The 57671-nt window shown below is 54.4% G+C and carries 54 protein-coding genes (2 of these 54 only partly in view); 30 read left to right on the top strand and 24 right to left on the bottom strand.

Annotation, left to right across the window (positions count from 1 at the left end; genetic code table 11):
• The 7 genes in view from EDF78_RS09440 to EDF78_RS09470 are tightly spaced (at most 2 nt apart) and all read right to left on the bottom strand, a layout consistent with a single transcriptional unit that may run on beyond the window.
• Positions 1-458: the 5' portion of a DUF2878 domain-containing protein gene (locus tag EDF78_RS09440; RefSeq protein WP_133822975.1), read on the bottom strand. 43 nt of this gene lie to the left of the window's left edge; the window shows 458 of its 501 coding nt (coding positions 1-458); it begins with the start codon at positions 456-458; its stop codon lies off the left edge, out of view.
• Positions 455-1687 carry a cyclopropane-fatty-acyl-phospholipid synthase family protein gene (locus tag EDF78_RS09445; RefSeq protein ID WP_133822976.1) on the bottom strand — a complete coding sequence of 411 codons (1233 nt, stop codon included), beginning with the start codon at positions 1685-1687 and terminating at the stop codon, positions 455-457. The genes EDF78_RS09440 and EDF78_RS09445 overlap by 4 nt, the downstream gene beginning before the upstream one ends.
• Positions 1688-1689: 2 nt before the next feature.
• Complete coding sequence (locus EDF78_RS09450) at positions 1690-2406, bottom strand: DUF1365 domain-containing protein (RefSeq protein WP_131692990.1); 717 nt, start codon at positions 2404-2406, stop codon at positions 1690-1692.
• Positions 2403-3761 (bottom strand): FAD-dependent oxidoreductase, encoded by a 1359-nt coding sequence (locus tag EDF78_RS09455; RefSeq protein WP_095922730.1) that lies wholly within the window; start codon positions 3759-3761, stop codon positions 2403-2405. Before EDF78_RS09455 ends, EDF78_RS09450 begins: the two co-directional genes overlap by 4 nt.
• A gap of 1 nt (position 3762) precedes the next feature.
• Positions 3763-4479, bottom strand: a complete 717-nt coding sequence (locus EDF78_RS09460) for an SDR family NAD(P)-dependent oxidoreductase (protein ID WP_133822977.1) — start codon at positions 4477-4479, stop codon at positions 3763-3765.
• The gene (locus EDF78_RS09465; protein ID WP_113877854.1) at positions 4479-4931 is read right to left on the bottom strand and encodes a nuclear transport factor 2 family protein; all 453 of its coding nucleotides are present in this window, start codon (positions 4929-4931) and stop codon (positions 4479-4481) included. The genes EDF78_RS09460 and EDF78_RS09465 overlap by 1 nt, the downstream gene beginning before the upstream one ends.
• Entirely contained in the window at positions 4931-5782 is an 852-nt protein-coding gene (locus tag EDF78_RS09470) for a MerR family transcriptional regulator (RefSeq protein ID WP_133822978.1), read from the bottom strand. The genes EDF78_RS09465 and EDF78_RS09470 overlap by 1 nt, the downstream gene beginning before the upstream one ends.
• Positions 5783-5966: 184 nt before the next feature.
• Between EDF78_RS09470 and EDF78_RS09475 the strand changes: the two genes are divergently transcribed.
• From EDF78_RS09475 to EDF78_RS09485, 3 genes are read left to right on the top strand one after another with little or no spacing between them, the layout of a single operon-like run.
• Positions 5967-6536 (top strand): XRE family transcriptional regulator, encoded by a 570-nt coding sequence (locus tag EDF78_RS09475; RefSeq protein WP_119822180.1) that lies wholly within the window; start codon positions 5967-5969, stop codon positions 6534-6536.
• A gap of 25 nt (positions 6537-6561) precedes the next feature.
• Positions 6562-7098: a GNAT family N-acetyltransferase gene (locus EDF78_RS09480; RefSeq protein ID WP_119822181.1), complete on the top strand. Its 537-nt coding sequence runs from the start codon at positions 6562-6564 to the stop codon at positions 7096-7098.
• Positions 7095-7568, top strand: coding sequence for a GNAT family N-acetyltransferase (locus EDF78_RS09485; protein WP_243839436.1), 474 nt, complete (start codon positions 7095-7097; stop codon positions 7566-7568). Before EDF78_RS09480 ends, EDF78_RS09485 begins: the two co-directional genes overlap by 4 nt.
• Here EDF78_RS09485 and EDF78_RS09490 read toward each other — a convergent pair.
• From EDF78_RS09490 to EDF78_RS09500, 3 genes are read right to left on the bottom strand one after another with little or no spacing between them, the layout of a single operon-like run.
• Entirely contained in the window at positions 7565-8329 is a 765-nt protein-coding gene (locus tag EDF78_RS09490) for a molybdopterin-dependent oxidoreductase (protein ID WP_119822182.1), read from the bottom strand. The two genes, EDF78_RS09485 and EDF78_RS09490, sit on opposite strands and share 4 nt — an antisense overlap.
• Positions 8322-8963, bottom strand: a complete 642-nt coding sequence (locus EDF78_RS09495; RefSeq protein WP_133822979.1) for a cytochrome b/b6 domain-containing protein — start codon at positions 8961-8963, stop codon at positions 8322-8324. The genes EDF78_RS09490 and EDF78_RS09495 overlap by 8 nt, the downstream gene beginning before the upstream one ends.
• Before the next feature lie 25 nt (positions 8964-8988).
• A complete protein-coding gene (locus EDF78_RS09500; protein WP_095922723.1) occupies positions 8989-9612 on the bottom strand; it encodes a hypothetical protein in 624 nt (207 codons plus the stop codon).
• Between the two features lie 212 nt (positions 9613-9824).
• On the opposite strand from EDF78_RS09500, the gene EDF78_RS09505 reads away from it, so the two are divergent.
• The 5 genes from EDF78_RS09505 (at position 9825) to EDF78_RS09525 (ending at position 15998) form a co-directional block, all read left to right on the top strand.
• Positions 9825-10499 (top strand): heavy metal response regulator transcription factor, encoded by a 675-nt coding sequence (locus EDF78_RS09505; protein ID WP_095922722.1) that lies wholly within the window; start codon positions 9825-9827, stop codon positions 10497-10499.
• A complete protein-coding gene (locus tag EDF78_RS09510) occupies positions 10492-11928 on the top strand; it encodes a heavy metal sensor histidine kinase (RefSeq protein ID WP_229921063.1) in 1437 nt (478 codons plus the stop codon). Before EDF78_RS09505 ends, EDF78_RS09510 begins: the two co-directional genes overlap by 8 nt.
• Positions 11929-12161: 233 nt before the next feature.
• On the top strand, positions 12162-13838 hold the full coding sequence (eptB, locus tag EDF78_RS09515; RefSeq protein WP_133822980.1) for a kdo(2)-lipid A phosphoethanolamine 7''-transferase: 1677 nt from the start codon (positions 12162-12164) through the stop codon (positions 13836-13838).
• 130 nt (positions 13839-13968) lie between these two features.
• On the top strand, positions 13969-15078 hold the full coding sequence (locus EDF78_RS09520) for an endonuclease/exonuclease/phosphatase family protein (protein ID WP_133822981.1): 1110 nt from the start codon (positions 13969-13971) through the stop codon (positions 15076-15078).
• A 5-nt stretch (positions 15079-15083) separates the two neighbouring features.
• Positions 15084-15998, top strand: a complete 915-nt coding sequence (locus EDF78_RS09525; RefSeq protein ID WP_095922719.1) for a LysR substrate-binding domain-containing protein — start codon at positions 15084-15086, stop codon at positions 15996-15998.
• Positions 15999-16028: 30 nt separating this feature from the next.
• On the opposite strand, the gene leuD is transcribed toward EDF78_RS09525, so the two are convergent.
• Together leuD and leuC are read right to left on the bottom strand one after the other, a co-directional pair.
• Positions 16029-16637, bottom strand: a complete 609-nt coding sequence (gene leuD / locus EDF78_RS09530; protein WP_095922718.1) for a 3-isopropylmalate dehydratase small subunit — start codon at positions 16635-16637, stop codon at positions 16029-16031.
• Complete coding sequence (gene leuC / locus EDF78_RS09535; RefSeq protein ID WP_133822982.1) at positions 16624-18054, bottom strand: 3-isopropylmalate dehydratase large subunit; 1431 nt, start codon at positions 18052-18054, stop codon at positions 16624-16626. The genes leuD and leuC overlap by 14 nt, the downstream gene beginning before the upstream one ends.
• Positions 18055-18224: 170 nt before the next feature.
• Between leuC and EDF78_RS09540 the strand changes: the two genes are divergently transcribed.
• Positions 18225-19100 (top strand): alpha/beta hydrolase, encoded by an 876-nt coding sequence (locus EDF78_RS09540; protein ID WP_131692999.1) that lies wholly within the window; start codon positions 18225-18227, stop codon positions 19098-19100.
• Positions 19101-19181: 81 nt separating this feature from the next.
• On the opposite strand, the gene EDF78_RS09545 is transcribed toward EDF78_RS09540, so the two are convergent.
• A complete protein-coding gene (locus EDF78_RS09545; RefSeq protein WP_119822189.1) occupies positions 19182-21236 on the bottom strand; it encodes a choline transporter in 2055 nt (684 codons plus the stop codon).
• Between the two features lie 236 nt (positions 21237-21472).
• Here EDF78_RS09545 and betI point away from each other — a divergent pair, with 236 nt between their 5' ends.
• The 4 genes from betI (at position 21473) to EDF78_RS09565 (ending at position 25843) form a co-directional block, all read left to right on the top strand.
• Positions 21473-22072, top strand: a complete 600-nt coding sequence (gene betI, locus EDF78_RS09550) for a transcriptional regulator BetI (protein ID WP_095922714.1) — start codon at positions 21473-21475, stop codon at positions 22070-22072.
• Between the two features lie 43 nt (positions 22073-22115).
• Positions 22116-23585, top strand: a complete 1470-nt coding sequence (betB, locus tag EDF78_RS09555; RefSeq protein ID WP_095922713.1) for a betaine-aldehyde dehydrogenase — start codon at positions 22116-22118, stop codon at positions 23583-23585.
• A gap of 23 nt (positions 23586-23608) precedes the next feature.
• Positions 23609-25294 (top strand): choline dehydrogenase, encoded by a 1686-nt coding sequence (gene betA, locus EDF78_RS09560; RefSeq protein ID WP_095922712.1) that lies wholly within the window; start codon positions 23609-23611, stop codon positions 25292-25294.
• Between the two features lie 90 nt (positions 25295-25384).
• The gene (locus EDF78_RS09565; RefSeq protein WP_131693002.1) at positions 25385-25843 is read left to right on the top strand and encodes a GNAT family N-acetyltransferase; all 459 of its coding nucleotides are present in this window, start codon (positions 25385-25387) and stop codon (positions 25841-25843) included.
• 225 nt (positions 25844-26068) lie between these two features.
• Here the strand turns inward: EDF78_RS09565 and EDF78_RS09570 are convergent, their stop codons facing one another.
• On the bottom strand, positions 26069-27001 hold the full coding sequence (locus EDF78_RS09570; protein WP_133822983.1) for a LysR family transcriptional regulator: 933 nt from the start codon (positions 26999-27001) through the stop codon (positions 26069-26071).
• Positions 27002-27101: 100 nt separating this feature from the next.
• Here EDF78_RS09570 and EDF78_RS09575 point away from each other — a divergent pair, with 100 nt between their 5' ends.
• Together EDF78_RS09575 and EDF78_RS09580 are read left to right on the top strand one after the other, a co-directional pair.
• Complete coding sequence (locus tag EDF78_RS09575; protein ID WP_095922709.1) at positions 27102-27536, top strand: DMT family transporter; 435 nt, start codon at positions 27102-27104, stop codon at positions 27534-27536.
• Positions 27537-27539: 3 nt separating this feature from the next.
• A complete protein-coding gene (locus EDF78_RS09580) occupies positions 27540-27992 on the top strand; it encodes a DMT family transporter (RefSeq protein ID WP_095922708.1) in 453 nt (150 codons plus the stop codon).
• Between the two features lie 25 nt (positions 27993-28017).
• On the opposite strand, the gene EDF78_RS09585 is transcribed toward EDF78_RS09580, so the two are convergent.
• Positions 28018-28476 (bottom strand): RES family NAD+ phosphorylase, encoded by a 459-nt coding sequence (locus EDF78_RS09585; protein ID WP_095922707.1) that lies wholly within the window; start codon positions 28474-28476, stop codon positions 28018-28020.
• Positions 28473-28934 (bottom strand): antitoxin Xre/MbcA/ParS toxin-binding domain-containing protein, encoded by a 462-nt coding sequence (locus EDF78_RS09590; protein ID WP_095922706.1) that lies wholly within the window; start codon positions 28932-28934, stop codon positions 28473-28475. The genes EDF78_RS09585 and EDF78_RS09590 overlap by 4 nt, the downstream gene beginning before the upstream one ends.
• 348 nt (positions 28935-29282) lie before the next feature.
• Between EDF78_RS09590 and EDF78_RS09595 the strand changes: the two genes are divergently transcribed.
• Both EDF78_RS09595 and EDF78_RS09600 read left to right on the top strand, forming a co-directional pair.
• Positions 29283-30170 (top strand): nucleoside-specific channel-forming protein Tsx, encoded by an 888-nt coding sequence (locus EDF78_RS09595; protein WP_013574724.1) that lies wholly within the window; start codon positions 29283-29285, stop codon positions 30168-30170.
• A 184-nt stretch (positions 30171-30354) separates the two neighbouring features.
• A complete protein-coding gene (locus EDF78_RS09600) occupies positions 30355-31950 on the top strand; it encodes an ABC-F family ATPase (protein WP_095922705.1) in 1596 nt (531 codons plus the stop codon).
• A gap of 50 nt (positions 31951-32000) precedes the next feature.
• On the opposite strand, the gene EDF78_RS09605 is transcribed toward EDF78_RS09600, so the two are convergent.
• Genes EDF78_RS09605 through moeA form a run of 3 tightly spaced genes read right to left on the bottom strand, consistent with a single transcriptional unit; the run spans position 32001 to position 34631 of the window.
• A complete protein-coding gene (locus EDF78_RS09605; RefSeq protein ID WP_133822984.1) occupies positions 32001-32594 on the bottom strand; it encodes a hypothetical protein in 594 nt (197 codons plus the stop codon).
• A gap of 28 nt (positions 32595-32622) precedes the next feature.
• A complete protein-coding gene (gene moeB, locus EDF78_RS09610) occupies positions 32623-33387 on the bottom strand; it encodes a molybdopterin-synthase adenylyltransferase MoeB (RefSeq protein ID WP_133822985.1) in 765 nt (254 codons plus the stop codon).
• Positions 33388-33389: 2 nt separating this feature from the next.
• Complete coding sequence (gene moeA / locus EDF78_RS09615; RefSeq protein WP_133822986.1) at positions 33390-34631, bottom strand: molybdopterin molybdotransferase MoeA; 1242 nt, start codon at positions 34629-34631, stop codon at positions 33390-33392.
• A gap of 245 nt (positions 34632-34876) precedes the next feature.
• Here moeA and EDF78_RS09620 point away from each other — a divergent pair, with 245 nt between their 5' ends.
• Entirely contained in the window at positions 34877-35110 is a 234-nt protein-coding gene (locus tag EDF78_RS09620) for a DeoR family transcriptional regulator (RefSeq protein WP_013574728.1), read from the top strand.
• Positions 35111-35183: 73 nt separating this feature from the next.
• Here the strand turns inward: EDF78_RS09620 and EDF78_RS09625 are convergent, their stop codons facing one another.
• Together EDF78_RS09625 and tsgA are read right to left on the bottom strand one after the other, a co-directional pair.
• Positions 35184-38018, bottom strand: coding sequence for an autotransporter outer membrane beta-barrel domain-containing protein (locus EDF78_RS09625; protein WP_243839437.1), 2835 nt, complete (start codon positions 38016-38018; stop codon positions 35184-35186).
• A gap of 404 nt (positions 38019-38422) precedes the next feature.
• Positions 38423-39622, bottom strand: a complete 1200-nt coding sequence (tsgA, locus tag EDF78_RS09630; RefSeq protein ID WP_095922701.1) for an MFS transporter TsgA — start codon at positions 39620-39622, stop codon at positions 38423-38425.
• Between the two features lie 277 nt (positions 39623-39899).
• On the opposite strand from tsgA, the gene EDF78_RS09635 reads away from it, so the two are divergent.
• From EDF78_RS09635 to gsiD, 5 genes are all read left to right on the top strand, one after another.
• Complete coding sequence (locus EDF78_RS09635; RefSeq protein WP_131693006.1) at positions 39900-40913, top strand: isoaspartyl peptidase/L-asparaginase; 1014 nt, start codon at positions 39900-39902, stop codon at positions 40911-40913.
• Positions 40910-42778: a glutathione ABC transporter ATP-binding protein GsiA gene (gene gsiA / locus EDF78_RS09640; RefSeq protein WP_095922699.1), complete on the top strand. Its 1869-nt coding sequence runs from the start codon at positions 40910-40912 to the stop codon at positions 42776-42778. Before EDF78_RS09635 ends, gsiA begins: the two co-directional genes overlap by 4 nt.
• A gap of 72 nt (positions 42779-42850) precedes the next feature.
• The gene (gene gsiB, locus EDF78_RS09645) at positions 42851-44407 is read left to right on the top strand and encodes a glutathione ABC transporter substrate-binding protein GsiB (protein ID WP_119822195.1); all 1557 of its coding nucleotides are present in this window, start codon (positions 42851-42853) and stop codon (positions 44405-44407) included.
• A gap of 108 nt (positions 44408-44515) precedes the next feature.
• Positions 44516-45436 (top strand): glutathione ABC transporter permease GsiC, encoded by a 921-nt coding sequence (gsiC, locus tag EDF78_RS09650; RefSeq protein ID WP_095922697.1) that lies wholly within the window; start codon positions 44516-44518, stop codon positions 45434-45436.
• 8 nt (positions 45437-45444) lie between these two features.
• A complete protein-coding gene (gene gsiD, locus EDF78_RS09655; protein ID WP_119822196.1) occupies positions 45445-46365 on the top strand; it encodes a glutathione ABC transporter permease GsiD in 921 nt (306 codons plus the stop codon).
• A 294-nt stretch (positions 46366-46659) separates the two neighbouring features.
• Here the strand turns inward: gsiD and fghA are convergent, their stop codons facing one another.
• Genes fghA through EDF78_RS09670 form a run of 3 tightly spaced genes read right to left on the bottom strand, consistent with a single transcriptional unit; the run spans position 46660 to position 49625 of the window.
• Positions 46660-47517, bottom strand: coding sequence for an S-formylglutathione hydrolase (fghA, locus tag EDF78_RS09660; RefSeq protein ID WP_133822988.1), 858 nt, complete (start codon positions 47515-47517; stop codon positions 46660-46662).
• 11 nt (positions 47518-47528) lie between these two features.
• Positions 47529-48653: an S-(hydroxymethyl)glutathione dehydrogenase/class III alcohol dehydrogenase gene (locus tag EDF78_RS09665; RefSeq protein ID WP_095922693.1), complete on the bottom strand. Its 1125-nt coding sequence runs from the start codon at positions 48651-48653 to the stop codon at positions 47529-47531.
• Positions 48654-48695: 42 nt separating this feature from the next.
• Positions 48696-49625: a LysR family transcriptional regulator gene (locus EDF78_RS09670; protein ID WP_119822199.1), complete on the bottom strand. Its 930-nt coding sequence runs from the start codon at positions 49623-49625 to the stop codon at positions 48696-48698.
• A gap of 199 nt (positions 49626-49824) precedes the next feature.
• On the opposite strand from EDF78_RS09670, the gene EDF78_RS09675 reads away from it, so the two are divergent.
• The 7 genes from EDF78_RS09675 to mglC all read left to right on the top strand — a co-directional run.
• Positions 49825-50952, top strand: a complete 1128-nt coding sequence (locus EDF78_RS09675) for a YbfB/YjiJ family MFS transporter (RefSeq protein WP_119822200.1) — start codon at positions 49825-49827, stop codon at positions 50950-50952.
• A gap of 126 nt (positions 50953-51078) precedes the next feature.
• Entirely contained in the window at positions 51079-51744 is a 666-nt protein-coding gene (folE, locus tag EDF78_RS09680; RefSeq protein WP_095922690.1) for a GTP cyclohydrolase I FolE, read from the top strand.
• Between the two features lie 175 nt (positions 51745-51919).
• Complete coding sequence (gene yeiB, locus EDF78_RS09685) at positions 51920-53074, top strand: DUF418 domain-containing protein YeiB (RefSeq protein ID WP_095922689.1); 1155 nt, start codon at positions 51920-51922, stop codon at positions 53072-53074.
• Positions 53075-53343: 269 nt separating this feature from the next.
• Positions 53344-54375, top strand: coding sequence for an HTH-type transcriptional regulator GalS (gene galS, locus EDF78_RS09690; protein WP_095922688.1), 1032 nt, complete (start codon positions 53344-53346; stop codon positions 54373-54375).
• 250 nt (positions 54376-54625) lie between these two features.
• Positions 54626-55624 carry a galactose/glucose ABC transporter substrate-binding protein MglB gene (mglB, locus tag EDF78_RS09695; protein ID WP_095922687.1) on the top strand — a complete coding sequence of 333 codons (999 nt, stop codon included), beginning with the start codon at positions 54626-54628 and terminating at the stop codon, positions 55622-55624.
• Positions 55625-55978: 354 nt separating this feature from the next.
• Entirely contained in the window at positions 55979-57511 is a 1533-nt protein-coding gene (mglA, locus tag EDF78_RS09700) for a galactose/methyl galactoside ABC transporter ATP-binding protein MglA (RefSeq protein ID WP_119822203.1), read from the top strand.
• 18 nt (positions 57512-57529) lie between these two features.
• Positions 57530-57671, top strand: partial view of a galactose/methyl galactoside ABC transporter permease MglC gene (gene mglC, locus EDF78_RS09705; protein ID WP_095922685.1) — the 5' portion only. The gene runs 869 nt beyond the window's last position; the window shows 142 of its 1011 coding nt (coding positions 1-142); the start codon lies at positions 57530-57532; its stop codon lies beyond the right edge, outside the window.

The raw sequence follows: 57671 nt of genomic DNA on the forward strand, positions 1-57671 counted from the left end.
CTTATCAGCGGTAAAAATATCGCCCAGCTCGCCGCCAGTAAGAGCCAGACATACACCGGTGCGGCGAGAAGTTGCATCGCACCAAGCTGCATGCCGAGGTAATAGGCCAGCGGGCCGCTGACCGCGCCGATGAGAGGAAGCCAGTACCACGTCAACCGGATAGTGCCCAGTAACCACAGCCACCAGGCGCTGAAACCCAGCCATAACGCCATCATCCACGGCGGTACGGCGGCAGAATCAGTAAATTCAAACAGACCCAGAATGCACCACAGCGAATCCATCATGATGCCCAGCGTACAGGCGGTCGCGACCCACAAACGTCGGCGCGAGGGTGTAAACGCCAGCATCAGAAAACTGCTGATCAGCAGAAAAATAATAAAACGGTCGCGCCCCCAGACGGCCAGCGTCCACCAGACGTCAAAGCCCAGTGTCAGCAGCCAGAAGCGCGGCGATTTCATCCGCGCCGCTCGGCGACCAGTTGCACGGTGCTGATGGTGCGGGCGCGGAAACCGGCCTCGCAGTAGCACAGATAAAACAGCCAAAGGCGACGGAAATATTCGTCCTGCACGCCGTCAGTCTGCGCATTCCAGTAGTGCTGCACCCGTTCGCGCCATTCATGCAGGGTGCGGGCGTAATCGGAACCGATATCGAACAGGTCACGCACCACCAGACTGGTGCAGCGGGTCATTGCGTCGTTCATCGCGGTGATCGAGGGCAGAAAGCCGCCGGGGAACACGTAGCACTGAATAAAATCGACGTTACGGCTGTAGGCGGCGTATCGCTGATCGGCGATGGTGATCGCCTGAATCGCCATGCGCCCCTGTGGTTTCAGCAGCGCGTTGCAGCGTTTAAAAAAGGTGGAGAGGTAGCGTTTACCCACCGCTTCGATCATCTCGATGGACACCAGTTTATCGAACTGGCCTTTCAGCGCGCGGTAGTCTTCAAACAGCACCGTCACGCGGTCACTCAGTCCAGCTTTTTCGATCCGCTCACAGGCATAGCGATATTGCTCGCGGGAAATGGTGGTGGTGGTCACCTGACAGCCGTATTCGCGCGCGGCAAATTCGGCCATCGCACCCCAGCCGGTGCCGATTTCCAGCAGATGGTCGCCCGCGTGCAACTGCAACTGTTCACACAGCCGGCGCATTTTGGCTTCCTGCGCCTGCTCCAGCGTCATCTGCGGTTCCTGATACCAGGCCGAGGAATACAGCATCTTCTCATCGAGAAAACCCTGATAGAAATCGTTGCCCAGATCGTAATGCGCTGAGATATTTTTCCGCGCCTGCGACGGACTGTTGCGGCGGAAAAAATGAATAATTTTTTTGGCGGGTGTGCTGAGCCAGCTGAGGCGTGCTTCGATTTTATCCACCAGTTTCAGGTTCTCGGCCAGCAGCTGTAAAACCGTGGTCAGATCGGGCGTGGTCCAGTCGCCATCAATAAAACTTTCACCTGCCGCCACGCTGCCGCCCAGTAAGACACGCCGGTAAGCGCGCAGATGGCGGACGTCAATTTCGCCCTGCAACAGAGCGGTCGGATCGCCAAAGAATATCGCCTGCTCACCGGGTTCACGCAGTGTCAGACCGGCCCCTTTGAGCTGCTTCAGCACGCTCAGAATCAATGCGCGTGCGGCCTTGCTGCGCCTGTTGTTCGCCCCTTCGCGGGCGAGCTGCACTTCAGGTTGGCTCATGGTCAGTCCTTATCAACGGGAGGGTGAGAATAAACAGGTGCCCGTTTCAGCCACAGTTTCAGCGCCTGCCAGTAGATCGTCAGCGCGGTTTTTGCGGTCATGACAGGCAGCCGCCACAATTGCTGACGCAGCGCCTCGCGGGTCAGCGGGCGGGCTGTCAGTGAAAGGGCTGCATCGAATTCCCGTTCTTTGCGGTGATTTTCGATCGTGATGTGTAACTGCTTTCCCGGGGGCGTCAGCCGCCAGTGGTAGACCATGTCCATCGGATTAAAGGGCGACACATGAAAGGCTTTCGGCACAGGTTGCGAGCCGTCGGGGAGCACGGCGTAGGTGTGGCGTTCATTCCAGGGGGTGTTGCGCACTTCGGCCAGCATCCAGCGCAAAATACCCTGTTGATCATAAAGATAGTAGAAGTTAACCGGGTTGAAATAGCAGCCGAAATAGCACAGCTGGCATAACAACATCACCCGCCCGTCGGGGCGTTCGCCGGTCAGTTCGGCGATCCGTGCCTGCGCTTTGGTTTTGATGTCGCCACCGCCAAGATAATCTTTGCGGCGAAAGCTGGCCGGGGAGAATTTTTCCAGCCTGATACCCCGCGCGGGCAGCTGTTCCAGCTCATCAAGATCAATCAGCGGCATGAAAATATCGTAATCGAAACGGTGCTCAACCGGCGTAAAGCGGCGATGTCGTACCGTGCCGACATACAACTGGCTGTTCATGACGCCTCCCGCTTTTCCTGCTCATGCTGCAACTGCACACTGAAAAGCTGCTGATTAAGCTGTTCCACCACGTCACGCGCGCTGTTGACGCCATCTTCGTGAAAGCCGTTGTACCAGTACGCGCCGCAGAACCAGGTGCGGTGATGACCGTTGATGCGGTAGCGTTCCTGTTGTGCATGATGGCTGGCCAGATTGAGCACCGGGTGCCTGTAGGTGGTGCGGAACAGGATTTTGCTTTCGTCGACCGGCGTCAGCGGATTGAGCGACACACAGAACGTCTGCGGCGCATCCAGTCCCTGCAAAATATTCATGTTATAGGTCACGCTGGCGCGGCGGCGGTGCGACGGATTGCTGTCGCGCATATCCGCACGCGCCGCCAGATGCAGCGAATTCGGCAACTGATAATTCCAGCTCGCCCAGGCGCGTTTTTCCCGTGGCAGCAGATGGGTGTCGGTATGCAAAATCACGTCGTTACTCTGATACGGCAGCGCACCGAGAATGCTCCGTTCGTCAGTGGTGGCGTTGTCACCGAGGATCGCCAGCGCCTGATCGGAATGGCAGGCGAAAACAATCTGATCAAAATGCTCTTCGCCACGCGCCGAATGCAACGTCACGCCGCACGGCGTACGCACCACCTGACTGACCGGCGTACCGGTCAGCAGCCTGACGCGGGACGGCAGTTTTTCCTGCATCCGGCGGATATATTCCCGCGAACCGCCGGGCACCACCATCCACTGCGGGCGGTTACTCACCTCCAGCAGCCCATGATTATTGAAGAAACGCAGAAACATCGACAGCGGGAAATTCGCCATATCGCTCAGCGACGAAGACCAGATCGCCGCGCCCATCGGCAGCACGTAATGCAGGGCGAAGAACGGCGTAAAACCGTTTTGATCGAGCAGATCGGCCAGCGTGTCTTCGTCGTTATGCGGGTTAAGCAGGCGCGCTTTGCACAGTTTGTTAAAGCGCAGGATCTCGAAAATAAACCGCCAGAACCCCGGCCTGAACAGATTACGGCGCTGGGCAAACAGGCTGTTGAGCGAGTGGCCGTTGTATTCCAGTTTGCTGGCCGGATTGCGCACGGAAAAACTCATTTCCGTCGGCTGGCCTTCGATGCCCAGCTCTTTGAGCAGGGCAATAAAATGCGGGTAGGTGCGTGAGTTATAAACAATAAAACCGGTATCGATGACGTACTCTTTGCCGTCGGAAATCACATCCTGCGTGGCGGTGTGTCCGCCTAAGGTGGCCGAGGCTTCGAACACCGTGATCTCGCAGTCGGGCTGGCTTTTTGCCAGCAACCACGCGCAGCTCAGCCCTGAAATTCCACTCCCGACGATGGCCACTTTTGTTGTCATTTTATTTCACCATTTTCCGGCATAACCATTTTTGCACACTGACGGGCAGCCACGAAGCCACCTTGAGAAAACCGACAAAGAGCGGGGGAAAGGCAATTTCGCTGGCACCCTGCGCCAGTTTTTTCCGGATGTGTTTTGACGCCTGTGCGGCGGTCACGATCATCGGCATCGCGAAATCATTGCGCGAGGTGAGCGGCGTTTCGACAAATCCGGGCTGGATCAGTGAAACGTGGATCTGACGTTTTGCCAGATCCACCGCCAGTGAACGGGCAAAAAAGGCCAGCGCGGCTTTGGACGCGCCGTACGCTTCACTGCGTGAAAACGGCAGCAGCCAGGCGACGGAACCGACCAGCGCCACCCGGCTGCCGGGCGCCAGGCCGGGGAGCAGGGCATCGAGGCAATTGACCGGGCCGTTGAAATTAGTGTTCATCACCCGCGCGACTTTTTCGGCATCGACGACGCCGTTGTCGAGATATTCGCAGGTGCCTGCACAGAGGATCACGATATCAGCCTGTACACCGCCCAGCGCCTTGCGGGTGGCGGCTAAATCGGTGATATCAAAAGATAACGGCACGATCAGCGGGCTGGCGGCGGCCACTGCCGTGAGCTTTTCGCCGTCGCGTCCGCAGGCGATAACTTCCCAGCCTTCTGCGGCATAGTCCTGAGCCAGCTGTTTTCCGATACCCGAACTGGCACCGGTGATCAGGACGCGGCGCATTATTTCAACCTTGCTTTAACCGCGCGGACAGCGCCGCCGAGCACCGGAACATGCTCATACAACATCGCACCGAGATCGTAATAATCGCGCTGATAAGCAATCCGGTTATCTGACAGGCGCAGATGGCTGGCGCCATTGAGGAACATAGCCTGACCTTTTTTCAGTGCCGGATGCGAAAACTCCATCCGCCAGAACAGCGACGCTTCAGCGCCACTGGTCAGCGGAGGCTGAATGTCAAAGCGGCAGTAATTCACTTTTTTGAGCAACTGTGCGAAATAGCGTTCGAGAGCATCTACGCCGTCGTAATGCGACACCGGATCAATGAACACCACATGCGGATGATAAATACGCGAAAGCTGCGGCAGCTGGCTCACATCCAGATGGCTGTAAAATTCGCAAAGCCGGGTCAGAACATCAGCGGGGATCGCGGGTTCAGGAAAATGTTTGATCATTATTTTTTCCTTCCATTACGCACTGGCACTATCTGCAGAACCGGAGGGATGCCTTCACCGTGAAGACTTTCGACATTATCGTTTTCGTCTTCGCTGTCTTGTGAGCCAAGCAGCAGGGAAGCACTGCCCAGAAGAAGTATCGACAGGCCCTGTTCAACCCAGTTCAGCAGGCGCTGGCGCTGAATTTGCGTCAGTTTGCCTTCAGCCCATAACAGGATTTGCGAACCACTGAGATTTTCAAGATGCGGGTCATCGAGCGGGACCGGCATGATGTCGATCTGCATTCCTTCCTCGCAGCGCACAATGGCTTCCAGCCATAGCTCGGTGCTGTCCAGATGTCCCCAGCCCACCAGCGTCGCCGGATTGCCGGGACGTTTACGGGCGGCACCCATGCACATCGCCGCGTGTTCGATGATCAGGCCGTCAAGCTGGCTGCGTAACATCAGCAGGCGCGTATCACCTGCACTGAGGCGCGAGCGCAAGGGTCTGAGCACATTATTCACAAAAGATGCCGCCGGATATTCACGACCGAGTTCCGTCATCAACTGACGGACTTTATTGCTGCGGCCATCCTGCAATGCGGTCAGCAAACTGTGTTCTGACTGCGACCAGCCGCCCGGCAGTGCATCCACTTTGCCTTCGAGCAGGGATTTCACCTGACCAACAGGTATCCCGCGATTAATCCAGCCCAAAATAGTGCGAATGGTATCAAGGTCGTCATCATTAAACAGACGGTGACCGCCTTCCGTGCGCTGGGGTTTCAGCAACCCGTAACGCCGCTGCCAGGCGCGCAGAGTGACCGGATTGATTCCACAAATACGGGCGACTTCGCCGATGCTGTAAAGAGACATAGTTGAATCCAAAATATTCAGAACACTTATGAGATAACTCTAGCGCCAGTTCGCAAAGTTGTACAACTTTATTATTTTTGTACAACTTAACAAAAACTTTTCGCTCACATCATTTTAACTTGCGCAATTCCCATATAAGAGATAATTTCCCGATATTGAGATTTAACGCATCAAGGGGAAGATGATGGAAGAAGGGCAGGAGAGTCAGGATCTGCGGCTGGCGGAAAGGCTGGCAGAATTGCGGGTGAGCCGGGGCTGGTCGCTGGAACAACTGGCGCAGCTGACCGGCATCAGCCGCGCCACGCTCTCGCGGGTGGAGCGGGCAGAAACCAGCCCGACGGCATCGCTGCTTGGCAAACTCAGTGCGGCGTACGGGCTGACCACATCGCGCCTGCTGATGGCGCTGGAAGACAATCCGCCGGAGCTGATCCGCGCCTCACAACAGCCGGTGTGGCATGACCGCGAAACCGGCTTCGAGCGCCGTTCGGTTTCTGCTCCCGCCCCCGGTTTTCGCGCTGAACTGATTTCCGGCGTCCTGAAAGCCGGTGCCACGATCACCTACGACGCACCGCCGGTAGAGGGCCTTGAGCAGCATATCTGGATGCTGGACGGTGTGCTGGAATTCACCCTTAACGGCCGCGGCTACCGGCTGGAACCGGGCGACTGCCTGCGTTTTCATCTTCATGGTACCTCCTCCTTCCACGTACCCGGCCCGCAAGATGCGCGTTACGCCGTCGTCATTTCACGTCCTTAATCTCTGACAAAAAAGGTTTATTCCTATGCAAAACAGCAATGAAGTGGTGATCAGTGAAGTGCAGGGCGGCGTACTGCCAGCGGAAGATCTGGACGCGCTGGCCGAAACGCTGATGCAGTCGGTGGCGCTTGGCGCGAGTATCGGATTCATCCTGCCTTTTGGTTTTGTACAGGCGCAGGCGTTCTGGCAAAAACTGTTACCGGCGTTTGAGCGTGGCGAAAAACGGCTGCTGGTGGCGCGGTATGAAGGGAAAATTATCGGCACCGTACAGTTGGTGGTCGATCAGCCCGCCAACGGCATTCATCGCGGTGATGTGGTGAAACTGATGGTGCATCCCGACGGACGCCGCAAAGGGATCGCCCGCAAACTGATGGACGCCGTGGAAACGCTGGCACGTCAAGAGGGCAAAACCATGCTGGTGCTGGACACCGTCACCGGCAGCCCGGCGCAAACGCTGTACCACGATCAGGGCTTCACGCTGAGCGGCACAATCCCGCACTATGCGATGTCAACGGAAGGCATGCTGGAGTCCACCAGTGTGATGTATAAGGTGCTGGTGTGAACTGGCGGATTGCGCCGGAGGCTGTCGGTACGCCGGATGCCGCACAATTGCTGGATGCGCTTTCGCAGACGCTGGCGGCCATCACCGGCGACAGCGGGCGTTCATCGTTTTCCGTAGATGATATGCAGGAGGCCGGGGCGTGTTTTGTGATCGCCCGTGACAGCCGCGGAAATGCCGTCGGATGCGGCGCAATCCGGCCGCTGCAACATGACACTTGTGAGCTTAAAAGGATGTACGCAACGCCCGGACATCCGGGACTGGGCAGTGCGATTCTGGCATTTCTCGAAGCGCAGGCCGCGGCCTCAGGCTATCAGGCGTTATGGCTGGAAACCCGTCGGGTAAACCTGAACGCGGTAGGTTTCTATCGCAAGCGGGGTTATACGGAAATCGATAATTACGGCAGATATCGCGGCAGACCGGAAGCCGTGTGTCTGGGGAAAGTGCTTTTTTGCGTTTCCCCCGAAGACTAAATCCCGCTAAACCAGTTATAGCCCTGATCTTCCCAGTAGCCGCCCGGGTTTTCGTTGGTGACGAAAATCGCGCCGATGTGTTTGGCGTTTTTGAAGCCCAGCTTGGTGGGCATCCGCAGGCGTAGCGGATAGCCGAAATCCGGGGGCAGAGGCTTATCGCCGAATTCCAGCGCCAGAATGGTTTGCGGATGCAATGCCGTCGCCATATCAATGCTGGAGTAGTAGCGGTCGTCACATTTGAAACCGACATATTTTGCCGTCAGATCCGCGCCGACATGCTGTAAAAACGTTTTCAGCGGCACGCCTTTCCACTGGCCGATGGCACTCCAGCCCTCTATGCAAATCAGACGGGTGATCTGGCTTTCCTGCGGCAGGCGCCGGAGCTGTTCCAGTGTCCATGATGCTTTTTTCTGCACCAGTCCCGAGACTTCCAGCCGGTAATTGGGAATATCGATTTCCGGCACGTTGTATTCCGGATAATAGGCGTTGAAACGAAACGGCGTGGTGATCTGATCTGCGCGGTAGGTTTGCGCCAGCTTCTGACCGCTGAACAGCCAGCCCTGCACGCGGTCATTCCAGCGCGACATCGCCCACAGCACTTTGTCGACCTGATCGCCATCCTGCAAATTACAGCCGGTCAGCATCGACACGGCACCTAATGTCAGCCCGGAGCGCAGCAATAAGCGGCGCTGGATATTGACCAGTTGCTTGCGCTGGTCCGGTTCAATAATGATTTTTGGCCGCGGTGATTTATCATTCATCCGTGCTTTCCTCTGTCACTGTTTTTTTGCCACCGGTCAGCATGGCCACCAATGTTTTCGGCACCAGCAGCACCATCAGTACGTGGATCACCACGAACAACATCACGCCGCTCATCGCGAAAAAGTGCACATAGCGGGCGATATCAAAGCCGCCAAACAGCCACACCAGCCCGCTGAACTGCACCGGTTTCCAGATGGATAATCCTGACAGCACCAGTAACAGACCGAGCAACAACACGCCGCTGTACATCAGTTTTTGTACTGCGTTGTACTGCCCCAGCTTGTGCGGCAGTGTAAAGGTCAGTGCGCGAACGGTATCGCGCCAGACGCTACGCGGCGTAAAGGGGAAAAAGTCTCGCCGGAAATGCCCGCTGAACATCCCCCACACCAGATAAAACACGGCGTTGGCTGCCATCAGCCACATCACCGCCAGATGCCAGGCAATGTTGCCGCCCAGCCAGCCGCCCAGCGTGGTGTTTTGCGGGAAGGTAAACGCAAAAATCGGGTCAGCGTTATAAATGCCCCAGCCACTCATCACCATGCCGGTCATGGCCAGCACATTAATCCAGTGACAAATGCGGACCGGCCAGGCATGGATCCGGCGTTTACGTGGTGAAGAAGGCTGAGGTTTCACGGGTTATCTCCTGTTACGCAGCGGATTACATCGGTGGCGCGATGCCGTCTTTACCGGCGGCAATACCCCGTGCGACCAGCGCACCTTTGTCATCTTTCATCGCAAACAGCACGATTTTTGTGCCCGGTTTCAGCAGGCTGCGGTCGCCCGGTGCCAGCAGAACCACCGGGACATCGTCCGGCACGACCACGGTTTTCTCGGCGTCATGGTATTTCACGGTCAGCGTGCGGCCATTGCTGTTCACCAGCTTGCCGACGGTGCCGTTGGTCATGGTGTTGATTTTGCCGTCCGGCGATTCAAACGGATTGAAGCCTTCACCGCTGCCGCGCAGGCTTGGCGCGAAGACATGCACTTCCAGCGCTTTCAGTGTGCCGTTGGCTTGTGGCACGGCGGCTGTCCCGATAAAGCTGTCGGCTTTGATATCGCTGATTTCGCCTTTGGTCACCGCATTGATTTTGGTCTGATCGGTGAGCTTAACGTCGAGCTTTTCGCCCTGGCGGGTAGTGATTTGTACCGATGAGTCATTAACTGAATCAATGGTTCCGCGTGTGGGTTTAATCACATTATCGGCGGCAAAGGCCGGGGACATTCCGCTGCACATCAGCAGGGAACCCAGTAACAGACCAGCGAGACGTGTAGGTGTATTCATGATGAGATCTCCATTTTACAGCGTTATTTCATTAGGTTAAGTGAATCACTGAAGCTGCCAGTGACGAATAACTTCCTTAAGAGTGGACGATAAACCGGGATTGGCTGATGACAAATTGATGACAAAATTGTCATCAAAGGTGTCTGATGAAACTGATAAACTTCCGGTGAATCATTCTTTAGGTGAATGGTCATGCGGCACTGAGGGCCTGAATGCGAATACTGGTAATTGAAGATGATGTCAGTACAGGCGACTACCTGAAAAAAGGGCTGACGGAAGCCGGTTACAGCGTGGATCTGGCGCGTAACGGTGCCGACGGGTTGTTTCTGGCGCTGGAAGAGGGTTACGACACGGTGATCCTCGACGTGATGCTGCCGGGGCTGGACGGCTGGCAGGTGATGGAAGTCCTGCGGAAAAAAAGCGACGTGCCGGTGCTGTTTCTGACCGCACGCGATGAAGTGCAGGATCGTATTCACGGGCTGGAACTGGGCGCTGACGATTATCTGATTAAACCGTTCTCCTTCACCGAGCTGGTGTTGCGTATCCGCACCTTGCTGCGCCGTCCGGCAGCGCGGGAGCCGGATATCTATTCTGTCGCCGACCTGCATCTTGATGTGCTGCGCCGCAGGGTGACGCGTCAGGATCAGACCATCGCGCTGACCAACAAAGAGTTCATGTTGTTGCAATTGCTGATGCGCCGCGAAGGCGAAGTGCTGTCGCGCACCATGATCGCCTCACAGGTCTGGGATATGAATTTCGACAGCGATACCAATGTGGTCGACGTCGCCATCAAGCGTCTGCGCGCCAAAGTTGACCGCACCTTTGAGGTGAAACTGATCCATACCGTACGTGGCATCGGCTACGTTTGCGAAGTGCGCCATGACTGATCGCCCGTCTGCCGGTCGCCCGGAACGCGCCATGTCGCTGACCCTGCGCGCCACCTTACTTTTCGCGCTGATCGCCTCGCTGGTGGTCAGTGCCGTGGGGTTTTATCTTTATTACTCGATAGATAAAGAACTGATGCGCCGCGCGGATTATCAGGTCAGCGGACGCGTGCAGTATTTCCGCCATCTGCTGGCGAACGAATTCCCGCTGTCGCAGCTGAGCCGCAATCCGGGGCTGTTTGAAAATATGCTCGGGAACGAACGCGATATCCTGACGTTCGGGCTGAGCAATGAAAAACCGCTGATCAACGTCAATCCCTCCCGGCTGGATTTGCCGCCGGTCGCGGCGGTGGCAGACGGCCAGCCGCTGACGCTGAAGACTGTGCATCAACTGACCGCGCCCGACGGGACGCCGGTACGTTTTGCCCGCGCGGCGGTAAAAATGGAAGACGGGCGGACGGTTGAAATTACCGGTGCGCATTTCATGACGGAAGAATCACGCCTGTTACAGACCTTCCGCTGGGAAATTATCGGCGCGGTGCTGTTCGCGTATCTGCTGATTGCCGGACTCGGCTATCTGGTGATCCGCCGCGGACTGCGGCCGCTGCGCCATATGGCGCATGAGGCAACGCAGATCCATCCGGCCAGTTTGTCCACGCGGCTGACGGCAGCAAAAGCGCCGCAGGAATTGCAGCAACTGATTTATTCCTTTAATGACATGCTGGACCGGCTGGCAGAAGGCTATCAGCGGCTGACGCAGTTTTCCGCCGATCTGGCGCATGAGATCCGCACGCCCGTGGGGGCGCTGATGGGGCACTGTCAGGTGGCGCTTTATCAGCCACGCACGGTGGAAGAATACGAAACGCTGCTGGCGAACAATATGGAAGAGCTGGAGCGCATTTCGCGCATGGTGGAAAACATCCTGTTTCTGGCGCGGGCCTCCGACGCGCGGTCTGTTCTGACCATTACCGCCATAGATGTGTCCACGGAAATGACCCGCATTCAGGACTATTTTGAGGGGCTGGCCGAGGAGCGCGAGATGACGCTGGACAGTAAAGGGGCGGGCGTGCTGTACGCCGATGCCATTTTGTTCCAGCGCGCGCTCAGCAATCTGGTGGCTAACGCGGTGCGTTATGGCCGCGCGGGGAGTGCCATCGTGTTGCGCGCCGAACCGCATCCCCGCGGTATGGATATTCATGTGATCAGTCAGGGCGATCCGATCCCGGCGGATAAGCTCGGCAAACTGTTCGATCGTTTCTACCGGGCGGATGCCTCGCGCAGTGAAGGCGGCAGTTCAAGCGGTCTCGGTTTATCCATTGTTCAGGCCATTATGGCGCTGCATCAGGGCCGTGTGACGGTGGAAAGTTCAGCGCAGGGGGAAACGCGTTTCACGCTCTCTTTTCCGGCGGCTGATCACACGTTTTCTCAATAGTTCCTCAATGAGAGGGAAAAATTGCGTAAGAATTGGCTAAATATTTCTGTGTTATGTGGTTGAATCATAAGAAATTCGTTAATTTCGTTACATTATCACATTGGAAGAAACCAATCAGTTTGAACGAAAATACGCGGCCCGGGGTCTGATTAGTCCTAAGGAGTGGGTTCCATCCTCCGGTACGAGCGGTCTGTACGACGCAACCAGACTCACCAAAGAGCCACTTATTTCTGATGCATAAACTACGTTCACTTTCGCAACAAAGCATTTCTTTGTTCATTGCACTTTATCTCGGGCTTCTGCTAAACCTTCCGATTTTCATCCGCCGTTATCAGCAACTGCATTATGACAATGCCTTGTCGATTGCTGTCGAAATGGTGGCATGTTTCGCGCTGGTCTATTTCCTCTGTATGTTGCTGTCGTATACCGGAAAAACCGTTTTCCGCGTGCTGATGACCGCCATCGTGATTTCTTCCGCAGCGGCCAGCTATTACATGATCCTGTTTAACGTCGATATCGGTTACGGCATCCTGGCGGCGGCTCTGGCTTCTGATTCCATTGATTTATCAAAAGAATCGGTCGGCACCCACTTTATCGCCTGGACCGTACTGGTGAGCCTGTTGCCGGTTCTGTTGCTGTGGCTGAGTAAAATGCCGGGCGCGGGGCTGAAACAGACCACGGTTAAAAAGCTGGCGGTCAGAACCTTGCTGCTCGCGGTGTCCGGCCTGCTCTGCTATATGCCGTTGCGCCTGATGGGCAAGGTGCAGGATCGCCACGACATCGTGAACAACCGCATGATGGCCAGTTATGGCGGCGTCGTTGCCGGTACCTACTCGCCATCCAACTGGCTTTCGGCGTTAGGTCTTTACACCTACAGCAGTTACAGCCAGGCGGAAGACACTAAAAATCTGTTCGATCCGGCCAAACATTTCACTTATACCGCACCGGCAGATGCCAAAGACATGTACGTGGTGTTTGTGATCGGTGAAAGTGCCCGCCGTGACCATATGGGGCTGTACGGCTACGACCGTGACAACACGCCAAATCTCGACAAAGAGAAGAATCTGGTCGCTTTACAGGGCTATTCCTGTGACACCGCCACCAAGCTTTCCCTGCGTTGTATGTTTGTCCGCGAAGGCGGGGCGTCGGAAGAACCGCAGCGTACCCTGAAAGAGATGAATGTCTTCTCCGTGCTGAAAAGTAACGGCTGGAGTTCAGAGTTATATTCCATGCAAAGTGAAGCCTGGTTCTATAACAAAACCCGTGCGGATGATTATTCACTGCGCGAAAACATCGCCTCTGAAAAGCGTAACGCCGGTAAGCCGGTAGATGACATGTTGCTCATCGATGAAATGAAAGATTCGATGAATAACCATCCGGACGGTAAGCACCTGATAATCCTGCATACCAAAGGCTCGCATTACCTGTATTCCGACCGCTATCCGCGTTCTTTTGCCAAATATAAGCCGGAATGTATGGGCATTGATGATTCCTGTTCCACCGGGGAAATGATCAACGCGTACGATAACTCGCTGTTGTATACCGATTACTTCCTGTCGCAGGTCTTTGACCAGTTGCGGGATAAGAACGCGATTGTGTTCTACGCCTCAGATCACGGCGAGTCGATTTCTCAAAGCATGCATTTCCACGGCACACCGCGTGATCATGCGCCGATCGAACAGCGTACGGTGCCGATCATGGTCTGGGCGTCAGATAAATTCCTGGCTAACGATCAGAACAAAGCCAGCTTCGAACAACTGCAAAAAATGGCAGCGGCGAAGACGCCGGCGTTCCACGAAAAACTGTATGACACTATTCTGGGCTGTATCGGTTACACCTCGCCAAACGGCGGGATTGTGGAGCAGCACAACTGGTGCCATGTGCATGATCAGGCCGCTGCAACAAAATAATCTGTGCTAAATCTGCCGCCTTTTTCTAAACAATGAAGAGGGCGGCGACATCCCCCGCGTTTTAAGTCACAATCGGTTAACATGCCTTTAAGGTATTTAAATTTTGCTTTTTTATCAGGGCCGATAACCGATGCAAGCACTCCGAATCACAATCTGTGTCCTGACGGTCATCATGACGTTACTGACGCTGCTCCCCTTTTCTAGAAATCAGCGCTGGTGGGTGCGTGTCTGGGATTTTCCGCGCTTACAGATGGCGTCACTGTGTCTGGTTTTCCTGCTGACAGAACTGGCGATCATGCCGTTCGGCGATGGCATTACCTTCACGGTGATTATCCTGACCGTGGCCTGCATGGCGTATCAGACCTGGTGGATCCTGCCTTATACCCCCCTGTACCGGAAACAGGTGAAGAAAACGGTATCCGACGGTCATTCGCGCATCAAAATCATGAACAGCAACGTGCTGATGACCAACCGTAAGCCGGAAAAGTTACTGGCGCAGATCCGGCAATACCAGCCGGATATTCTGGTGCTGCTGGAAACCGATCAGTGGTGGGAAGATCAGATGGCAGAACTGGATGCCAACTATCCGCACAGCCTGCGTTGTCCGCTGGAAAATCTGTACGGTATGCATGTGTATTCACGTCTGCCGATGCACGCCGCGAAAATTCAGTATCTGGTGGCTGACGATATTCCTTCCATGCATTTTCGCGCTGAACTGCCATCCGGTGAGCAGGTGATTTTGCACTGTCTGCACCCGATGCCGCCCAGCCCGACGGAAGCCGACGAATCCACTGACCGCGATGGCGAGCTGGTCGCTGTCGGTCATACTGCCGCTAAGGCGCGTTATCCGACCATCGTGACCGGTGACCTGAACGATGTGGCATGGTCGCGCACCACGCGTCTGTTTATGAAAATCAGCGGCCTGCTGGATCCGCGTCGTGGCCGTGGCATGTACAACACCTTTCACGCCAGCTATCCGTTCCTGCGCTGGCCGCTGGATCACGTGTTCCACAGCAAGGATTTCACCCTGGTTGACCTGCGGCGTCTCGGTTTCATGGGTTCAGATCACTTCCCGATCCTGGTCGAACTGGCGCTGACACCTTGTGAGGGGCAGGATCAGGAATCGCTGGAAATCGAAGAGGAAGATCTCGAAGAAGCGGAAGAAAAACTGACGAATGCCGGAGTGAAAAGCACTGACGTACACAGGGCGGAAAAACTCAATATGCCGGTCTGCGGATAATCATTATGACAAGTGAACGCGACCGTCTGCCGCTGGCGGAAGATTTACGGGTGTTTCTGGCGGTGGTGAATAAACAAAGTTTTGCTGCTGCCGCCACTGAACTTGGTCAGTCTCCGGCCTATGTCAGCAAGCGGATCCAGATCCTTGAAGAGTCGCTGAATGCCCGTTTGTTGCACCGTTCCACTCGCGGTGTGCGCTTAACCGACGAGGGTGAAAGAGCCCGTCGCTGGGCGCTGCAAATTCTGGATAACTTCGAGCAGTTTATCGGTGACCTGTCGGATTCGCGCACCGAACCGCGTGGCAATGTGCATATTTGCAGTTCGTTCGGTTTCGGGCGCTGCCACGTGGCACCTGCGGTGGCTGAACTGGCGGAACAGTATCCGCTGCTGAATCTGCGGCTGGATTTGTTCGACCGGGTCGTGGATCTGGTCGCCGACGGGATCGACTTGGAAATTCTGGTCGGTGACGATATTCCACAGCAGCACATCGGCAAAAAGCTGGCGCAGCATCAGCGTATTTTGTGTGCCTCTCCGGCGTATCTGGATGCGCACGGCGTGCCGGAGTCAACGGATGCGCTGGCGCAACATCAGTGTCTGGTATTAAAAGAGCGCGATAACCCATTTGGCATCTGGACTCTCACCGCCAGAGACAAAGAGGTTCGCGCCCGTGTAAAAGGACCGCTTTCATCGAACAGCGGCGAAGTGGTTCTGCAATGGGCACTGAAAGATCACGGTATTATCCTGCGCTCAGAGTGGGACGTACGTCCTTATATCGAACGAGGGGAACTGGTTCAGATATTGCCAGACTATTCACAACCCGCCAGCGTGTGGGCGGTTTACCCGACGCGCCTTGCGGACTCCGCCAAACTGCGGGTATGCGTCGAATTCCTTCAGCAGCGGTTCAGTCAGCTACTGACCTAGCGCCGTTTTTATCCGGCGCTTATGAGATCATCAGACCAGCCAGGGATTTTTTTGCAGATGTGACTGCTGAAACTGACGGATGTCGTCGCTGTACCGCAGCGTGTTACCGACAGCATCCAGCCCGTTAAGCAAGGACAGCTTGCTCAGCTCATCAATGGCAAAATCAATCACCTGACTGTTATGCAAAACAATCTTCTGCTGCGGCAAATCGACGGTGATTTCGTTGCTTCCCGCGAGCGTCACGTCCTGTGCGACCTGTTCCCATTGTTCAGGACTCAGCTGCACCGTCAGTACGCCGTTACGCTGGCAGTTATCGAAAAAAATCCCCGCAAACGTCGTGCCGATCAAGGCACGGATCCCCAGCTGTTTTAATCCCCATACCGCATGTTCGCGACTGGAGCCGCAGCCGAAGTTTGGCCCGACCAGCAGGAATTTGGCATTCTGCCAGTCAGGCTGATTGAGGATAAACGCCGGATCAGGAGAACCGTCCGCCAGAAAGCGCAAATCGAAAAATACCCCGCGATCTAACCCGTTGCGGTCGATGCCTTTTAAAAACTGCTTCGGCATGATCACATCGGTATCGACATTCGCGGCGGGTAACGGCGCAGCCACGCCGGTTAATACGTTAAAAGCCTGCATTGTTTTCTCCTTCGAGTTCCCGGATATCGGTCAGATGACCGGAAATCGCCGCAGCAGCTACCATTGCCGGGCTCATCAGATGGGTACGCGCGCCCGCGCCCTGACGGCCTTCGAAATTACGGTTGGTGCTGGAAGCACAGCGGTCGCCCGGCGAAAGCACATCATCGTTCATTGCCAGACACATCGAACAACCCGACTGACGCCATTCAAAACCGGCGCGGGTGAAGATCTCCGCCAGACCTTCCTGCTCGGCCTGCGCGCGAACCTGACTGGAACCCGGTACGATCATCGCACGAACGGTGGGGGCGACGTTTTTTCCGCGAACCACTTCGGCGGCGGCACGTAAATCCTCGATGCGCGCGTTAGTGCAGGATCCGATGAAGGCATGACTGATGCTGATGCTGTTCAGCGGCTGACCGGCGCGCAGTCCCATGTATTGCAACGCACGCTGTAAATCTTTGCGGCGCGAGGCATCGGATTCTGCCCGCGGATCCGGCACCAGGCCGCTGATCGCCAGCGCCTGATCCGGACTTGTTCCCCAGCTCACCATCGGCGCGATTTCCGCGGCGCTCAGTTCAACTTCGCGGTCGAAAACGGCGTCCGCATCGCTGTGCAACTCACGCCAGACATTCACCGCCGCCGCCCATTGCGGGCCTTTCGGTGCACGTGGTTTGTCTTTCAGGTAATCAAAGACTTTGTCGTCAGGAGCCATAAATGCACCGCGGGCACCGGCTTCAACGGCCATATTACACATCGTCATACGGCCTTCCACGCTCAGCGCGTCGATGCCTTCTCCGCAGAATTCAATGGCGTAACCGGTGGCTCCTGCCGCCCCGATTTTTGCCACCAGCGCCATCACCACGTCTTTGGCTGTCATGCCTCTGGCGAGCGTACCGTTAACCGTCACCCGCAGAGTTTTCAGGCGTTTGTAGACCAGCGTCTGGGTCGCCAGAAGATGTTCAATTTCTGAGGTACCGATACCAAACCCGAATGCGCCTAATGCGCCGTAAGTGGTGGTGTGGCTGTCGCCGGCGGCAATCACCATCCCCGGCAAAATAAAGCCCTGTTCGGGGGCGACAACGTGCTCAATACCCTGACGGCTGTCGAGAATATCGAACAACTCAATGCCAAATTCTTCGCAGTTTTCTGCCAGATAGGACACCTGCCGTGCGCCACCGGCGTCCGGCATCTGACGGGTACGTAAGGGGGCCGTCGGGTTGACGTGATCGACCACCGCCAGCGACGTTTCCGGACGCCATACGCGGCGGCCTGCTTCACGCAATCCGCTGAAGGCCTGCGGGCTGGTATATTCGTTAATCACCTGCCGGTCGATGTACAACAACACGTGTCCTTTATCGTCGAGCGTACGCACGGTGTGGCTGTCGATATGTTTTTCGTATAGCGTTCTTGGCTTCATTGCATTGCCCTGATAAACGAAGTGGATAACGTCAGCGTCGCAAACTCGCGCGTATCGGGCAACGGGCTGAGTGTGGAGCGTTAAAACACGATCCGTGAAGCGGCAATCTCCACTTGCGGCCTTGTTGCCGGTTCATCAGCGACTAAGATGGGTAAAAAAGGAGAAGACCCATGTTTGAACATTTTACCCAAAGCAGGATGTCCGTTAACGGCACCGAAATTGCCTGTCGCATTGCCGGGCAGGGCGAACCGTTGTTATTGCTGCACGGGCACCCGCAGACTCAGGCGATCTGGCATAAAGTCGCACCTTATCTGACGTCTCAGTTCACCGTCGTACTTGCCGATTTACGCGGCTATGGCGACAGCGGTAAACCGGAGCCTGATGCGGAGCATCTGCGCTACAGCAAGCGCGAAATGGCACAGGACCAGTTTGAGCTGATGGCAGCGCTGGGCTTTCATCAGTTCAGCGTGGTGGCTCACGATCGCGGTGCCCGTGTGGCGCACCGGCTGGCGCTGGATCATCCGCAGGCGGTGAAGCGGTTGGTGCTGATGGATATCGCGCCGACGCTTTCCATGTATCGCCAGACGACGGAAACTTTTGCCCGCGCTTACTGGCACTGGTTTTTCCTGATCCGCCCGGCACCGCTGCCGGAAGCATTAATCATGGGCGACGCCGACCTCTATCTGCGCAGCGTAATGGGCAGCCGCAGCGCGGGTATGCAACCTTTCACCGAAGAAGCTTACGCAGATTATTTGCGTTGTCTGCAACTGGATGGCACGGCACGCGGGATTTGCGAGGACTATCGTGCGTCGGCGGGTATCGACCTGCAACACGACGAAGTGGATCTGAATGCAGGCCGCAAAGTGAAGTGTCCGCTTTTGGTTCTCTGGGGAGAGCAGGGGACGGTAGGGAAATGTTTTGCGCCGCTGGCAGAGTGGGAAAAGGTGGCAGAAAACGTGCAGGGAGAGGCGCTGCCTTGCGGGCATTACATTGCCGAAGAACAGCCGGAACTGCTGCTGGAAAAAGTCCTGCCATTTTTACGTTAAGCGCACGTTTCCGTTTCCGGACATAAAAAACCCGCATTACGCGGGTTTTTTTGTGAGGCGGTTGTGTTAAGGCTCAGGTGATCAGGCCGGTTGTTCCGGGAAGGTGAGGGTGTTGCCCGGCGCTTCGCGGTTGATGTGCAGGAAGTTCAGATGACGCTCGTACTGATCCAGAATGTCGTTGATCACCTGATGTTTGGTGAAGTCCATCAGGTCATTACCCTGCGTGCCTTCCAGCAGGAAGGTTTCCAGACGGTAATAATGTGATTTACCGGCGCGTGCGCGATAGGTAAAGGCAGGCACCGCATAGCGCACCGGCCAGATCTGATAGACAAAGTTTTGCTCTTCGCCCAGCGCGACCTGCAATTCCAGCGGCCCGATTTTTTCGTCGTCCTGCGGTTCGTGCCCGGTAAAGGTCACTTTGGCACCGCGCAGTTCCAGTTCCTGCGCCACTTCCTGCATCGCCGGGCGGCATACCGTATCCATCATTTTTTGCGTATGGCGCGTGCCGGGGTAATTCATCACCCGCGACAGACGCTGTTTCCAGTTCAGGGCCGCATCGCTGGTCGCAGGCAGCGGAGCCAGTGACTGCTGGGTGCTGGCGCGACGATAATCTTCCAGACGCAGTGATTTATACAATCCGGCCATGATGAAGAAAATCACAAAGCTGAACGGCAGTCCCATGATCACCGTGGTGTTTTGCAGCGCCGACACGCCGTCAGTCATCAGCATACCCAGCGTCAGCACGCCGATGGTGACAGACCAGAAAATCCGCAGCCAGTTTGGCGCATCGTTATTAATGTCCGCGAGTTTTGAGGTGAAGTTCCCCAGCACCAGGGAGCCGGAATCCGCCGACGTGACATAAAACAGCAGGCCGGTAATAGTGGCAACGGAAGCACTCAGCGTAAAGCCGGGATACTGCGCCAGCAGGCTGTACACGCCACGCTCAGGGTGCGAAATCACTTCGTTGGCGAAATCCAGATTGCCATGCAAGATCTGATACAGCGCGCTGTTACCGAAAATCGACAGCCACAGCAGGGTGAAGACAAACGGGATGATCAAGGTGCCGAGCACGAACTGACGGATGGTGCGCCCGCGCGAAATACGCGCCAGGAACAGGCCGACAAACGGCGACCACGCCACCCACCACGCCCAGAAGAACAGGGTCCAGCTGTTCATCCATTCCGTCGGGCGGTCAAAGGCGAAGGTGTTGAGCGTCATGCCCATAAAGCGGTTGATGTAATCCCCGATGTTGAGCACCAGCGCATTGAGCAGGAATTCGGTATTGCCGAAGAACAGCAGGAACAGGATCAGCCCCAGCGCCAGCAGCACATTGAGTTCCGACAAAATACGGATGCCTTTATTGACGCCGGACGTGACCGACACCGTCGCCATGATCACCGAAAGCAGGATCAGCGCGGCCTGCACCGTCAGGTTTTCCGGAATATGGAACAGCACTTTCAGGCCGTAATTGAGCTGAACCACGCCGATGCCGAGTGTGGTGGCGATGCCAAAAATAGTCCCGACCACGGCAGCGATATCCACGCTGTGGCCGATAGGGCCGTTAATGCGTTTGCCGAAAATCGGATACAGCGCCGAACGGATGGTCAGCGGCAGGTTGTAGCGGTAGCTGAAATAGCCCAGCGCGATGCCCATCAGCGCGTACATCGCCCAGCCGGTCAGCCCGTAGTGGAACAGCGTCCAGGTCATGGCCTGCCGCGCGGCTTCCAGCGTTTGTCCGTTACCTTCCGGCGGTAACATGTATTGCGTGACCGGTTCCGCGACTGAGAAGAACATCAGATCGATGCCGATCCCGGCGGCAAACAGCATCGCCGCCCAGCTCATCATGCTGAATTCGGGTTTGGATTGTTCAGGGCCCAGTTTGATCGAACCAAAACGTGAACAGGCTATGAACACTACAAACACGATGTACAGCGTGGCAGCCAGCATGTAATACCAGCCGAAGGTGGCGGATACCCAGTTAAGGGTCAGGCTGATCCATTTTCCCGATAAATCGGTGAAGAAAATGGTCATTAATGTGAAGGCTAAAATCAGCCCGGCGGAGGTGAAGAACACGACCTTGTTCAGCTGGTCGCGAGGTTTTTCGCTCTGTTTCTCTGTCGTATCGGCAATCGCCATCTTTTCCCCAATCTTGTTAATTAAACGCTATTTTTCAATAAATTGGCTGTTAATAAAACCAAAAATACATACAAATTACTAACGTATTGGTAATAAAATATATGCATTTTTAATTGAACGTTCAATCAAAAAAAAGTTAAATAGGTGACGTCAGAGCGTTAACAAGGTTGTACGAAAGCGTAAAAAAACGGTTTTTTAAGCGCGTTACAACCCGCTCATTTTCAGGAGCCGGCACCATGCCCAAAGTAGGAATGCAGCCCATCAGACGGCAGCAATTAATTGAGGCAACCCTGGCAGCGGTCAACGAAGTCGGGATGCACGATGCCTCGATTTCGCAGATCGCCCGCCGTGCAGGCGTTTCCAACGGCATCATCAGTCACTATTTTCGTGACAAGAACGGCCTGCTGGAAGCGACCATGCGTTATTTGCTCAGTCATCTGGGAGAAGGGGTGCAGTTGCGGTTATCGCAGCTGACGGATACCGCACCGACGGCGCGGCTGCATGCGATTGCAGAGGCTAATTTTGACGACAGTCAGACCAACAGCGCGGCGATGAAAACCTGGCTGGCCTTCTGGGCAAGCAGTATGCATCACCCGCAGTTGTACCGGCTGCAACAGGTCAACAGCCGCCGGCTCTATTCCAATTTATGTTCTGAATTCAGACGTTTTCTGCCAAGGGATCAGGCGCGTATTGCGGCGCAAAGTACCGCCGCCTTAATTGATGGTTTGTGGCTGCGTGGCGCACTGAGCGGTAAAGCGTTCAACCGCGCCGAAGCCATCCACATTACGCATAGCCATATCGAATCACAGATTGCTCAACAGGTTACTGAACAGTAACCGGGCAGAAAACTTTCAGACCGCACAGACCGAGGAGAGAAGTATGTCCCGCTACGGCAAGCAAAAACTGTATATCAACGGGCGTTTTCAGGACAGCACCGGTGATGAAACCTTCGACGCCATCAATCCGGCCAACGGCGAGGTGATCGCCACGGTACCAGCCGCGACCCACGCTGATGTCGATCTGGCGGTGAAAGCGGCACAGAAGGGCCAGAAAGTCTGGGCCGCGATGACGGCCATGAGCCGCGCCCGTATTCTGCGCCGTGCCGTGGACATTCTGCGCGACCGTAACGACGAACTGGCGGCCATTGAAACCGCTGATACCGGCAAACCGCTGTCTGAAACGCTGGCCGTGGATATCGTCACCGGCGCGGATGTGCTGGAGTATTACGCGGGATTAATTCCGGCGATTGAAGGCCAGCAAATTCCGCTGCGCGATTCCTCCTTCGTTTACACCCGCCGCGAGCCGCTGGGTGTGGTGGCCGGAATTGGTGCGTGGAACTATCCGGTTCAGATTGCGCTGTGGAAATCCGCCCCTGCACTGGCGGCCGGTAACGCGATGGTATTCAAACCGAGTGAAAACACCTCGCTGACCGCACTGAAACTGGCAGAAATCTACACCGAAGCGGGCGTGCCGGACGGCGTGTTCAGCGTGGTTACCGGCGCGGCCAGCGTCGGACAGGCGTTAACCGATCATCCGGATATCGCCAAAGTGTCGTTCACCGGCGGTATCAAAACCGGCAAGAAAGTGATGGCCAGCGCGTCAGCATCGACGCTGAAAGAAGTGACCATGGAACTGGGCGGTAAATCACCGCTGATTATTTTTGATGATGCCGATCTCGATAAAGCCGCCGACATCGCCATGATGGCGAATTTCTACAGTTCCGGTCAGGTGTGCACCAACGGCACGCGGGTGTTCGTGCCAAAAGCCCTGCATAAGGCGTTCGAGGCCAAAGTGCTGGAGCGGGTAAAACGCATCCGCATGGGCGATCCGACAGATGAAAACGTCAACTTCGGCCCGCTGGTCAGTTTCGCGCACATGGAATCCGTGCTGCGTTATATCGACAGTGGCAAGCGTGAAGGCGCGACACTGCTGACCGGCGGCGAACGTGTCACCACCGGCGAATACGCCAAAGGCGCTTATGTCGCGCCGACGGTCTTCACTGATTGTCGCGATGACATGCTGATTGTGCGTGAAGAAATCTTCGGGCCGGTGATGAGCATCCTGACCTATGAAAGTGAAGAGGAAGTGATCCGCCGCGCCAACGATACCGAATACGGTCTGGCCGCCGGACTGGTGACGCAGGATCTCAACCGCGCCCACCGCGCTATCCACAAACTCGAAGCCGGGATTTGCTGGATCAACACCTGGGGCGAATCTGCCGCAGAAATGCCGGTCGGTGGCTACAAACATTCCGGTGTGGGACGCGAAAACGGCATCACCACCCTTGAGCATTACACCCAAATCAAATCCGTGCAGGTCGAACTGGGCGAATTCAGCTCAGTATTCTGATCCGCTGCAACAGAGGAGATTCAATGGATTACGATTACATCATCATCGGTGCCGGTTCTGCCGGCAACGTACTCGCCACCCGTCTGACGGAAGACAGCGACGTGACCGTTTTGCTGCTGGAAGCGGGCGGCCCGGATCATCGTCTGGATTTTCGTACCCAGATGCCTGCCGCGCTGGCTTTCCCGTTACAGGGACGCCGCTACAACTGGGCGTATGAAACCGATCCGGAACCGCATATGAATAACCGTCGCATGGAATGCGGACGGGGCAAAGGGCTTGGCGGTTCGTCGCTGATCAACGGGATGTGTTACATCCGGGGTAACGCGATGGATTTCGATAACTGGGCGAAAGCGCCGGGTCTGGAAGACTGGAGCTATCCGGACTGCCTGCCGTATTTCCGTAAAGCGGAAACCCGCGATATCGGTCCGAATGATTTTCACGGCGGTGACGGGCCGGTCAGCGTGGCGACGCCAAAAAACGGCAATAACCCGCTGTTTGGCGCGATGATTGAAGCCGGAGTGCAGGCGGGATATCCGCGCACCGATGACCTGAATGGCTATCAGCAGGAAGGCTTCGGCCCGATGGACCGGACGGTGACGCCAAAAGGCCGTCGTGCCAGCACGGCCCGGGGGTATCTGGATCAGGCCAAACCGCGTGCCAATCTGACCATTGTGACGCACGCGCTGACCGACAGAATTCTGTTCGACGGCAAGCGCGCCGTGGGTGTCAGTTATTTTCATGGTGATGAATACAATGCCAAAACGGCAAAGGCGAAACGCGAAGTGCTGCTGTGCAGCGGCGCGATTGCCTCTCCGCAAATCCTGCAACGTTCGGGCGTGGGCGCAGCTGAGTTGCTGAACCGACTGGATATCCCGGTCGTGCATGATTTACCGGGCGTCGGCGAAAATCTTCAGGATCATCTGGAGATGTATTTGCAGTACAGCTGCACACAGCCCGTCTCTTTGTATCCGGCATTGCAGATGCATAATCAACCGGCGATTGGCGCGGAGTGGTTGTTTAAAGGCACCGGCGTCGGTGCCAGCAATCAGTTTGAAGCAGGCGGATTTATCCGCAGCCGCGAAGAGTTTGCCTGGCCGAATATTCAGTATCACTTCCTGCCGGTGGCGATCAATTACAACGGCAGTAACGCGGTGAAAGAGCATGGTTTTCAGGCGCACGTCGGTTCCATGCGTTCACCAAGCCGGGGCCGCGTGCAGGTGAAATCGAAAGATCCGCGCCAGCATCCGAGCATTTTGTTTAATTACATGGCGACGGAGCAGGACTGGCAGGAGTTCCGCGATGCGATCCGCATTACGCGTGAAATCATGCATCAGCCTGCGCTGGACCCGTACCGTGGCCGCGAAATCAGTCCGGGTGAACATGTGCAGACGGACGAAGAACTGGATGCGTTTATCCGTGAACATGCGGAAACGGCGTTCCATCCTTCCTGCACCTGCAAGATGGGCACCGACGATATGGCGGTGGTGGACGGGCAGGGGCGGGTTCACGGTATGCAAGCGCTGCGCGTGGTCGATGCGTCGATCATGCCGCAGATCATTACCGGCAACCTGAATGCCACGACGATCATGATTGCGGAGAAGATCGCGGATAAAATCCGTGACCGTCAGCCGTTGCCGCGCAGCACCGCAGAGTATTACACCGCAGGCGATGCACCGGTTCGCACGCAACCGATGAAAAAAACGGCCTGATAAATTGGCTGTAAAATCTGTGTTAAAAAGAGATATTCTCAGGAATATCTCTTTTTTTTTGGCTTTCGGAAACAGACAGGGCATTTATTCATGACGGGATCAACATCGCTTCACTGGCAGGATTATCATCACAGCGAACTGAATGCGGCACAGCTTTACGCCATTCTGGCACTGCGCAGCGAAGTGTTTGTGGTGGAGCAAACCTGTGTTTATCAGGATATCGACGGGCAGGATCTGGCCGGTGAAAACCGCCATATCGTCGCCTGGCTGGACGGCAAGATTGCCGCCTACGCGCGTATTCTGCGCTTCGAAGAGGATGTGGCTATCGGGCGGGTGATTGTTGCCCCTTCCGCCCGTGGTCTGAAACTAGGCTATCAGCTGATGGAACAGGCGCTGATCGCCTGCCAGAAGCACTGGCCGGGCGTGCGCGTCGCCATTTCCGCCCAGGCGCATTTGCAGGGGTTCTACGGCAGACTGGGATTTGTCGCGTATACCGAGATTTATGATGAAGATGGAATTGCGCATGTGGGGATGGAGTTGAATTCCTGATATTGGGCGAAGCGCAAGCTTCAGCATTGTTTTGTCATTAATACCCCACCCCAACCCTCCCCTTCGCAGGGGAGGGAGCCGATCGAGCCTTTCGCATGGGATATCGCCGATCGGGTTTTACTCATCTTCCTTCGCATAGGATATAACCGATCGGGTTTTACTCCTCCCCCTGCGAAGGGGGAGGCGGGGAGGGGGTATTAATGGCAACTCAGAAGACGGATATGTTTACCTTTCCCAGTACGCCGGACTCCCAAATTTCTCCAGCAGAAAATCAATCACCGCCCGTACTTTGATCGAAGGACGGCGGCTGTTCGGGTACAGCGCTGAAATGGTTTGCGGCTCCGGCGAGGTCGATACCTGATAGCCTTCCAGCACACTGACCAGCCGTCCGTCGCGTAAGGCGTCGCCAATCAGCCAGGTTGGGAAGACCACCAGCCCCATGCCGTCGGTGGCCGCCTGTGTCAGGCTTTCCGCATTATTGCTGGTCAGCACGCCACGCAGGTTCATCGAGTGCCACTCCTGGTCCGGTTGACGGAAATACCAGCGCTGCGAACCGGCGAAGCCTTTGAACACCAGACAGCTGTGATGCAGCAAATCCTCGGGCGTTTCCGGGGTGCCGTTGCGCGCAAAGTAAGCGGGGCTGGCGGCAAGACGGAAAGTCTGATGGCCAAGCGTACGCGCCTGAAGGGTGGAATCGGCCATCACGCCGATGCGGATCAGCAGGTCAACGCTGTCCTGTAACGGGTCGATAAAATCATCGGTCTGCATCAGTTCAATATTGAGACGCGGATACCGGGCGCTGAGTTCATGCAGCCAGGGGGCGAGATGGCGCTGGCCGAAAACCACCGGCGCATTGATACGCACCAGTCCGCCGGGTTCGCTGTCCTGTTCCTGTAAATCCAGTTCCGCCAGATCAAGCTGTGCCAGAACCTGCCGGGCGTGATCGGCCAGCAACTTACCTGATTCTGTCGGGCTGACTGCCCGCGTATTGCGGTACAGCAATTGCGTCTGCAAAGCCTGCTCCAGCTGGGAAATTACCCGCGAGATCGTGGAGGGTGACATCGCTTCCTTTCGCGCCACTTCTGAGAAATTCCCCTGATCCAGAACGGCGACATACAGACGCAGGGACTGAATAGTGATCTGATTGAAACCTTTCATCTGTGCATTTCCTGCAAAGGTATTTTCCTGATTGTGCGGTTTTTCGCACAGCTCTGTCACGTTATAGTCGCCGCTTCTCAAAAAACAAAGCAGGGCAATAATGAATCTGATGTTAATTCCGCTGGTGATCCTGGCGGGGATGGGGCTTTCACTGGAAGCCGGACTGATTGGACCGCTCGGGACGGAAGTGGGGCATTTGTGGGCCACGCTGAGTATTTTTGGCGTGGGTGCGGTACTCACCGGCCTGCTGGTGCTGTTTTTCAGCCCGCGTAACGCGCCGTCTTACACCCAGCAACCCGGCTGGCAATTGCTCGGCGGGGTGCTCGGACCGGTGTATGTCGTGGTGCTGACGCTGGCGACGCCGGTGATTGGGATCGGCATGACCATGATTGCGATTTTGTCCGGACAGGTCGCAAAAAGTGTGCTGATAGACCATTACGGTTGGTTTGGTACGCCGCATAAAAAAGTGGGCGGTGAACGTCTGCTGGCGCTGCTGTTTATCGTTGCCGCACTTGTTTTGATTGCCTGGGACTGAACCATGACTGAACTGATTATGATTATTCTGGCCATTGTGGCGGGGGCTGCGCTGAGTATGCAGGCGGCGGTAAACGGACAGTTAGGCGAGAAAGTAGGCGTACTGAAAAGCGCGTTTCTGACCTTCAGCGTGGGGGCTGCAATCACGGCGGTGTTGATTTTATTTCTGCAAACGCCCCAGCAGGCCACATTACTGACCGTGCCGAAATGGCAACTGGCGGGTGCATTATTCGGTGTGCCGTACATCATCATTATGGTGACTGCGGTTCCGCGTGTGGGCACGGCAGTCGCAACGGTCGCGGTGATCCTCGGACAACTCGCGATGGGGATGCTGATCGATAATTTCGGCTGGCTGGATAATCCGCTGATTGCCTTGTCATGGCACCGGCTGGCGGCAATCCCGTGTCTGATTATCGCGCTGGTGCTGATTTACCGCAGCAACAGAAAAGCCGGATAACCCGCGACGATAAGTTGACCCGCTTCTATTGCAGACGCGGGTCAAACATCATGGGCTCGCGTTGTACCGAACTCAGCAAGGCGGCAAAAGCAGGGTGTTGCGGGTTAAGCAAAACGTTGTATTCCGCAGGGACAATCACCGACGGCACTTTTAATCCGACATAACTGCCTTCCACCAGCCAGGTTTCGCCCTGACGCTGCGTGCTGTCCGGCGGGGAAGGGCTGCGCCAGTCAGCGGCCAGTTCCGACACCTCAAGGGTATCGAGTAACGCCTCCGGCACGTCGATACTTAGCAGCGTGTAGGAGCGCATCAGCATGCTATTTTGCAAATGCACCAGAATTTCAAGGATCGCCAGTGAAATGCTGGTGGTGGTATACACAACCGGACGACCCGGCGGATTCCACCGCCCGCCATACAGCTGCGCGCCCGCACCAGACCAGGCCGTGGCCAGATGTTGAGTCTGAATGATGCGAAACAGCTTCAACTGAATACCCCGTGCTGCAGGCGACCAATTAAGCGGTTAACTTCGACGGCACCGGCTTCTGACATCAGCAGTTCCAGCGGACGGGAGCCATCCAGTGCCGGTGCCGGACGGGTGATCCAGTCCAGCGCAGAAACGCGATCGCCTTCGAACAAATCCGTGGCCGCGTCAATCACGCGTACCAGCCGCGCTACCCGCTCACTTTCATCGCTTTTCAGTAATCCGTTTCCGGCTTTTCGACGCGCATAGTTGCGCTCGTTAATGCCCATGATTTCCAGTAATACCATTTTCGGCCATCCCAGCTCTGTATTAAGTCGGTTAATGCTATCAACCGGAAATCCTTTTTGGATGGCATTTATTAAACTAATTCCGCTACTTGCGGGAAGCCCCGCAGTTTGCCAGAGCGGTGTGACAGGGTGTTGCATCGGGCTGGAAGACAGCCCGGTAATTTTTGAATTCATGATATGTGCCTCCGTACCGTTATTTGTCATAACTATACCATGACAAATAACGAATGGTTATTTTATCAGCAGATCATTTTTCCTATCAGCCCGTCAATGAAATCGAACTGAAACATAAGTGTGATCAATGTCACATTGAGGATGTATCAGGATGAAACACAAATTGACAAACCTTGACCAAATCTATTTATTAGCTAAGAAAAGTTAACTCTTGTAGGAAGTAACTGGAAATTGCAGGTTTTTTGCACTATGTGCAGCAATCGGTTGCGGATCACAGTTTTAGGGTTTGTTTTATGCAGCGTCTGAAAGTGGCAAGACGTTGTTCCACCCCCCGCTTCTGGTAAAAATATGAAAAATAAAATTATTGCAGCAGGCGCTTTGATGGCTTTGTCCTACAGCGCGACCGTGCTCGCAGATGATAGCAAGGGCGAGTTTGTTTCTGACTGGTGGCACCAGAGTGTTAACGTTGTAGGCAGCGCCGATACCCGTTTCGGGCCTACGCTGCGTAACGATGTTTACCTTGAATATGAAGCGTTTGCGCACAAAGACTGGTTTGATTTCTACGGCTATATCGATATTCCTAAAACCTTCGGCGCCGGTAATGGCAACGACACCGGTATCTGGGATAAAAACGGTTCTCCGCTGTTTATGGAAATCGAACCGCGTTTCTCTATCGATAAGCTGACCGGCACTGACCTGAGCTTCGGTCCGTTCAAAGAATGGTACTTCGCCAACAACTATATCTACGATATGGGTCCGGACAGCGATAACCGTCAGAACACCTGGTACATGGGTCTGGGTACCGACATCGATACTGGTTTACCGATGAGCCTGTCTCTGAACGTGTATGCCAAATATCAGTGGGAAAACTACGGCGCAGCAAACGAAAACAGCTGGGACGGTTACCGTTTCAAAGTGAAATACTTCGTTCCTCTGACGCAGCTGTGGGGCGGCAACCTGAGCTACATCGGGTTCACCAACTTCGACTGGGGTTCCTCACTGGGTGACGACGATTTCCGTGATCTGAACGGCAACAAAGCGCGTTCTAACAACTCTATCGCGTCCAGCCATATCCTCTCGCTGAACTACACACACTGGCATTACTCGTTCGTGGCGCGTTACTTCCACAACGGCGGCCAGTGGGCTGACGGCGCTGAGCTGAACTTCGGTAACGGTAACTTCGATGTGAAGTCCACCGGCTGGGGTTACTACGGCGTGATCGGCTACAACTTCTGATTTCAGAGGTTGTCCTGAAAAGCCCGGCTTATGCCGGGTTTTTGCTTTTTAGATCCCTCTCACCGGGCGCATCAGGCACTTTTTTAGCTATTGAGTGAAAAATGAACACAACTACAGGCGATCCTGACGCGCCGTTGTGGCATAATGCGCGCCAAATCACATTTCCCAATTAAGAGCGAGCGTTGTGCTAAGTACTTACAACATCACCATGCAATTCGGCAGCAAGCCGTTATTTGAAAACATTAACGTGAAATTTGGCGGCGGTAACCGTTATGGCCTGATTGGCGCGAACGGTTGTGGCAAGTCCACTTTCATGAAGATCCTCGGTGGCGATTTAGTGCCTTCCGGCGGTAATGTCGTCCTCGACCCGAACGAACGTCTGGGTAAATTACGTCAGGATCAGTTCGCCTTCGAACAATTCAGCGTGCTGGACACCGTGATCATGGGTCACACCGAATTGTGGGAAGTGAAGGAAGAGCGCGACCGCATTTACGCCATGGCGGAAATGAGCGAAGAAGACGGCTATAAAGTGGCTGATCTGGAAGTCGCTTACGGTGAAATGGACGGCTACAGCGCCGAATCCCGTGCCGGTGAATTACTGCTGGGCGTCGGCATTCCTGTTGAACAACATTATGGCCCGATGAGCGAAATCGCTCCCGGCTTTAAACTGCGTGTGTTGCTGGCGCAGGCCCTGTTCTCCGACCCGGAAATCCTGCTGCTCGACGAACCGACGAACAACCTGGACATCGATACTATTCGCTGGCTGGAGCAGGTGCTGAACGAACGTAACAGCACCATGATCATCATTTCGCATGACCGTCACTTCCTGAACATGGTGTGTACGCACATGGCGGATCTGGACTACGGCGAACTGCGTGTTTATCCGGGTAACTACGACGAATACATGACGGCGGCAACGCAGGCGCGTGAACTTCTCAGTGCTAATAACGCTAAGAAGAAAGCGCAGATTGCTGAACTGCAATCGTTCGTCAGCCGTTTCAGCGCCAACGCCTCCAAATCTAAACAGGCGACTTCCCGTGCCCGTCAGATTGATAAGATTCAGCTTGATGAAATCAAAGCATCCAGCCGTCAGAACCCTTACATGCGTTTCGAGCAGGACAAGAAATTGTTCCGTAATGCGCTGGAAGTGGAAAAAATCACCAAAGGTTTCGACAACGGTCCGCTGTTTAAAAACCTCGGCCTGATGCTGGAAGTCGGCGAAAAAGTCGCGATTCTGGGTGCCAACGGTATCGGTAAATCGACCCTGCTGAAAACGCTGGTCGGTGAGCATGAGCCGGAAAGCGGTTCAGTGAAATGGTCCGAAAACTCTAAAATCGGTTATTACGCTCAGGATCACGAATACGAATTCGACGATACCCTGAACGTGTTCGACTGGATGAGCCAGTGGAAATCCGAGAAAGACGACGAGCAGGCTGTGCGCGGTGTGTTAGGCCGTCTGCTGTTCGGTCAGGACGATATTAAGAAGAAAGTGAAAGTGCTTTCCGGTGGTGAAAAAGGTCGTATGTTATTCGGGAAACTGATGATGCAGCGTCCAAACATCCTGATTATGGATGAGCCAACCAACCACCTTGATATGGAATCCATCGAATCGCTGAACATGGCGCTGGAAATGTATGAAGGTACGCTGATCTTCGTTTCCCACGACCGTGAGTTTGTCAGCTCGCTGGCAACGCGTATTCTGGAAATGACCCCGACGCGCGTCATTGATTTCTCCGGTAATTATGAAGACTACCTGCGCAGTCAGGGCATCAACAGTTAATTATTCATTTCAGTAAAAAGGCCGCGACAGTGAATGTTGCGGCCTTTTTTTTAAAGCCAGGTGAATTCTGTATCAATTAAGCGGATACCATAGCGGCTAACATTTTCAACGACGTAGATACCATCCATTCCCTGCTTATGTTCTTTTTGTAATTGTGCTTTGGAAGAGCAAAGAGTAATCCACCGGTTTAGTGTCTTATCTTTAATGAGCAACCCCGCCTCGCAGTGACCTGATTTTCCCCGTGAAGGTCCGGGGAAGGTAACGTCATATTCGGTAACATAACGCACTGTGTTATCTGATAAAAACCATACATAGTAATCATAATATGTGAGGGCGGGTAAACCGATAAAAATAAAAAAGAAGCTAATCGGTTTTATTATTTCCTGGAAAATTTTTCTGCGACGTCTCGTTGTCGCGAACATGATGACAGCAGCGACAATACTGCATCCGGCTGCAACACTCAGAGCTGTACTCAAGACCGGGACCCATTCGAATAAAAAAACGGTGAAACGGAAGCGGCTACTGAATATTAAAATAAATATGTAAATCAGAAAGCCGATTAATATCGGCCCAACTGATAAAAAAAGCCTGAAATAATCTTCTTTCAGCTGACGAAGCCAGCTTCTTTTACGATAAATAAACATATCATCCTTGTTCTATTTATTTTTCTGATTATTGAATACAACCACACACTTCACAATGCGGGTCTTTCATCAGTTTCATTTCGCGGAACTGCAATGTTATGGCGTCAAACATCAGCAGTTTGCCGCGCGGAGTCTCGCCGAATTTTGTCAGCAGCTTGATGGTTTCCATCGCCTGCAAACTGCCGATGGTGCCGACCAGCGGGGCCATGACGCCTGCTTCCACGCAGGTCAGGGCGTTTTCACCGAACAGGCGGCTCAGGCAGCGGTAGCAAGGTTCCTGCGGCTGATAAGTGAATACGCTGAGCTGGCCTTCCATGCGGATGGCCGCGCCGGAGACCAGTGGTTTTTTCTGCGCGAAACATTCACTGTTTAGTTGATTGCGCGTCGTGACGTTGTCGGTGCAATCCACCACCACATCGCAGGCGGCAATCAGGTCGCGCAACAAGGCGTCATCCGCCTGTGCATTCACCTGATTTAAGCGGATATGCGGATTGATTGCTGCCAGTGCCACGGCGGCGGAGGCGACTTTCGCCATGCCGATCCGCGCATCGGTGTGCAGCGTCTGGCGTTGCAGGTTTGAGAGCGACACCGTATCGAAATCCAGCAGGGTTAATGTGCCGGTGCCTGCTGCCGCCAGATATTGCGCGGCGGCGCAGCCTAAACCGCCCAGCCCGACAATCAGCGCATGGCTGGCTTTCAGCTGTTCCTGACCGTCGAAATCAAACCCTTTAAGCACGATCTGGCGGTTATAACGCAGGGTTTCAGCGTCCGTCAGTTCCGGCAGTTGAGGCATATTCAGCTCCGCAACAAGGCGTTAAAGGGTTCTATTTCAACGATTTCGCCTGCGGCCACGTTGTCACGTTCGCGCTCAAGCACGATGAAACAGTTGGCCTGACTGAACGAACTGAACACGTGCGAACCCTGATGACCTGTGGTGCGCACTTCCAACTGACCTTCTGCATTGGTGCTGAAGATACCGCGCTGGAAATCGAGACGGCCCGGCGATTTTTTCAGTGGTGTCACCGCTTTTGCCTTCAGGCGCGGCGGGAATTGCCAGGCAGTATGACCCGAGAGTTGTGCAATAAAAGGCTGAACCAGCTGATAAAAGGTCAGCGCGGCAGACACCGGGTTGCCCGGCAGCCCGCAGAACCAGCTATTTTTCAGTTTACCGAAGGCGAAAGGTTTACCCGGCTTCATGGCCAGTTTCCAGAAACCAATTTCGCCCAGCTCATCCAGCATCTGCTTGGTGTAATCGGCTTCACCGACCGACACTCCCCCGCTGGAAATGACCAGATCGGCAAAGTCATTGGCTTCTTCGAAGGCTTTACGTAAGGCCTGTGGATTGTCGCGGATAATGCCCAGATCCAGCACGCTACAACCCAGTTGTTCCAGCATCAGACGGACGGCGAAACGGTTGGTATCGTAAATCTGACCTTCCTGCAAAGGCGTTCCCACGGGTTGCAGTTCATCACCGGTGGAGAATACGGCCACTTTCAGCGGTTTCCACACGTTAACGTCAGTCACGCCCAGAGATGCCAGCAGCGGCAATTCTGCTGCGCCGAGACGCACACCGGCAGGTAACACGCTGTCGCCTTGTTTGATGTCGTCACCGGTCAGGCGGATGTTTTGGCCTTTCACCACATTGGCGGTGAAACGTACGCCCGAGTCAGACACTTCTGCCTGTTCCTGCATGATCACCGCATCAGCGCCCGCAGGCACCGGCGCACCGGTCATGATACGGATACAGGTTCCGGCAGGCCATTCGCCGTGAAAAGGTGCACCGGCAAACGCTTTGCCCGCGACCGGCAACACGGCGCCGTCATGTAATTCGTCGCAACGTACGGCGTAACCGTCCATTGCCGAGTTATCGAAAGGTGGCACAAAAACCGGCGAAAGCACTGGTGTGGCGGTGATGCGGCCTGCGGCTGTGGCGAGTGGTAAGGATTCGGCACCCTGAGCGTTACTGGCTGGCACAAAGGCGCGCATTTTAGCCAGCGCCTCGTCAAGTGAGATCAAACCGGCAGTATTGAATTCCATGAAAATTCCTTAGTGGTTCATCCCGGCTGTGCGGGTATTTTCACCGAAGCCGGGCTGGGAAGTGGAGCATCCGCATAGTATGACAGAGAAACGCAGCGAACCAAAAATCACGAAAGGCGTAAAAAATTCGCGGGGATTGGTGAAAAATTGAGATCGATCCCAAAATTAACAATGTAACGCAGGTATCATAGTTTCCGTTATTTGTGACCACCGTCACACAACTGTCATACAAACAGGAATAACCGGTGCTTAAAAAAAATCGCCATCAGGCCATCCTTCAGTTGGTAGAACAACATGAAGTGTTACAGGTTAGCGAACTGGCACAATCGCTGGATGTGAGTCTTGAAACGATCAGACGCGATCTGAGTGAAATGCAGGACAAGGGATTGATTTTACGCCGTCATGGACGCGCGCGTCGTCTGGCCGCTCAGCCTGAAACATCCTGGCTAAACAGTTTGCAGCGCTGCCCGCAACTTTGATTGCGTAAGCAGAATAAGAAACGGGAAGGCTTAATGCCTTCCCTTTTTTATGCGCTGGAACTACTGGCCGGGATCAAAACCGTCCCTGAATACCAATATGGCCGACATAGCCTTCCATATCGCCGTCAAAACCTTTGACGTATTTCACATCAGCATACACTGAGGTATTTGGCGCAAGTTGTGCCGTCATGCCTGCACCGGTCTGCCAGTATTGATCGGAGAAATCCGTGGTGCTGATATCGGTTCCGCCGACATTGATATCCGGTGAGTCTGAGAAATTACTCAGTACATCGGCAGTCAGATAAGGTTTGAATTTTTCACTGGCTTTATCTTCAGCCTGATCACGGAACAAACGCAGCCCGGCGCGCGCAGTGCCCTGATTGACAGACACACCGGAAATATCAGAAATCTCATCGCTGAAATCTTCAGCATTCAGATACTGATAAATTATCTGACCCTGAGGTTCGATTTTCCAGTTGGTGCTGACCGTATAAGGTTTTCCCGCTTCCGCAGACAGCAGCGCGCCGTAGCTGTCCTGTTTCGCGTCATGCAGGCTGTCATACTGATTGCGATACCAGGTGAACTGGCCGACGAGATCGATATAAGCCCCATCTTGTGCATAACGGGTGTAATACCCACCCAGACTATACGCATCACTGCGCACTGATCCGGCGTCAGCGCGTTTACCGGCCAGGGTGCGCACCTGATCCTGCGTGTCAGTGCTTTGATTACCCAGGGTTGCCATGATACCGGCGTGGACCCGCGTGCCGTTTTTCAGCTCATCCTGATACAGATCGGTCCCGAACTGTGCAAACCAGTAATCACTGTCGTAATCAAAACGGCCTGCGTCAAAAGTGGTGTGCTCGCCGCCGGTTCTCGCCCATGACCGGTTGTTATAGCCTTTGCCGTAAGCTTCGGTGTCGCCCATGCGTTCATGCAAGGTTCCCGCGATACGCATGCCGTAATACAGGTTCAGATAAGGTGCCGCGATATAGCCGGGAATTTCGCCACGGTATGTTTCAGGCGTATCCGGAGTAGGCACAGGAATATCCGGAGTCGGAGTATCTGGCGTTGGAACATCAGGAACCGGGACATCGGGAACCGGGACGTCAGGTGTTGGAATTTCCGCGCGCAGGTACCAGTCATTATTATCGCCGGTCGCCTCTTTGCTGCCTTCGAAAAGGTAATAGTCGTAAGCCCCTATGCTGACGCTATTTTCCAGACTGAATAAGCCATTATGGCGGCTGGCATCATCAATCTGAGCGACCCGGATCCCGTCGTTAATGGTCTCTGCTGCCGTACCCGACGTGGAGATATTTAATCCGAACTGCCCGGAGGCGTTGCCGGTAACGTGAATTAAATCGCCGGCACTGTTTCCCTGCGCATCCTGTTCCAGCGACGTATTCATAAAGAACGTACCGTTGCCTGACAGAGTTTGCATTTCCAGCGTTTTATAATCACCTTGATCGGAAAACTGTACGCTGGCGTTATTCATGTTAAGAGAGTCAATGCGGGAGGAACCGGTCATCAGCCACTGACTGTCCTGCGCATCAATATTAATCGTACCGGCAGGGGCAGACGTCAGCGCCGCGCCATTTATTGCACTGCCTTGCCAGGTTGAATTAAGCAAATTGAGCGTGAGCTGGCTGGCGATTGGATCTTCATCGGCGCTTAGTGCAATAAGGTTACCGTTAATGATGCTGCCGTTGCTGGCATCGACCGACAGGTTGGCAATCTGGCTGGCATTGCTTCCGGCGACAACAAAGGCATCGGCGGCAGTCAGAGTACTGTTATCGAGGGTAACGGCCCAGTCGCCTTCGCTGGCATGCACACCTTGAGTTTTGCCGGTAAGCTGAGAGTTTTTGAGGCTCAGCGCGCCACCAAAGGCATAGTCCGGCGTATCGTAGGAGGTGATCAGGTCAACCAGCGGTTTATCCGATTGCGTATTTTCCATTATCACCTGATTAAGATGAACTTTCCCCTGATGACTGATTTCTATGCCGCTGGTGGTATTGCCGCTGCTGATAGTGCCATTGAGCACCGAGACAACAGAGTTTTCGTTTGAGCTGATCGCTGCGCCTGCGGAATGGACATCGGTGTCCACTAAGGTGACGTAGCTGTTTTGATTGCTTTCGATGGCCGTGCTGCCTGCATATTCTGTATTAACAGAACCGCCGTTCATTAACACACCGCCATTGCGGGTGGAATAAATCGCCCGCGAACCCTCGCCAGTGGTGGTAATTACCGCGTCATTGGAAAACAGAATAAATCCATTGTCTTCAGCATATAAGGCGTTGGTATGCTTACCGTGGGTGGTCACTGCGCTACCACTTCCCGTGATAAGAACGTCGTTTCTCTTGTGCAGGCTGGGATTGATGTTGTTTAAAATAATGCCTTCTGAAAAGTCACCCGCAGTTGTGATATTGACTTTATTGATGGTGCCCATTGCCCCATCCTGGATAACCAGACCATCAGAGCCATTATTCATTGAATTAATATTCAGAGTGCCAGCAATCGTCGCGGTGGCATTATCATTCACTGTGAATGCGGGGGTGCTGTTATTATAGGTATTTACAGTGACATCATTTGTAGAAAGGAAAGAGGTTCCTGCACCTTTCATAATAATGCCTATACTTTCTCCATAAGTATTGACGATAAGCGGGCCGAGTAAATTAACGCTTCCGCCCTTGGAAATGAGCATGGCTTCAGTAAACGAGCCATGGGTGGTAATCGTCACCGGGGCCGCGACAGACTGTGTCAGCGTGCCGCCATCATGAATATAAAAGGCGGGAATACTGACATTGGAACCTTCCGACCAGGTAGTGGCATTGATACCATCAAGATACCCTTCGGCAGAAAGGTCAAAGGGGGTGGTTCCGCTGATATCAAAAATAGGTGCATTTGTCACATTGCCAAATTCATCTTTATCACTAATATCTGTTGCAAGCGCGTAATTTGCCAGAGAAACAGATATTGCCAAAGGGGTCAGTTTTATTAATCTAAATGCAAATGTTTTCCATTTTCTAGGTTCATTGTCCATTTTATATAAAGTCCTGTCAGGATTTTTGTTAAAGAGTCTGCAGGACATTCTACGCAGTTTTATTAATAAGGTTATTAATTGTATATTAAGGAATGCTTAATTTTAGATGTTTACGAATGTGTAATATGAAGGCGTTAACGCGATGAATACAGAGGATTAAATAATATTCGATGATAATGTTGTTTCAAAGCATATATATTATCGATCGGATGAACACAAAAAAAGCCGACCGCAAAAATGCGGTCGGCTTTTTAGTACTCAAATAGCGTTTTTTAGTGCGCGGTGACTTCGTGATTAATCTTCTCTGCCTTGCTCTTCAGGCTGGCAAGCACCACCATCAGCACCAGCAACGCATAGGAAATGGTCGCGATGTTCAGCGCCCAGAACAGACCGTATTCGTTGTAGATGAAGGAGGAGAAGGACGCGAAAATCAGCGTGCCGACGGAACTGGTGGTCAGCAGCGCGGAAGTCAGCGTTGGCGGGGAGTTTTTCACCTGCAGGCTGCCGTAGCTCATCAGACCGGAGAACATCCCGGAGTTACAGAAACCGAACAGACCGACCGCGAACAGCACCAGAGACGGCGAGTTGCTGGTGGTCAGCACCGCCAGACTTGCCATACCGACAACCACGGAAATCAGCAGGAAAGTACGCAGTTTGACGAAACGCACGGTGAACTGATTCAGGAACAGGCCAATCGCTTTCACCATCCAGTACGTGGTGATGTAAATCGCGGCGCGGTCAGTTTCCATGCTGAAATGCTCATGCAGCCAGCTTGGCATCCACAACGTGAAGACCAGCTCGGTGAAGACAAAAGCAAACAGCGCGATACACAGGAAGAAGACCGCAATGCCCCACGGCTCTTTCGCCACGTTGTGCGTGGATTCGTTTTTCACCGGTTGCGGCACATTTGGGAATTTCTGACCTGCGCACAGCAAAATCATCAGCAGGCTCAGTACACCCATAATGCCGTACATCGCCAGCCAGCTTGCGCCATGTTTGAACAGGAAACCCAGCACCAGCGACAGCGTCATTCCCGAAAGCGCGAAGAAGAAGTCAGTGAAGATTAAGTTGGCGGAACGCTTTTTCGGGTCGTCATTGATACGCACCACCAGATAGCTGCCGATAGACATCATCAGACCCGCCGTGGCACCAATCAGGAACACACCCACACCAAACAGCGTAATCGACGGCATGATGAACAGTGCGATACACACCAGCACGGAAATGAACGAGCCGGTCATCAGCTGTTTGCCCAGATCAAACTTACGCATCAGGATGCCACTGATCATAATTGGCAGGAACAGGCCGATGTTCATCAGAGAGAACATCTGGCCGATAAAGCCCGGATCTTTGTTAAACGCGGTGGCCACCGGCCCGATCACAATGCCCAGAGTGGAAACCAGTCCACCGGTAAAGAAATAGCTAAGCCATGAGATCACATTAATCCGACGGCGGTTATAAACAGTTTCCATAAACTGATTTCCTAAAAAGAGAAAATAAAAAAGCCACGGAAAGCTTATCCAGAGGTGCTTTTATCCGCAGTTAAGACGTTTATTATTGCTGTTCTTTGGTCATTTGTCCCGCGAGTATATTCAATTGCAGCATTTGTTTTTCCTAAACAATCTAAGCAATTAGCGACCTTTTGATGGCGCGACATTTCTGCTTTACATACTGTAGCGGGCTAAATATAGTCAAAAACAGATCAACATTTTCCTATACATAAATACAACATCGAAAGGTGCAGCGCTAATGAGTTTTTCTACTGATAATTCAGCGGCTTCCGTTTCGGACAAGAAGCGGGCGGTTATTGCGATCCACGGTGGTGCAGGGGCGATTACCCGCGCGGCAATGAGCGCTGAAAAAGAACGACTTTACTTAGCCGAACTGGAGAGAATAGTCGCCAGCGGACAGGCGATTCTGGCCGCCGGCGGCAGTGCACTGGATGCGGTCACCGAAGCGGTGCGTCTGCTTGAAGAGTGCCCGTTATTTAATGCGGGCAAAGGCGCTGTTTTTACACATCAGGGAACGCATGAGCTGGACGCCTGCATTATGGACGGCCGCACGCTGGATGCCGGTGCGATAAGTTGTGTCAATCATATCCGCAATCCGATCCTGACTGCCCGTAAAGTGCTGGAAGTCAGTCCGCATGTGATGTTTACCGGCGCGGGGGCGGAAGCCTTTGCCCGCGAAAACGGACAGGAAATGGTCGGCCCGGACTACTTTTTCACGCAGGAACGTTATGACCAGCTGCAACGGGCGATTGCCGCCGATCAGGGCGTGATGCTTGATCATGACGGCGCAACGCTGAATGCGGCTGTGTCAGATGATCCGCTCGATCCGGAACGTAAATTTGGCACCGTGGGCGCGGTGGCAATGGATGCGCTGGGTAATCTGGCGGCAGCGACCTCCACCGGCGGCATGACCAACAAACAGGCCGGACGCGTCGGCGATTCGCCGATCATTGGTGCCGGGTGCTACGCCAGCAATAATACCGTGGCGATTTCCAGTACCGGCACCGGCGAAGTGTTTATGCGCACGGTGGCGGCCTATGACGTCGCCGCGCTGATTGAATACGCCGGTCTTTCTCTTGAAGAGGCGACACGTAAAGTCGTGCAGGAAAAACTGCTGCCTCTGGGCGGCAGCGGCGGCATGATTGCGGTAGATAAGTTTGGCAACGTGGAACTGCCGTTCAACAGCGAAGGCATGTACCGTGGATTTGCACGGGTGGGCGACGCGCCCGTCGTCAGCATTTACCGCGCATGAACAGCCCGATGAAACCTTCTCTTATTCTGCCCCCCGACCACGTGCTGGCTGTCAGTCAGCTCAGTGTGCAATTTGCGCATGAAGGTCAGGTGATCCCGGCGGTTAATCAACTCAGTTTTCAGGTGAAACGCGGCGAAACGCTGGCGATCGTCGGGGAATCCGGCTCCGGAAAATCCGTCACCTCGCTGGCGCTGATGCGTCTGGTAGAGCAGGGCGGCGGCCAGATTTCCCAGGGCGAGATGCATTTTCGTCGCCGTAACGGTGAAGTGGTGGATCTGATGGCGGCCTCGCAACCTGCCATGCGTAACCTGCGCGGCGCAGACATGGCGATGATTTTTCAGGAGCCGATGACCTCGCTCAATCCGGTTTTTCCGGTGGGTGAACAAATCGCTGAGTCGATCCGTCTGCACCAGAATAAAGATCACCGCGCTGCCCGTGCCGAAGCGTTACGGATGCTGGATCTGGTGCGTATTCCCGAAGCCCGCAATATTCTCGACAGCTACCCGCATCAGCTTTCCGGCGGCATGCGTCAGCGGGTGATGATCGCCATGGCGCTTTCCTGCAAACCCGCGCTGCTGATTGCCGACGAACCGACCACGGCGCTGGATGTCACCATTCAGGCGCAAATTCTGCAACTGATCCGCGTGCTGCAAAAAGAGATGCAGATGGGCGTGATTTTCATTACGCACGATATGGGCGTGGTGGCCGAAATCGCTGACCGGGTGCTGGTCATGCATCAGGGCAACAGCGTGGAAAACGGTCGCGTCAGTGAGATTTTTTACTCACCGCAACAGCCCTATACCCGCACGTTACTGGCTGCGGTGCCGAAACTGGGGTCGATGGCGGGTAAACCGCTGCCTGCGCGTTTTCCTTTACCGGAGCAGGAAGAAAGCGACCCGGAACTGGTGCAAAACACCCTGACGCCGGGCGTGCCGCCGATTTTACAGGTGCGAGATCTGGTGACGCGATTTGACCTGCGCAGCGGCATATTTAACCGCGTCACCCGCCGTGTTCATGCGGTGGAAAAAGTCAGCTTTGATTTGCATCCCGGCGAGACGCTGGCGCTGGTCGGGGAATCCGGCTGCGGGAAATCCACCACCGGCCGCTCGCTGCTGAAACTGGTGAAAAGTCAGGGCGGTACCATCACCTTTAACGGCCAGACGCTGACGGATATCGGCGGCAGCGAACTGCAACATCTGCGACGCGATATTCAGTTTATCTTTCAGGATCCCTACGCCTCGCTCGATCCGCGCCTGACGGTGGGCTATTCGATCATGGAGCCGCTGCTGGTTCACAAGCTGGCAAAAGGCGCAGAAGCGGAAGCCCGTGTGGCCTGGCTGCTGGAAAAAGTCGGGCTGCTGCCGGAACACGCGCAGCGGTATCCTCACGAGTTTTCCGGCGGCCAGCGCCAGCGCATCTGTATCGCCCGCGCACTGGCACTCAATCCCAAAGTGGTGATTGCCGACGAATCGGTTTCCGCGCTGGATGTCTCCATCCGCGCGCAAATCATCAACCTGCTGATGGATTTGCAGAAAGAGTTCGGGCTGGCGTTTCTGTTTATTTCTCACGATATGGCGGTGGTCGAGCGGATCAGCCATCGCGTGGCGGTGATGTATCTCGGGCAGATTGTGGAGATCGGCTCGCGGCGTGCGGTGTTTGAAAGCCCGCAACATCCTTATACCCGCAAACTGATGGCGGCGGTGCCGGTTGCCGATCCGGCGCATAAGCGCAAGGAACAGGCGCTGCTGGTCGATGAAATCCCCAGCCCGATCCGTGCGCTCAATGATGATCCGCTGGTGGCACCGCTGGTGAAAGTTGGCGAAGGGCATTTCGTCGCACGGCACAGTATCGCGGGCATTTACTGATTTTTCTGGCGGCTTATTTTGAGCCGTCAATTCTTAGCAAGACAAACGGGTAAGACAGGAAAAGGAACTGACATGAATCAGCAGAAATCTAAAGGTAAGAACGTTGTCCGTCAGGCCGTGCTCGCTGCCGCTGTTTTCGGTTCGCTGGCCTCGGCTTCTGCGTGGGCAGCCAAAGACGTGGTGGTCGCCGTAGGCTCTAACTTCACCTCGCTCGATCCCTACGACGCCAATGACACGCTGTCACAGGCGGTTGCCAAATCCTTCTATCAGGGACTGTTTGGCTTCGATAAAAACATGAAGCTGGAGAATGTGCTGGCGGAAAGCTACACCGTCAGTCAGGACGGTCTGGTGTACACCATCAAACTGCATCCGGGCATTAAATTCCAGGACGGCACCGATTTCAACGCCGCTGCGGTGAAGGTTAACTTTGATCGCGCCAGCAACCCGGACAGCCATCTCAAGCGATACAACCTGTTCAAAAATATCGCCAGCACCGAAGCGGTGGATGACACCACGGTAAAAATTACGCTGAAAACTCCGTTCTCGGCCTTCATCAACATTCTGGCGCACCCGTCTGCGGTGATCATTTCCCCTGCGGCGCTGACCAAATACGGTAAAGATATCGGCTTCCATCCGGTCGGTACCGGCCCGTATACGCTGGATCAGTGGAACCAGACTGACTTCGTGAAAGTGAAGAAATTTGACGGCTACTGGAAAAAAGGCGAGCCGAAACTCGACACCATCACCTGGCGTCCGGTGGTCGATAACAATACCCGCGCGGCCATGCTGCAAACCGGCGAAGCGGATCTGGCCTTCCCGGTACCTTACGAGCAGGCTGCGCTGCTGGCGAAAAACGACAAACTGGATCTGGTGGCTGCGCCGTCAATCCTGCACCGTTACATCAGCTTTAACGTGACGCAAAAGCCATTCGATAACGTCAAAGTCCGTGAGGCGATCAACTACGCGATCAACAAACAGGCGCTGATCAAAGTCGCGTTTGCCGGTTACGCGGTGCCATCAGAAGGGCCGTTGCCGCAGGGCATCGAATACGCCGCGAAATTCAAACCCTGGCCGTATGATCCGGCAAAAGCTAAAGCCTTGCTGAAAGAGGCCGGTTATCCGGACGGTTTCACCACCACGCTGTGGTCATCGCATAACAACAGCACCGCGCAGAAAGTGTTGCAGTTCACTCAGCAGCAACTGGCGCAGGTGGGCATCAAAGTCACCGTGACCGCCATGGACGCCGCGCAGCGTGCCGCACAGGTTGAGAACGTCGGGCAGAAAGAAGCGGGTATTCGTATGTTCTATACCGGCTGGTCAGCCTCTACCGGCGAAGCAGACTGGGCGCTGTCGCCATTGTTCTCCACGCAGGCCGCGCCGCCGAAGCAGTTCAACACGGCGTTCTACAGCAATGCGCAGGTGGATAAAGACTTGTCGGATGCGCTGAAAACCACCGACAAAACCGAGAAAGCCAGACTGTACGCCGATGCCCAGAAACAAATCTGGACCGATGCGCCGTGGGCCTTCCTGGTGACGGAACGTCTGGTCTCTGCCAATAATAAACGTCTGACAGGCTTTTATGTGATGCCGGATACGGCCTTCAGCTTTGAAGATGCCGATGTGAAATAACAGACGGTGAAGCTTTCAGGGCGTGTGGCGCACAGCGTGCGCGCCCTGAACCCATGTGTTCCGGGGCCGGAACATGGATGTTTACCGTGAAATCACAGACAGCGAATCATGCTTAACTATTTTTTAAAACGATTACTCGGACTGATCCCCACGTTGCTGATTGTGGCAGTGCTGGTGTTTTTATTTGTGCATCTGCTGCCGGGCGATCCGGCGCGGCTGATGGCCGGACAAGATGCCGACGCCAGCGTGGTCGCTCTGGTGCGTCAGGATTTAGGGCTGGATAAGCCGCTTTATCAGCAATTTTTCACCTTCTTTGGCAATGCGCTGACCGGTGACTTCGGTCATTCGATGGTGTCAAAACGCCCGGTTATAGACGAAATCAGTTCCCGTTTTCTGCCGACATTCTGGCTGACGCTGACCAGCATGCTGTGGTCGGTGATTTTCGGGCTGGTGATCGGCGTGGTCTCCGCCGTCTGGCGTAACCGCTGGCCGGACAGACTGGGTATGGCGCTCGCCGTCTCCGGTATTTCCTTCCCGGCTTTCGCGCTGGGCATGTTGCTGATGCAGATTTTCTCCGTTGAACTGGGCTGGTTGCCGACGGTCGGCGCGGACGGCTGGCGTCACTATATCCTTCCTTCCATTACGCTGGGTGCGGCGGTGGCGGCGATCATGGCCCGCTTCACCCGCGCCTCGTTTGTCGAAGTGATGCAGGAAGATTACATGCGCACCGCGCGCGCCAAAGGGGTACACGAGGCGGTGGTGGTGGTCAAACACGGCCTGCGCAACGCGATGATCCCCGTAGTGACCATGATGGGGCTGCAATTTGGTTTTCTGCTTGGCGGCTCGATTGTCGTCGAAAAAGTCTTCAACTGGCCGGGATTAGGGCGGTTGCTGGTCGATTCCGTTGAGATGCGCGATTATCCGGTGATACAGGCAGAAGTGCTGCTGTTCTCGCTGGAGTTCATCCTGATCAATCTGCTGGTGGACATGCTGTACGCCGTCATCAACCCTTCAATCCGATACAAGTGAGTCAACGCATGAAAAACTGGCGGCGAAATGCCGTACTTGCGAGTTTGCCGATAATCACACCGGGAACCGCGCAATCACAGGCGGTTCGGACACCGTGGAAAGCGTTCTGGCGGCGTTTCCGTCGTCAGCATATTGCGATGATTGCGGGTGTGTTCATCCTGTTATTGATCATGGCAGCCATCCTTGCGCCGTGGCTGGTGCCCTTTGATCCGGAAAATTATTTTGATTACGACCGGCTGAACGAAGGCCCGTCGCTGATCCACTGGCTGGGCGTCGATTCGCTGGGACGGGATATTTTCAGCCGCATCCTGATGGGCACGCGGATTTCCCTGACGGCGGGTGTGCTTTCGGTGGTACTCGGCGCGGCGATTGGCACGGTATTCGGCCTGCTGGCGGGATATTACGAAGGCTGGTGGGACCGCATCACCATGCGCGTTTGCGACGTGCTGTTTGCTTTCCCCGGTATTTTGCTGGCGATTGCCGTGGTGGCGGTGATGGGCAACGGCATGTCGAACGTGATTATCGCGGTGGCGATTTTCAGCATTCCGGCCTTCGCACGTCTGGTACGTGGCAACACGCTGGTGCTGAAACAGCAAACTTATATTGAATCCGCCCGCAGCATCGGTGCCTCCGACGCCACCATTTTGTTCCGCCACATCCTGCCGGGTACGTTGTCATCCATCGTGGTGTATTTCACCATGCGCATCGGCACGTCAATTATTACCGCCGCCAGCCTGTCCTTCCTTGGCATGGGCGCGCAACCGCCAACGCCGGAGTGGGGCGCCATGCTCAACGAAGCCCGCGCCGACATGGTCATGGCACCGCACGTGGCGATATTCCCCAGTCTGGCCATATTCCTGACCGTACTGGCGTTTAATTTGCTGGGCGATGGGTTAAGGGATGCGCTGGATCCGAAATTGAAGAATTGATTTTTGGGGGCAGCTATACGTTTGAACCATATCGCATTTTTCCCAACAAATTACAGATGAGGATCTGGCCAGTTTTAGGCCTGAAATTAACGGACATGACAATTCCTTTGTTTGTTTTCACAAACGCAGAACAACTCCCTCCCCTGCGAAGGGGAGGGTTGGGGTGGGGTATTAAGGTCAAAATCCATAAGTTGAAGTGTGCTCTGACCGGGGGTTAGCCCTTAAAACCCCCTCCCAGCCTCCCCCTTCGCAGGGGGAGGAGCAAAGCCAACCCCTTGTTGCATCAGCAGAATGTCAGACTTCAGAGTGCAAAAACTCCGCATGGAATCTCAGGTGATCTTCCACAAATGAGGCAATCGTGAAGTAGCTGTGATCGTATCCGGGCTGAACGCGCAACTGTAACGGCCAGCCGCGCTGGCGGGCGATCTCGGCCAGTTTTGCCGGTTGCAGCTGATCTGCCAGGAACTGATCGCCGTCGCCCTGATCGACTAAAATCGGGAACGGTTTTTGATCTTCCGGCAGGGCGCTCAGCAGGTGGCAGCTGTCGTATTGCAGCCACTGGCTTTCGTCATCCCCCAGATACGCGCTGAACGCTTTGCGTCCCCACGGCACCTGCGCCGGATTAACGATCGGCGCAAACGCTGACACGGAGCAGAAACGCTGCGGATTACGCAGTGCCAGCATCAGTGCGCCGTGACCGCCCATCGAGTGCCCGAAAATAGACTGACGATCGCTGACCCTGAAATGCCCGCTGATCAGCGCAGGCAGTTCGTCGAGCAGATAATCGTACATGCAAAAATGCGCGGCCCACGGTGCCTGCGTGGCATTCAGATAAAAACCTGCGCCCTGGCCGAGGTCGTAACCGTCGTCGTTGGCGACGCCTTCACCACGCGGGCTGGTATCCGGCATCACCAGAATCACGCCAAGCTCTGCCGCGACACGTTGCGCCCCGGCTTTGATGGTGAAGTTTTCGTCATTGCAGGTCAGACCCGACAGCCAGTACAGCACCGGCGGCGGTGTATCGTCCTGCGCCGGGGGCAGATAAAGGCTGAACGTCATGCTGCAATTCAGGCTCTCAGAGGTATGACGGTAGCGCTGCTGCCAGCCGCCAAACATCCGGTGTTCTTCGAGTAGTTCAATCGAGCTGCTCATCGACACATTCCTTACTTGTTAAAATGAATCACCGTTCGGATAGATTTTCCTTCGTGCATCAGGTCAAAGGCTTCGTTGATTTCTTCCAGTGGCATGGTGTGGGTGATGAAATCGTTCAGGGCGAATTCGCCGTCCAGATAACGCTGCACAATGCCCGGTAACTGGCTGCGGCCTTTAACGCCACCGAAAGCCGAACCACGCCATACACGGCCGGTCACCAGCTGGAACGGACGGGTGGAGATTTCTTCGCCTGCACCGGCCACGCCGATGATGACCGATTCGCCCCAGCCTTTATGGCAGCATTCCAGCGCGGAACGCATCACGTTCACGTTACCGATACATTCGAAGGAGAAGTCCACGCCGCCGTCGGTCATTTCAACGATCACGTCCTGAATCGGCTTATCGAAATCTTTCGGGTTGATCAGGTCGGTTGCGCCAAGTTTACGCGCCAGATCGAATTTGCTGGTGTTCAGATCGATACCGATGATGCGGCCTGCGCCTGCCATCACGGCGCCAATAATGGCTGAAAGACCAATGCCGCCGAGGCCGAAGATGGCTACGGTGTCGCCTTTTTTGACTTTCGCGGTATTGATAACGGCGCCCATACCGGTGGTCACGCCACAACCGAGCAGACAGACTTCTTCCAGCGGGGCTTCTTTGTTGATTTTCGCCAGCGAGATCTCAGGAACCACGGTGTATTCGGAGAAGGTCGAGGTACCCATGTAATGGAAAATCGGCTTGCCGTCTTTGAAGAAACGGGTGGTGCCGTCCGGCATCAGACCTTTACCTTGCGTGGTGCGGATCGCCTGACACAGGTTGGTTTTGCCGGATTTACAGAACTTACACTCGCCACATTCCGGGGTGTACAACGGAATGACGTGATCGCCGACGGCTACGCTGGTGACGCCTTCGCCAACCGCTTCCACCACGCCGCCGCCTTCATGGCCGAGGATCGCCGGGAAGACGCCTTCCGGATCTTTGCCTGACAGGGTGTAGGCGTCGGTGTGGCACACGCCGGTCGCGACGATCCGCACCAGCACTTCACCTTTTTGCGGTGGCATCAGATCCACTTCTTCGATGGACAGAGGTTGGTTCGGGCCCCAGGCGACAGCCGCGCGCGTTTTGATCATTTGCATTTTTTAGCTCCAGTCAGGTGTTTTTACTTATTCAGTTTCGAATTAATAGGTCGGATGCAGCGCCGGATCGTGTTCCCCGGCGAGCGGATGTTTCAGTAACGGGATCACGCCGTCATTTTGTTCGATGATCAGTTCTTTCAGCGCCCGCACATTCGGGCTGAAGGCGTCCCTGCGCCAGATAAGCCAGGTGGCGGTGTCGGCGAATTCATCCGGGATCTCGTGAATGCTGACCCGTTCGTGGCCGGGCAATTGTTCGAGTACCGAGCGCGGCACCATGGCAATCCCCGCACCGCTGGCGACGCAGGCCATCATCGAATGATAGGACTGGATCTCCATGGTATTGGCGACCGGAATGCTCATGTGTTTGATCCAGCCCTGTAAACGCTGGCGGTATGAACAACTCGGGCGGAACGCAAAAACGGTATGACCGCTGCGCCCGGCAGGCACTTCCTGCGGCGATTCGCCGGGCGGCGTGATCACCACCATGCGTTCACGAAAAGAAATGCAGCCATTGATATCGTCAAAATCGATCGGGCCATCCACCAGCGCCGCCGCCAGACGTCCGGCACGCACGCTGTCGATGGTTTCGCCGGAGGTGGCCGTGACCAGCGACAGCGCCACCTGCGGAAACTTCTGATGATATGCCGCCAGTAAAGAGGGCAGGCGCGTCGCCGCCGTACTTTCCATCGATCCCAGCGCGAAGTTCCCGGCGGGTTCACCGGCATGCGTGATGCTCATGGCTTCGTCGCTCAGCGCAAGAATACGTTCGGCATAGTTCAGAAAATTATGGCCCATGGCGGAAAGGCGGATGCGCTGCTTTTCGCGGATAAACAGATCGGTGCCCAGTTCGAGTTCCAGCTGACGCAGGCGGGTGGTCAGGTTCGACGGGACGCGATGCAACTGCTCTGCCGCGCGTGCCAGCGAACCGGTTTCCGCTACGCAGCAAAACATCCGTAACTGAGTGAGATCCATGATGGGTTCCTGTGTTCTCTTATCGTAAACAAGTTGGTTTGTATTATTCAGTTTTCGTGATTGTACTCATAAGGCATCATAGCGACAACATTCAATTTACTTTCTTTTAAGAAATCCGCTGTTTTCAGCCTCGGGCTTTGAGTATGTTTATTCATTGTTTCTATGATGTTGCATCGCGGTTTCTTTTAACGGAGCAGTTATGGCCTTTCGAATTGCGCTAAGTGGTTTTCTGGCTTTTGTGGTCGCGATGGGTATCGGGCGCTTCGCCTTTACGCCGCAGGTGCCTTTAATGATAGCTGAACATCAGTTCAGCCTGACCGGCGCGGGGCTGGTTGCGGCCTTCAACTACCTCGGTTATCTGTGTGGCGCGTTCGACGGGATGCGCGCGGGCAAACATCTCGAGCGCCGTTTGTGGCTGGGCGTATGGGGCGGCGTTGTGCTGACATTATTGTCGGCGGTGATTTCCGGCGAAGTGCTGCACAGCATCGTGCGCTTTATGATCGGCTGGACCAGCGGCTGGGCGATGGTGATGGTGTCCGCGTGGTGTAATGAACGTCTGGCCCATTATGGCCGTCCGGCGCTGAGTGCTGCGGTGTTTGCCGGGCCGGGCGCGGGGATTTTCCTCAGCGGCATGTTGGCCGTCGGTATTCACAGTTTGCAGCTGACCTCGGCGCAGGCCTGGTGCGTGTACGGCGTGCTGGCGCTGATTTTTGTGGCGATCATTACGCCGACCCTGCCGCGAACAGGAGATTTGCACCGCTCGCATGTGGCAACTGAACCGCTGGTGATGACGCCTGCGCTGAAACGACTGGTGTGGAGTTACAGTCTGGCGGGTTTTGGTTACATCCTTCCCGCCACGTTTTTATCGCAGATGGCGAGCGCGCGTTTCCCTGACAGCCTGTTCGCCCAGTTTGTCTGGCCGGTGTTTGGCGGCGCGGCGGTGATCGGCATCATCATCGGTATTCTGACACGACACAGCCTGACGACGCATAAACGTCTGGCGCTGACATTATGGGCGCAGGGACTGGGAATTCTGTGTGCGGAAGTGGTGCCGGGCGTGACCGGTCTGGTGCTCGGCGCATTGCTCACCGGCGGCGGTTTCCTCAGTGTGGTCCAGCTGGCTTTACAATATAGCCGCGAACTGGCACCGAATCACAGCCGCTACATGGCCGGTTTGCTGACCACCGGTTATGCCGTGGGTCAGTTATTCGGCCCTGTTCTGTCGGCCATTTCTACCGCACTGACGCACCGTCTGGAACCCGCGCTGTATGTCGCGCTGGTCGGTTTCATTATTGCAGGGGCGCTGGTCTTCCGGCAGAACCGATAACTTGCAGCTATTTCATCCATCATGACGCACATTCACTGGATTCTGAACCGGCTCTCTACTACAGTAAGCCACCTCACTTTAGCGTGATCTGCGTCAAAGTGATTACATCTGCCGGAGAAAGAAAGAATGCCAACCCTGAGTAAAGAAGCCATTTTGGTTCACGAGGCCCTGTTAGCCCGTGGTCTGGAAACCCCTCTGCGTGAAGCTTTGCCGATCGACAACGAAACGCGCAAGCAGCGGATCCAGGAACATATGACCGGCATCATGCAGCTTCTTAATCTGGATCTTTCCGATGACAGTCTGGCGGAAACGCCGCACCGCATCGCCAAGATGTATGTGGATGAAATCTTCTCCGGGCTTGATTACGCCAATTTCCCGAAAATCACCGTCATCGAAAACAAGATGAAAGTGGATGAAATGGTCACCGTGCGCGATATCACCCTGACCAGTACCTGCGAACACCATTTCGTGACCATCGATGGCAAAGCCACCGTGGCCTATATCCCGAAAGATACCGTGATTGGCCTGTCGAAAATCAACCGCATTGTGCAGTTCTTCTCGCAGCGTCCGCAGGTTCAGGAACGCCTGACCCAGCAGATCCTGGTGGCCTTGCAAACCCTGCTCGGCACCACCAACGTGGCCGTCTCCATTGACGCCGTGCATTACTGCGTGAAAGCGCGCGGCGTGCGTGATGCGACCAGCGCAACGACGACAACATCACTCGGTGGACTTTTCAAATCCAGCCAGAATACACGACAAGAATTTTTAAGAACCGTCCGCCATCCGTCGTAACTAAAGCCGCAGCGGTGTTCGCTGCGTTCGTAGACCCGAGTCACTGACATCAGTCAGCTCATCGGGCTCTGCTCGCTGGCTGCCTTGCTGCAACTTCATTTACCTGGAGGGTAGCCACCCTGATTTTCTTCCCTTATTCTTAAATATCTCAATAATCTTCAAAAGGAATGTCAGGGTGCGCTCACGTATTGCCACGCTCGACTTTGCCCGTGGTCTCGCCATTTTTGGCATTCTTCTGCTCAATATCAGCGCCTTCGGTTTACCGAAAGCCGCTTACCTGAATCCGGCGTTTGCCGGAACGCCCTCTGTTTCTGATACCTGGACCTGGGCGGTGCTCGACGTCGTCGCGCAGGGTAAATTCCTGATGATGTTTGCCATGCTGTTTGGCGGCGGTCTGTTTTTGTTGCTGCCGCGCGGTAAACACTGGATCCAGGCGCGTTTGTCGATTCTTTTACTGTGCGGGTTTCTGCATGCCACCCTGATGTGGGACGGCGATATCTTGCTGTCTTACGGGCTGATCGGTCTGGTGTGCTGGCGGATGGTGCGGGAAGGGCGCAGCAGTCAGTCGCTGATTTCCACCGGCATTATTTTGTATCTGATCGGCGTCGCCGTGCTGGCGATGCTCGGGTTCATTACCTCGCCGAAACCCGGCAGTTTCTGGCTCCCGGGACCAGCGGAAATTCAATATGAACAATACTGGCGGCTGAAAGGTGGCTGGGAAGCGATCCGCAACCGCCTCGATTTGCTGTCCTCCAGTTTGCTGGCGATCGGTGCGCAATACGGCTGGGAACTGGCGGGCGCAATGCTGACAGGTGCCGGGCTGATGCGCAGCGGCTGGCTGAAAGGTGAGTTTCGCCTCGCACATTACCGCAAAGTTGCCGCTGTACTGTTACCGCTTTCATTACTGATACAAATTCCGGCGATTTACCTGCAATACCGCACCGGCTGGGACTACCGCTGGAGCGGTTTTTTATTGCAGGTGCCGCGGGAAATTGGCTCGCTGATGCAGGCCGTCAGTTATCTGGCGCTGTGTTACGGCTTCTGGCCGCAGATTTCCCGCTGGCGGGCGGTGAACTGGATTTCGCAGATTGGCCGCATGGCCCTGACCAACTACCTGTTACAGACGCTGATCTGCACCACATTCTTCAATGTCTTCGGCTTCTACCAGCACTTCGACCGCCTGCAACTGCTGGCGCTGGTGCCACTGGTCTGGGCGTGCAACTTGCTGGTGACCTTGCTGTGGTTGCGGCATTTCCGTCAGGGACCGGTGGAGTGGTTATGGCGTAAACTGACGGTCAAAGCCTCCGGTGTTGAACTGAAAACCGCCTGATCCCAGATCGTCACATCATCCTAAATGATAGATTTGGGATGAAGGTTACAGAATTGTATGTAAACGTTTTCTTTCCTGTGACGAGATTCACGCAGGCGTTTTCGCAAAATGTTTAGGATAGCGGTCGTGCCTCTCCGACGACCACTACACTAAAAAAGGAAACGCCATGCGCACTTCACCTCGCTTCTCTTTGTCCGGCTTCTTTACCTCCTGGGTTAAAAATTTCCGTATTCCTCCGTACCACTCTCTGGCTGATCACGGAGCGACGCATGGTCACCATTCGTGATGTCGCCCGGCTGGCGGGGGTTTCTGTCGCCACCGTTTCACGTGTTCTGAACAATCCCGCTATCGCCAGTAAAGAAGCCCGCGAGCAGGTGTTGCAGGCTGTCGCCACGCTGGGATACCGGCCTAATGCCAATGCGCAGGCGCTGGCCACGCAAAGCAGCGACACCATCGGTGTGGTGGTCATGGATGTGTCAGATCCGTTTTTCGGCGCGCTGGTGAAAGCGGTGGATACCGTTGCACAGCAGCATCAGAAATACGTTTTAATAGGTAACAGCTATCATATTGCCGAAAAAGAAAGGCACGCCATTGAGGTTTTGATTCGTCAACGCTGTAACGCACTCATTGTGCATTCGAAAGCGCTGGGCGATGACGAACTCTCGCGGTTTATGGATCAGGTATCCGGCATGGTGCTGATTAACCGCGTCATTCCGGGCTACGAGCACCGTTGTGTCTGGCTTAACAACGTCAGCGGTGCGGAGATGGCGACGCGTTTGTTACTGTCGCAGGGCCATCAGCGCATCGGCTATATCGGGTCAAGTCACGGTATCGAAGACGATTTGCAGCGTTATCAGGGCTACGCCCAGGCAATGACGCAGGCACATCAGAGCGGTGACGCGCCACCTGCCGCATGGCGGGCGCAAAGTTCGCCGGATCTGCAGGGCGGGGAGGCGGCGATGGTGGAACTGCTCGGGCGTAATCTGCACCTCAGCGCGGTGTTTGCCTATAACGATTCGATGGCGGCCGGTGCGATGGCGGTGTTGAAAGAAAACGGAATTAACATTCCGGATGACTTTTCACTGATCGGTTTTGACGATATTCCGATTGCCCGTTACACCAGCCCGAAAATGACCACCGTGCGATATCCGATCGTTTCCATGGCGACGCTGGCCACCGAACTGGCTTTAAAAGGTGCGGCAGAACAGTTAGCTATGGGCGTTTCGCATTGTTTTATGCCGACGCTGGTCAGACGCCATTCGGTTGCACCCTGGCAAAATGTGGCACCCGTCACTTATTGATCAAATAACGCGATGTAACCGTTTTCAATCTGTGAGAACTTTCACAGTTTATTAACATCGCGCACATTATGATTCATTCGTTTTCAATATGATTCATTTTGGGTCCGGTTTGCCGGACTTGTTTCACAGCGAGTCAGGACGTTATCAGTCAAGGATGGCAGGCACCCACAATCATGACGTGGAGCTGTACTGCTCCCGCAGGGGTTTCCGGTGCCACATTCTGTAACACCCTACATAACCGGAGATACAAATGAATAAGAAGGTCTTCACCCTGGCGACTCTGGCTGCAAGCATGATGTTTGGTTTTGCCGCACATGCTGCTGATACTAAAATCGGCGTCACCATCTACAAATATGATGACAACTTCATGTCTGAAGTTCGCAAAGCCATTGAAAAAGATGCTAAAGCTTCTCCAGATGTGCAACTGCTGATGAATGACTCGCAAAACAGCCAGTCTACCCAGAATGACCAGGTAGACGTCATGCTGGCGAAGGGTGTGAAAGCGTTAGCCATTAACCTGGTTGACCCGGCTGCTGCCCCGGTAATCATTGAGAAAGCCCGCGGTGCTGGCATTCCTGTTGTTTTCTACAACAAAGAACCTTCCCGTAAAGCGCTGGACAGCTACGACAAAGCCTATTACGTCGGTACCGATTCTAAAGAATCTGGCGTGATCCAGGGTGAGCTGATTGCTAAACACTGGAAAGCGAACCCGGCCTGGGATCTGAACAAAGACGGCGTGATCCAATACGTGCTGATCAAAGGCGAACCGGGCCATCCGGATGCTGAAGCGCGTACTAAATACGTCATCAGCACCCTGAACGGCAAAGAAGGCCTGAAAACTGATCAGCTGCAACTTGATACCGCTATGTGGGATACCGCACAGGCGAAAGACAAGATGGATGCATGGTTGTCTGGTCCTAACGCCAACAAAATCGAAGTGGTTATCGCCAACAACGATGCCATGGCAATGGGTGCTGTAGAAGCACTGAAATCTCATAACAAATCCAGCATTCCGGTATTTGGTGTGGATGCCCTGGCAGAAGCGCTGGCACTGGTGAAATCTGGCGCAATGGCCGGTACCGTGCTGAACGATGCGAACAACCAGGCTAAAGCGACCTTTGATCTGGCGAAAAACCTGGCAGCCGGTAAACCTGCTGCTGAAGGGACTGACTGGAAAGTTGAAAACAAAGTTGTTCGTATTCCTTACGTCGCGGTGGATAAAGACAATCTGTCTTCCTTCGTGAAATAAGTTGACGTCAGCAGCAATAAAGACAGACAGACAGCAATAAAAAACAAAGCTAAGCAGTGGCAAAAATAATTGCGGTTAAGCCGTAAATAAAGACAAAGTGTTATACCCAAAATAATTTGCGTTGCAGGAAGGCGGCAAACGAGTGAGTCCCGATGAGCTTACTCAGGTAAGTGATCCGGGTGAATAAGAGTAGCCAACGCATCTGCAACATGAAGAATGAAGGGTATTGAGACGTTAATGCTTATCTGACAGGACGTCATGTCAAGATGCAGCCGGCAGGTTCGCTTGCCGGCTGCATTACTGACATCAGGTATTAATACACCCGTTTATTTTTATCTTTAGCCAGGTATAACTATGGCCGATAATACGTTATCTGACACAACACAAAAACCGGACGAATTCCTTCTGGAAATGAGTGGTATTAATAAATCATTTCCTGGCGTCAGGGCGTTAGATAATGTGAATTTAAAAGTGCGTCCTCATTCCATTCACGCCCTGATGGGTGAAAACGGCGCCGGTAAATCCACATTATTGAAATGCCTTTTCGGGATATACAGCAAAGACTCCGGCACCATTCTTTTTCAGGGACAGGAAGTTAATTTTAAAAGTTCAAAAGAAGCGCTTGAACAAGGCGTGTCGATGGTCCATCAGGAATTAAACCTGGTGTTGCAACGTACGGTCATGGACAACATGTGGCTGGGACGTTATCCGACCAAAGGTCTTTTTGTCGATCAGGACAAAATGTACAAAGACACCAAGGCGATTTTTGACGAACTGGACATTGATATCGATCCGCGCGACAAGGTCGGTAAGCTGTCAGTTTCACAGATGCAGATGATCGAAATCGCCAAGGCGTTTTCCTACAATGCAAAAATCGTCATTATGGACGAACCGACGTCCTCGCTGACGGAAAAAGAAGTGAACCATCTGTTCACCATCATCCGTAAGCTGAAAGACCGTGGCTGTGGCATTGTGTATATCTCTCATAAGATGGAAGAAATTTTCCAGCTATGCGATGAAATCACCATTCTGCGCGACGGCCAGTGGATTGTTACGCAGCCGCTGGAAGGTCTCGACATGGATAAAATCATTTCCATGATGGTCGGCCGTTCACTGAGCCAGCGTTTCCCTGATCGCCAGAACGTACCGGGTGAAGTCATCCTCGAAGTGCGTAATCTGACCTCGCTGCGTCAGCCTTCAATACGTGATATTTCCTTTGATTTGCACAAAGGGGAAATCCTCGGCATTGCCGGTCTGGTCGGGGCAAAACGTACCGATATCGTCGAGACGTTATTTGGCATCCGCGAGAAAGTCGCCGGTACCATTAAACTGCACGGCAAAAAAATTAATAATCACAGTGCTAACGAGGCCATTAATCACGGTTTTGCACTGGTGACGGAAGAACGTCGTTCAACCGGTATTTATGCGTATCTGGACATCGGCTTTAACTCGCTGATTTCCAATATTCGTCAATATAAGAATAAAGCCGGTTTACTCGATACCTCCCGTATGAAAAGCGATACCCAATGGGTTATCGATTCCATGCGGGTGAAAACGCCGGGACATAAAACCAGCATTGGTTCATTGTCAGGCGGGAATCAGCAAAAAGTCATTATCGGGCGCTGGTTATTAACCAACCCTGAAATATTAATGCTGGATGAACCGACGCGCGGCATTGACGTTGGCGCTAAGTTCGAAATTTACCAGTTAATCACCGAGTTGGCGAAAAAAGAGAAGGGGATCATTATTATCTCCTCTGAAATGCCAGAGTTGCTGGGTATTACTGACAGAATATTGGTTATGAGTAATGGACAGGTTGCAGGTATTGTTGAAACCAAAAATACCTCGCAGAACGAAATATTACGCCTGGCTTCCTTGCATCTCTAATTTTTAAGGGTTCTTATTATGAAAGCATTAAATAAGAAAAGTGTGCTCACTTATTTAAAAGAGGGCGGCATTTATGTGGTCCTGCTGGTCTTACTGGCCATTATTATCATCCAGGATCCGAGCTTCCTCAGTCTCGTCAACTTAAGTAACATTCTGACTC

Origin of the sequence: Rahnella sp. BIGb0236, assembly GCF_004364755.1 — a bacterium.
Lineage (GTDB): Bacteria > Pseudomonadota > Gammaproteobacteria > Enterobacterales > Enterobacteriaceae > Rahnella > Rahnella victoriana.

Coding starts and splice junctions, on each gene's coding strand:
- EDF78_RS09460 (WP_133822977.1), bottom strand. CDS start 4,479: ATGCGCCGCGTCCTGATCACCGGTGCCAGTTCGGGTATCGGAAAACAG.
- mglB (WP_095922687.1), top strand. CDS start 54,626: ATGAATAAGAAGGTCTTCACCCTGGCGACTCTGGCTGCAAGCATGATG.
- EDF78_RS09505 (WP_095922722.1), top strand. CDS start 9,825: ATGCGAATACTGGTAATTGAAGATGATGTCAGTACAGGCGACTACCTG.
- EDF78_RS09525 (WP_095922719.1), top strand. CDS start 15,084: ATGACAAGTGAACGCGACCGTCTGCCGCTGGCGGAAGATTTACGGGTG.
- EDF78_RS09575 (WP_095922709.1), top strand. CDS start 27,102: ATGAATCTGATGTTAATTCCGCTGGTGATCCTGGCGGGGATGGGGCTT.
- EDF78_RS09510 (WP_229921063.1), top strand. CDS start 10,492: ATGACTGATCGCCCGTCTGCCGGTCGCCCGGAACGCGCCATGTCGCTG.
- betA (WP_095922712.1), top strand. CDS start 23,609: ATGGATTACGATTACATCATCATCGGTGCCGGTTCTGCCGGCAACGTA.
- EDF78_RS09565 (WP_131693002.1), top strand. CDS start 25,385: ATGACGGGATCAACATCGCTTCACTGGCAGGATTATCATCACAGCGAA.
- moeA (WP_133822986.1), bottom strand. CDS start 34,631: ATGGAATTCAATACTGCCGGTTTGATCTCACTTGACGAGGCGCTGGCT.
- leuC (WP_133822982.1), bottom strand. CDS start 18,054: ATGAAGCCAAGAACGCTATACGAAAAACATATCGACAGCCACACCGTG.
- EDF78_RS09490 (WP_119822182.1), bottom strand. CDS start 8,329: ATGAATGATAAATCACCGCGGCCAAAAATCATTATTGAACCGGACCAG.
- folE (WP_095922690.1), top strand. CDS start 51,079: ATGCCAACCCTGAGTAAAGAAGCCATTTTGGTTCACGAGGCCCTGTTA.
- leuD (WP_095922718.1), bottom strand. CDS start 16,637: ATGCAGGCTTTTAACGTATTAACCGGCGTGGCTGCGCCGTTACCCGCC.
- EDF78_RS09445 (WP_133822976.1), bottom strand. CDS start 1,687: ATGAGCCAACCTGAAGTGCAGCTCGCCCGCGAAGGGGCGAACAACAGG.
- EDF78_RS09540 (WP_131692999.1), top strand. CDS start 18,225: ATGTTTGAACATTTTACCCAAAGCAGGATGTCCGTTAACGGCACCGAA.
- EDF78_RS09570 (WP_133822983.1), bottom strand. CDS start 27,001: ATGAAAGGTTTCAATCAGATCACTATTCAGTCCCTGCGTCTGTATGTC.
- betB (WP_095922713.1), top strand. CDS start 22,116: ATGTCCCGCTACGGCAAGCAAAAACTGTATATCAACGGGCGTTTTCAG.
- tsgA (WP_095922701.1), bottom strand. CDS start 39,622: ATGGAAACTGTTTATAACCGCCGTCGGATTAATGTGATCTCATGGCTT.
- EDF78_RS09605 (WP_133822984.1), bottom strand. CDS start 32,594: ATGTTTATTTATCGTAAAAGAAGCTGGCTTCGTCAGCTGAAAGAAGAT.
- betI (WP_095922714.1), top strand. CDS start 21,473: ATGCCCAAAGTAGGAATGCAGCCCATCAGACGGCAGCAATTAATTGAG.
- galS (WP_095922688.1), top strand. CDS start 53,344: ATGGTCACCATTCGTGATGTCGCCCGGCTGGCGGGGGTTTCTGTCGCC.
- moeB (WP_133822985.1), bottom strand. CDS start 33,387: ATGCCTCAACTGCCGGAACTGACGGACGCTGAAACCCTGCGTTATAAC.
- mglA (WP_119822203.1), top strand. CDS start 55,979: ATGGCCGATAATACGTTATCTGACACAACACAAAAACCGGACGAATTC.
- EDF78_RS09670 (WP_119822199.1), bottom strand. CDS start 49,625: ATGGATCTCACTCAGTTACGGATGTTTTGCTGCGTAGCGGAAACCGGT.
- EDF78_RS09545 (WP_119822189.1), bottom strand. CDS start 21,236: ATGGCGATTGCCGATACGACAGAGAAACAGAGCGAAAAACCTCGCGAC.
- EDF78_RS09455 (WP_095922730.1), bottom strand. CDS start 3,761: ATGACAACAAAAGTGGCCATCGTCGGGAGTGGAATTTCAGGGCTGAGC.
- EDF78_RS09500 (WP_095922723.1), bottom strand. CDS start 9,612: ATGAATACACCTACACGTCTCGCTGGTCTGTTACTGGGTTCCCTGCTG.
- fghA (WP_133822988.1), bottom strand. CDS start 47,517: ATGAGCAGCTCGATTGAACTACTCGAAGAACACCGGATGTTTGGCGGC.
- EDF78_RS09465 (WP_113877854.1), bottom strand. CDS start 4,931: ATGATCAAACATTTTCCTGAACCCGCGATCCCCGCTGATGTTCTGACC.
- EDF78_RS09480 (WP_119822181.1), top strand. CDS start 6,562: ATGCAAAACAGCAATGAAGTGGTGATCAGTGAAGTGCAGGGCGGCGTA.
- gsiA (WP_095922699.1), top strand. CDS start 40,910: ATGAACAGCCCGATGAAACCTTCTCTTATTCTGCCCCCCGACCACGTG.
- EDF78_RS09580 (WP_095922708.1), top strand. CDS start 27,540: ATGACTGAACTGATTATGATTATTCTGGCCATTGTGGCGGGGGCTGCG.
- EDF78_RS09675 (WP_119822200.1), top strand. CDS start 49,825: ATGGCCTTTCGAATTGCGCTAAGTGGTTTTCTGGCTTTTGTGGTCGCG.
- EDF78_RS09595 (WP_013574724.1), top strand. CDS start 29,283: ATGAAAAATAAAATTATTGCAGCAGGCGCTTTGATGGCTTTGTCCTAC.
- EDF78_RS09635 (WP_131693006.1), top strand. CDS start 39,900: ATGAGTTTTTCTACTGATAATTCAGCGGCTTCCGTTTCGGACAAGAAG.
- EDF78_RS09470 (WP_133822978.1), bottom strand. CDS start 5,782: ATGTCTCTTTACAGCATCGGCGAAGTCGCCCGTATTTGTGGAATCAAT.
- EDF78_RS09590 (WP_095922706.1), bottom strand. CDS start 28,934: ATGAATTCAAAAATTACCGGGCTGTCTTCCAGCCCGATGCAACACCCT.
- gsiC (WP_095922697.1), top strand. CDS start 44,516: ATGCTTAACTATTTTTTAAAACGATTACTCGGACTGATCCCCACGTTG.
- EDF78_RS09665 (WP_095922693.1), bottom strand. CDS start 48,653: ATGCAAATGATCAAAACGCGCGCGGCTGTCGCCTGGGGCCCGAACCAA.
- EDF78_RS09450 (WP_131692990.1), bottom strand. CDS start 2,406: ATGAACAGCCAGTTGTATGTCGGCACGGTACGACATCGCCGCTTTACG.
- EDF78_RS09520 (WP_133822981.1), top strand. CDS start 13,969: ATGCAAGCACTCCGAATCACAATCTGTGTCCTGACGGTCATCATGACG.
- gsiD (WP_119822196.1), top strand. CDS start 45,445: ATGAAAAACTGGCGGCGAAATGCCGTACTTGCGAGTTTGCCGATAATC.
- gsiB (WP_119822195.1), top strand. CDS start 42,851: ATGAATCAGCAGAAATCTAAAGGTAAGAACGTTGTCCGTCAGGCCGTG.
- EDF78_RS09475 (WP_119822180.1), top strand. CDS start 5,967: ATGGAAGAAGGGCAGGAGAGTCAGGATCTGCGGCTGGCGGAAAGGCTG.
- eptB (WP_133822980.1), top strand. CDS start 12,162: ATGCATAAACTACGTTCACTTTCGCAACAAAGCATTTCTTTGTTCATT.